We start from the raw sequence: 54,785 nt of genomic DNA on the forward strand, positions 1-54,785 counted from the left end.
CAGCCTGATCACCGCGCAGGTGGTCATGCGTCGGCGCAGCCATTGAGACCCTGGGAGTTTTCAAAAATGCAGCTGAAAGATCGTGTCGCGCTGGTGACGGCGGGGGGATCGGGCATCGGCCGGGCGGGGGCGCTCGCCATGGCGCGCGAGGGCGCCCATGTCGTCGTCACCGATCTTGTCGCCGACCGCGCGGCGGGGGTGGCCGCAGAGATTACCGCGGCCGGCGGGCGGGCGGAGGGTTTCGGACTCGACGTGCTGGACGACGCCGCGCTGGAGAGGGCGATTCTTGCCGCTGCCGAGCGCTACGGCCGCCTCGACGTCCTGCATTCCCATGCCGGCGTCCAGGTGCCGGGCCGGCTGGACCAGGTCGATGCCGGCCAGATGGACCTTTCCTGGCGGCTCAACGTCCGGGCGCATTTCGTCGCCGCCAAGGCGGCGATGCAGGTGATGGCGCCGCGCCGTCAGGGCTCGATCATCATCACCTCGTCGAATTCGGGGGTGCAGTATGATCGCGAGATGATCGCCTATTGCACCACCAAGCATGCGGTCATCGCCATGGTGCGCCAGATCGCGGTCGACTTCGCCCGTCACAATGTGCGCTGCAATGCGCTGTGCCCGGGTTTCGTCGACACGGTGTTCAATGCGGGCTTCGAAGTGCAGATGGGCGGGCGCGCGGCGCTCGAGGATTACGTCCGCGATGCCATTCCGATGGGTCGCTTCGGCTCGGCCGAGGAGATCGGCGAGGCGATCCTCTACCTTGCCTCGGAGAAGTCCGCCTTCATGACCGGCCATGCGCTGGTGATCGACGGGGCCGAAAGCCTGTAGGCGTCGCCGATTTTCGCCTTTCAATGACGACGAATCGAAATGACCGCAAATGCGCAGCACCGCTGGTGCGCGCATCGTGCCGGCCGCACCCAAATTTCTGCTTGGAAAGCCCACCAAGCGGATAAGAATTGAAATGTACGGAATGCAATCATAGCGTAATGGTAGCAGGCGGCTGGGACCGCGGTGAAAAAAACGAGTTGAGGTGGCTGCCAATGAAACGAATTCCGGGCTCGCGGTGTGCCGTCGCCATCACCCTCCTCTTGACGATGGCCGGAGAAAGTGCGGCGGCCGATCCAGCCCGGGGCCGCGACATCGCCGAGCGCTGGTGCAGCGCCTGTCACGTCGTTGCACCCGGACAACTTCGCGGCTCCGATACCGTCCCGACATTCGCCCAGATTGGGAAATCCGATAAATTTGACGAGGCTGGCCTGTCCGTGTTCCTGGCCGCACCGCACCACTCACGGATGCCAAATCTGTCACTCACGCGATCCGAGATTGCGGATCTCGTTGCCTACATCAGGGCAACAAAGCCCTAGCCGCGAAGGCTGAGGGGCTGAGGCGACCGGCGCCAGGCCGATACTGCCAATGTTTCTACCGGATGACCAGGACGGGAACGGTGGTATTCACCAGCACCTCAGCTGTCTGACTTCCGAGCAAGACCTTCTGCAGACCGCGCCGGCCGTGGGAAGACATCACGATCAGATCACAACCCTTGAGCTTGGCGAACCTGACGATGGCTTCGGCGGGGGAACTGTCAATTTCATGGGTCAGTTCCACTGCGACGCCGTGCTCGGACGCGCGCTGCTGGATGAAGGCAAAGCGCTCCTTCATGATTGCATCGATCTGCTGGTCATAGCGTGAAACGGGATCATCGATGCCGCCCATGCGGGCTGCGCTTGCCATCTCCGGACGCAGCGGTTCGGATACCGACAAAACCGTGCATTTCGCCCCGAGGGGCCTGGCCAGTGACAGACCGTGTTCCAGGCCCTTGCGGGCGAGGTCGGAGCCATCGGTAGCGATCAGAATGTGCCTGTACATTTGCCCTCTCCGGTTGAAATTCCATCGGTATTCTGCACGACACTGATCCGAAAACAAGCGTGTGCCCTGCCACTTCCGGGCCCCGCGATATGTCCGGGACGGCCTGTGCGCCCCGCTTGATATCCGTTTGGCATTGGGCAACATGGCATTCCAGACCGCTGGATGGCGGCGATAGGATCGGCCGAGGGGGGAAATGGTGAGTGCAATGACGCCTTCGGGCGCAAGAAAACGCGCCACCACCAGGCAGGCTGCCGGCCGCATGACGCGCGAGGCCTGGATCGAAGCGGGCATCGCGGCGCTCATCGAAGCGGGCATCGCCAACGTGAAGATCCAGGTCATGGCCAAGACGCTGGCGGTGTCGCGGTCGAGCTTTTACTGGTTCTTTGCCGACCTGCAGGAACTGCACCGGGAACTGGTCGAATACTGGCTTCGTAAGAACACCAGCCCGATCCTCGAGCGTGCCCTTCGCCCCGCACCGACCGTCACGAAGGCGGTGTGTCACATTTTCGAGTGTTGGGTTGATCCGAGTCTCTTTGACCCGCGCCTCGACGCCGCCGTGCGATCCTGGGGACAGGTGGACGCGGCCGTGCGTGGGGTTGTCGACCAGGCCGATGACCAGCGTGTCGACGCCCTCACGCGCATGTTCCTGCGCTATGACTATCAGCAACCCGAGGCCTTCATCCGGGCCCGGGTTCTTTATTTCACGCAGATCGGTCACTTCACACTCGGTATGCGTGACGACCGTGAAATCCGGCTGCGTCTCTTGCGCCCCTACCTCCTCAGTTTCACCGGCCGCCAGGCATCGGATGCCGAGGTCCAGGCGTTTGAAACATGGATGCGGCGCGTACAGCCGGACGGCTGATTATGGGCATATCTGTACGTCTGGATATTAGGAAGTTTGTGCATCAACACGTTTTTTAGGCCATTAAAGGCGCGCGTCTGGCAGCTATCTTGTAGACATTTGTGTCCAGAGATATTAGCGGTAGTCCGAAGTCGAGCGCAGCGGGCTTGACCGACCGGTTCCTTCACTCATGGGGCAGCGTATGAAGCAGCATTCGGCCTTGTCATCTTACCGCTGCGCACCCGTGCGCGCGGACTCGGGTGTTTTGCGATGACACGGCGCTACTCTGCTTTTTCGCTCTTCAAGGAGGGCCTCAGGGGCCAGAAGGGATGGCAGCAGGCCTGGCGTTCACCGGAGCCGAAGCCGCGCTACGATATTCTCATCATCGGCGGTGGCGGCCATGGGCTGGCGACGGCCTATTACCTCGCCAAGACGCACAACATTCGCAACGTCGCGGTTATCGAGAAGGGCTGGCTCGGCGGCGGCAACACGGGACGCAACACGACCGTCGTCCGCTCGAACTACTTCTTCCCGGAAAGCACGGCGCTCTATGATCTGGCGCTCCATCTCTACGAGACGCTCGGCCGGGAGCTGAACTACAATATCATGCTCTCCCAGCGCGGCATCGTCACGCTCGCCCACAGCGAAGCGGAGATGGAGATGGCGGCGCGGACCGTCAATGCCATGCAGATCAACGGCACGGATGCCGAGTTGTTCGGAGTCGAGGACGTGCGCCGCGTTCTGCCGCTTCTGAATTTTTCGCCGGAGGCGCGGTACCCGGTGTTCGGCGGCGTCTGGCAGGCCAGGGCAGGCACGGCGCGGCACGATGCGGTCGCGTGGGGCTATGCCCGCGCCGCCGACAGGCTAGGGGTCGACATCATCCAGTCCTGCGAGGTGGAGGAATTTCTGATCGAAGGCGGGCAGTGCCGCGGCGTGAAGACCAGCCGTGGCGAGATCCGTGCCGAGCGGACCGGCATGGTCGTCGCCGGCCATTCCTCACATCTCGCGGCCAAGGCCGGCTTCCGCCTGCCGATCACCTCCTATGCCCTGCAGGCCTGCGTATCCGAGCCGATCAAGCCCGTGCTAGACACCGTCGTGCTGTCTCCCGGAACCGGGACCTATGCCAGCCAGTCGGACAAGGGCGAACTCGTTCTCGGTGGTGCGCTCGACCGTGTGCCCTCCTATGGCCAGCGCGGTAACCTGCCGGTGCTGGAGGACGTCATCGCCGGTCTCCTCGAAATGTTCCCAACGTTTCGCCAGCTCCGACTGATGCGGCAATGGGCGGGCATTGTCGATGTGACGCCGGACTCCTCGCCCATTCTCGGCGAAAGCCCGCTGCCTGGCCTCTTTCTCAACTGCGGTTGGGGAACGGGTGGCTTCAAGGCCATTCCCGCCGGCGGTACGCTGCTCGCCCATCTGCTGGCGACGGGAAAACATCACGATGTCAGCCGCCCCTTCGATCTCGACCGTTTTTCCCGCGGGCGATTGATCGATGAGGCCGCCGGCTCCGGAATCGCGCACTAGGAGGCCACCATGCAGCTTTTCCCATGCCCCTTCTGCGGGCCGAGGAGCGAGAGCGAATTTCACTTTGGGGGCGACGCCGGCAACCATCGCCCCGAGGGGTTTCGCGAGGTGACGGACGGTGAATGGACCGCCTACCTCTACGAGCGCAACAACCCGCGCGGGGCTGCAAACGAAATCTGGATGCACATGGCCTGCGGCGAAGTGTTCCGCATGGAACGCGACACCGTGGATCACCGCGTGGCGCAGTCCTCTGCGCTTGGGGAAGGAGGCGGCAATGACGGCATGGCGCACTGATGGCGGCACGGCGATCGACCGGTCGCGGCCGCTCGCCTTCACCTTCGACGGCCGCGTGATCGAGGGTTTTGCCGGCGATACGGTCGCCTCGGCGCTTCTCGCCGGCGGCGTTCGCGTGGTTGGCCGCAGCTTCAAATATCACCGTCCGCGCGGCCTGTGGGGCGCCGGCGTCGAAGAGCCGAACGCGCTTGTCGACATCGCCGGCGGCATGCCGAACACGCGCGCGACACAGGCGCTCGCCCTCGAGGGTCTCGTGGTGCGGAGCGTGAATGCCGAGCCGAGCGCGGAGAACGATCGCCAAGCCTTCCTCGACGCCTTCTCGCGCTTCATCCCGGCCGCCTTCTACTACAAGACATTCATGTTCCCCGATTGGCACCTCTTCGAGCCGCGCATCCGGCAGATGGCAGGCCTCGGGAGGCTGGACGAGACAGCAGCACGACCTGCCTTCGCTGAGCAGATCAACCATCATTGCGACCTGCTGGTGGTTGGTGCCGGGCCCTCGGGTCTGCTTGCCGCCCGCAACGCGGTGCGCGCCGGACAGCGCGTCGTGCTGTGTGACGACGGCCGGCAGGCGGGGGGAAGCCTGCTTTTCCGCGCAGCGACCATCGAGGGCAGGCCCGGAGCCGAATGGGCATCGGATGTCGCCGCCGAACTGGAGCAGGCCGGAGCCCTGGTGCTGACCGGAACGACGGCTTTCGGCATCTATGACCACCGCCTCGTCGGCCTTAACCAGAAGGGTAGGGAGGGTGCGCCGGATCGACTGTGGCGGGTTCGCGCCCGGTCTATCGTGCTCGCCACCGGCGCGATCGAGCGACCACTGCCCTTCGGCAACAACGACCTTCCCGGCATCATGTCGGCCGAGGCCGCGTTGATCTACCTCCGCCGCTTCGGCGTCGTTGCCGGCCGCAAGGTCGTCCTTGCGACGAACAACGGGCTCGCCTGTGAGACGGCCGAAGCGCTGGCGGCGGCCGGCGCCGATGTTACGATCGTCGACTACCGCAGCGATGCCCGGTCACCCGCCGGTGTGCGGGTGCTGGAGGGCCTGACCGTCACAACCGCGATCGGCCGCGCTGCGGTCAATGCTGTGAAACTTTCCGATGGCACGATCCTGCAAGCGGACACCGTGCTCGCCTCGGGCGGCTTCATACCGACAGTGCATCTCTATTGCCAGGCGCAGGGTAAACTCGACTGGCGCGATGATATCCTCGCCTTCGTTCCCGGCCGGGCGGTCGAGGGCGTCGAGGTGGTTGGCGCTGCTGCCGGTCACTTTGGCCTGCCGGCTGCGCTTGCAGAGGGCTCGGGCCGGGACTTTGGCATCGTGGCGGCCTGGCCGAAGCCGGGCGCGAAGGAACGTGTCTGGATCGACCTGCAGAACGACGTCACGGCCAAGGATGTTGAACTGGCGGTGCGGGAGAATTTTGTCTCCGTCGAGCACGTGAAGCGCTACACCACGCTCGGCATGGCGACCGACCAGGGCAAGACCTCCAATGTCAACGGCCTGGCGTTGATGGCGGAACTGACCGGCCGGCGCATTCCCGAGGTGGGTACGACGACCTATCGTCCGCCCTTCACGCCCGTGCCGCTCGCCTCCTTCGCCGGCGCCCGCTCCGGTACGCGCATGGCCCCGCTGCGCCGCCTGCCGCTCGAAAACCTCCATCGGGCCGAAGGCGCCGTGTTCCGCGAATATGGCGGCTGGCTGCGGCCGGCCTTCTACGGCGCGGGGGCCCCGGAGGAGCGCATTCAGGCCGAAGCCAAGGCCGCGCGGGAGGGCGTGGCACTTTTTGACGGCTCGCCGCTCGGCAAGATCGAGGTGATCGGCCCGGATGCCGCGCCCTTCCTCGATTTCATCTATTACAACACCATGTCGACGCTGGCCCCCGGCCGCTGCCGCTACGGCTTCATCCTGACCGAGGCCGGCAACATCTACGACGATGGCGTCCTGATGCGGCTCGATGACAACCGCTTCGTCGTCTCCTGCTCCTCCTCGCATGTGGCGGGCGTGCACGCGTTGCTGGAGGAATGGCGGCAGGATCGTTTCGACCGCCGGCGCGTCTTCATTCACAACGCGACCGCCGCAATGGCGACGCTGACGGTCACCGGCCCTCGGGCACGGGCGCTGATGGAGACCATCGGCCTCGGGCTTGCGCTCGACGACACGGCGCTGCCGCACATGGCCGTCGTCTCCGGCGTATTCGAAGGGGTTGCGGTGCGGATCGCCCGCATCAGTTTCACCGGGGAGCGCTCCTACGAGATCTCGGTGCCTGCCGACCGCGCCGCCGCACTGTGGGCAAGGCTGAGGCGGGCGGGCGAGGCTTTCGGCGCAAGCTTGCTCGGCCTCGAGGCGCTGATGATCCTGCGCGCGGAAAAGGGCTATGTCGTTATCGGCAAGGATACCGACGGCACCAGCCGGCCGATGGATTTCGGCCTCACTCAGCCGCTGGAACGCAAGAAGGTGGAATTCATCGGCCGCCGCTCGCTGATCACCGAGGACGCCACCCGTTCGGATCGTCGACAGTTCGTCGGGCTGGAGCCGGTCGACGGCGAGGGCGTGCTGCCGACCGGCGCGCACGGGATCGAGCGCGAGGCGGGCAGTGTTCGCAGCACTGGCTATGTCACGTCGAGCTACTTCAGCCCAGCCCTGCAAAGGCCAATCGCGCTCGGGCTGATCGAGCGTGGCCTGTCCCGTATGGGCGACGTCATCGAACTGCAGCACCTGCGGGACATCAGGCGGGCGCGCATCGTCCCCCCGTGCGCTTTTGATGAGGAAGGGAGCCGCCTCCATGCTTGATCTCGCCGGAAAATGGCAGCCCGAGCCGGACTGGGCACAGGCCCGCCTCACCGCCCGCACCATCGAAGTGCGCGCCGTTACCGGCGTGCCGCAGCGACTCGTCAGCGGCGAGATCGACCGATTCCTCGTCCGCTACGGTCTCGACAGGGATGTCGGCGCGCTTGGGCTTGCCATCGGTGACCGTTATGCGGTGCGTGTCGCCCGCGATCGGTTGCTCGTTGTTGGACTGTCAGCTTCTGATTTGCGTGATGGTTGGTATGATGAGGGCTATGCGATCTCGAACGTCAGTTCCGCCTTGCGCCTCTTCGAAGCGAGGGGGGAGGGCGTTCGTGATCTTCTGGCGCGCGCGACGACGGTCGATCATGACAATCCCGGGCCTTGCGCCGCGATGCCGTTTGCCGGCGTGATGGGCACCCTATACCGGCACGGCGACGCCAGATGCCTGCGAATTCATGTGGATCGGGGGCTTGCCGCCTACCTCTGGGAGTGGTTCCAATGCCAACCACTCTTTTTGCAAGAGTAGGTTCATTTCTGGAAGGAGCGACCCGCACTGATGCGGGCACAAAAGGGAGTTGAGACAATGAGAAGAATTCTGATCCTCGGCACGGCGCTCGGCCTGCTCATGGGCACAGCGGCGCGGGCGGAAGACCTGACCTTCGCCGTGGCCGGTCCGCTGACGGGACCGCTCGCCACGATCGGCGACCAGTTCAGGCAGGGGGCGCAGGCCGCCGCCGACGCCATCAACGCCAAGGGTGGCGTGATGGGCCGGCAGATCAAGCTGCAGTTCGAGGACGACCAGTGTGATCCGAAGCAGGCCGTCTCGGTCGCCAACCGCATTACCGCAGCAGGGATCCAGTTCGTCGACGGTCACGCCTGCTCGGGCTCGAGCATCCCGGCCTCGGCCGTCTACGCCGAGAACGGCACGCTGATGATGAGCCCGGCCTCCTCCAACCCGGTCATGACGGATGATGCGGCCGCCAAGGGCTGGACCAACATCATGCGCCTCTATACCCGCGACGATGCCCAGGGCGCCTTCATCGGTCCGTGGATCGCCAAGGAATATGCCGGCAAGAACGTCGCGGTCCTGCACGACAAGACAGCCTACGGTCAGGGTGTTGCCGACGCGGTTCGCGCCACCATGAACGACAGCGGCCTCACGGAGGTCCTCTATGACGGCATCAATGCCGGCGAGAAGGACTACAACGCGCTGGTGACGAAGCTGAAGGACGCCAAGGTCGACGTCGTCTATTTCGGCGGCTACCATCCGGAAGCCGGCCTGATCCTGCGCCAGGCCGCCGAGCAGAACTACAAGTTCCAGTTGATCATGCCCGACTCGATCGCTTCGCCGGAATTCTGGCAGGTCGCGGGGCCAGCCGGCGAGGGCACGATGTTCGTCTTCCCGTCCGATCCCCAGGCCAAGCCCGAGGCGAAGGAAGCCGTCGAGAAGATCCAGGCCGGCGGCTTCAAACCGGAAGGTTTCACGCTCTTCTCCTACGCCGTGATCCAGGCGTTTGCCCAGGGCATCGAGCGTGCCGGCTCGGATGATCCGACCAAGGTCGCCGAGGCACTGAAGAACGGCCAGCCGATCGATACCGTCGTTGGATCCGTAACCTTCGACGAAAAGGGCGACCTGAAGAACGCCAGCTACGACATCAACCGCTGGAGCAACGGCAACTACGCCCCGATCGCACAGTAAAAAACGCTGCGAAGCGAACGAGAGGAAGAGGCCCGGCCAACAGCCGGGCCCGACCGCTACAACTGTCGGTTCGGGTTGGTCCGGCGAAAATGCCACGTCTCGTTGGGGCGGATGGAGAGGGGGACGCCCTCCACCGCATGAACCCGGCCGCTGCACACGCCCGAGTAGACCCGCCGCGCAAGCGCACCTGCAGATCGCTGACGGTCGAGCGAGGTCATCGGCTCCTGGACGATCATAGCCAGGCAATTGGCCGCGATGTCCTGCACAGCGTTGCCAGTGCGCTTGCGGCCTATTTCATGATGGCGGAGAAACGCGGATCAAAAGCGCGACCAATGCGCTCGGCAGCTGCTCCAAGCGCCACCGACCAAGGATCTGTCATGCCGAGCTGGAGGCGTGGGTGGCTTCTTCCGGGCCGGTCGGCGATGGATGGCAGCAATGGTTCCATCGCTGCGAGCAACTGGCGGGCCAGTGCTTCCGGTGCGCCGCCGCAGACGATCACAGTCTGCGGGTCGAAGATCGTCTCGATCAGGTGGACAGCCCAGCGCAGGTCGCGGGCGGCATGCGAGATCCATTCCAGCACACGAGGGTCGTCCTTGGCCGCAAGCCGGCCGATCTCGTCATGGATGCCAGGCGCGGCGGGATCGATGCCGAGGTGCAGGTAAAGCGAGGCCAGTGAGGCACGATGCTCGAGCGCCGTCCGTGTCGGATCGGCCGCCGAAAGCAGGGCCATGCCGATCTCGCCGGCATTGCCATTGGCGCCGCTATAGAGTTCCGAATTCAGGATCAACCCGGCGCCGATGCCGTAGCCGAGATAGAGGCACACGGCATTGTCCAATCCGTGGGCAGCGCCGACCATCCGCTCCGCAGTGGCGCAGGCGGCGGCATCGTTCTGCAGGCCGACATTCAGTCCGGTGCGCTTGGCCAGCGTCTCGCGCAGCGGAAACTTCTGCCAGGCCTCCATCATCCATTGATCGTTGTCGGCCCCTTCGACACCAAAGGGGCCGGGCATGGCGACGCCGAGCCCGACGAGGCGCTTTTCCGATTCGGCGGCAACCCGGACGAGTTCGCCCCGCACGCCGGCGATCAGGTCGAACAGGACCTCTGTGCCGCTCGCCGGTCCGCCGGCAGGCAGGTCGGCCTCCGCCCGTGCCAACTGCGTGCCCACGAGATCGACCGCGACCGCCCGCGTCACGTACCGGTCGATCTGCAGGCCGATCGCAAATGCACCCGATGGAACGAGAGCGTAGGGTGTGGACGGTTGTCCACGGCCCTTGCGAACCGTCTCCTGCGGCACGACCAGACCGTCGCGTTCCAACTCCTCGATGATGTTGGACGCCGTCTGCTTCGTCAGGCGTGTGGCCCGGGCAAGGTCGGCGCGGGAAAGCGCGCCGTTCACCCGCAGCGCTTCGATCATCACCCGGCGGTTATGGGCGCTCGTGCCTTCATGGTTCGTGCCGCTCTTGGCACGGATCTGCCGTGGGTCGGTCATCCCGCAATTCCTCTTGACAGGACTAAAAGACTGGGAAAGATTTAAGTCAAGTTATTTGACTTAATGAGGAGTCGAAAGAACTCCAGGGAACCGGTTCCGGCCGATACGGCAGGATTGACTGCTGTGTCGGCGCTCCGTTCGCGGGGTGTCGCCGCCGCTTTTCGCGGCACCGGTGTTTGTCGCGCTTGAAAACTAGGAGGTAGAGATGTCGAATTCGATCACCAAAGCCCTTATCGGGGCGGCGCTGTTGAGCGCGTCCTTCGCTCACCACGCTTTTGCCGAAACCACTCTGAACGCGCTGTTCATGGCCCAGGCCGCCTACAGCGAGGCGGACGTGCGGGCCATGACCGAGGCGTTCACCAAGGCCAATCCCGACATCAAGGTCAATCTCGAGTTCGTCCCCTATGAGGGCCTGCACGACAAGACCGTGCTGGCCCAAGGCTCCGGCGGCGGCTACGACGTGGTGCTGTTCGACGTGATCTGGCCGGCCGAATACGCGGCCAACAACGTGCTCGTCGACATCTCTTCGCGAATCACCGACGAGATGAAGAAGGGCGTGCTTCCGGGCGCCTGGACGACCGTGCAGTATGACGGCAAATCCTACGGCATGCCGTGGATCCTCGACACCAAGTACCTGTTCTACAACAAGGAAATCCTGGAGAAAGCCGGCATCACGGCACCGCCGAAGACCTGGGATGAACTGGCCGAACAGGCAAAGATCATCAAGGACAAGGGTCTCCTGCAAACCCCGATCGCCTGGAGCTGGTCGCAAGCGGAAGCTGCGATCTGCGACTATACCACGCTCGTCAGTGCCTATGGCGGTGAGTTCCTGAAGGACGGCAAGCCGGCGTTCCAGAGCGGCGGCGGGCTGGACGCGCTGAACTACATGGTCAGCAGCTACAATTCTGGACTCACCAACCCGAACTCCAAGGAGTTCCTCGAAGAAGACGTCCGCAAGGTGTTCGAGAACGGCGAAGCCGCCTTCGCGCTGAACTGGACCTACATGTACAACCTCGCCAACAGCGGCGCGGACAGCAAGGTCACCGGCAAGGTCGGCGTCGTTCCCGCGCCCGGCGTTGCCGGCAAGAGCGACGTGTCGGCCGTCAATGGCTCGATGGGGCTCGGCATCACGGCGGTGAGCAAGCATCCGGACGAGGCCTGGAAGTACATCGTCCACATGACCTCGCAGGAAACGCAGAACCAGTATGCCAAGCTCAGCCTGCCGATCTGGGCCTCCTCCTACGAGGATCCGGCGGTGACGCAGGGCCAGGAAGAGCTGATCGCCGCGGCCAAGCTCGGCCTTGCAGCCATGTATCCGCGCCCGACGACGCCGAAGTACCAGGAACTGTCGACCGCTCTGCAGCAGGCGATTCAGGAAGCGCTGCTCGGCCAGGCTTCCGCCGAGGATGCGCTGAAGTCGGCTGCGGAAAACAGCGGCCTGTAAGCCAGATACGAGGAATGCGGGCGGCGCTCGCCGCCGCCTGCAGGCGCCCCAGAGGGGTGCTTGTTTTGACAGGACTGCGCCGGACGCGATCCGCTTCGGGACCCAGATCGGCCCGATGGACCGCGACCGGTCGCATTGAGGGAAGGGCTGCCCGATGACCGGCACCTGGATGACGACCCGCGCATGGCTGCTGATGGCGCCTCTGCTCGCGGTCATGATCGCCGTGATCGGCTGGCCGCTGATAGACACCGTCGGGCTGTCCTTTACCGATGCCAAGCTCGTCGGAACGGGCGGCAATTTCGTCGGTGTGGAAAATTACACGAAGATGCTGTCGAGCACGAACTTCCAGCGCACGCTGGTGACGACGGCATGGTTCGCGGTCGTCTCCGTTGCGGCCGAAATGGTGCTCGGCGTTCTTGCAGCTCTGCTGCTGAACCAGGAATTCCGTGGCCGCACCGTCCTGCGCGCGCTGATGATCCTGCCGTGGGCTCTGCCGACTGTCGTCAACGCCACGCTGTGGCGGCTCATCTACAATCCGGAATACGGCGCTCTCAACGCCGCCTTGACGCAGATCGGCCTATTGGACAGCTATCGCTCATGGCTCGGCGAGCCCGGCTCGGCCTTGACGGCGCTGATCGTTGCCGACTGCTGGAAGAACTTCCCGCTGGTGGCGCTGATCGCGCTGGCCGCCCTGCAGGCGGTGCCGCGCGACATCACCGCCGCTTCGCTCGTCGACGGTGCCGGCCCGTTTTCCCGTTTCCGTTTCGTCATCCTGCCCTATCTCGCCGGCCCCCTGATGGTGGCGCTGGTGTTGCGCACGATCGAGGCCTTCAAGGTCTTCGATATCATCTGGGTGATGACGCGCGGCGGGCCGGCAAACAGCACGCGTACGCTGTCGATCCTCGTCTACCAGGAGGCGTTCTCGTTCCAGCGAGCCGGTTCTGGCGCCTCGTTGGCGCTGATCGTGACCCTGATCGTGACGGTTCTGGCGCTGGCCTATGCGGCGCTGGTGCGCAAAACCGCGGGAAGTGCCGCCTGATGGAACGACAGAGTTTTGCTTTCTCCGTTTTTATCCACCTTGCGGCGCTGCTGCTCGCCGCGGTCATCCTGGCGCCGCTCGTCTGGCTGTTCGTCATGAGCATTTCGCCGGCAGCCGATCTGTCCGCCAAGCCCTTGCGCTGGTGGCCGCAGGCGGCCGATTTCTCGCGTTACCAGTTGCTGTTGTCGACGGTGGCGAACAGCGCGGGCGCAGCCTTCACGGCGTCATTGCGCAACAGCCTTATGGTGTCCGGAATGGCGACGGTCGCAGCCATCGCTTTTGCCATCCCCGCCGGTTGGGCCGTGTCGCGCACACCCGCGCTCAACTGGTCGCTGTCGATGGTGATTGCCACCTACATGCTGCCTCCGGTGGCGCTTGCCGTCCCGCTTTACATGGGCCTGTCCTATCTCGGGCTGCTGAACAACGTGTTCGGGCTCGCGCTGGTCTACCTGACTATCCTTGCACCCTTCACCACCTGGCTGATGAAGTCCGGCTTCGACACGATTCCGCGCGAAATCGAAGCCGCGGCGATGATCGACGGCGCCAGCCTCTGGCAGACGCTGCGGATCCTCACGCTGCCACTCGCCGCGCCGGTCGTGGCGACGTCGGCCTTGTTCGCGTTCCTGCTTGCCTGGGACGAGTTCTTCTACGCGCTGTTGTTCACGTCCGACCAGCGTGCCAAGACCCTGACGGTCGCCATTGCCGATCTGGCCGGCGGCCGCGTTTCCGATTACGGCCTGATCGCGACCGCCGGTGTGCTTGCCGCCCTGCCACCGGTGCTGATCGGGTTTCTCATGCAACGCGCCCTGATTTCCGGGCTGACCAGCGGCGGCGTCAAGGGATGACCAGGTTATGACGGAACAAAAAACGCGCCCGGCCGGGCTTGTCGCGATCGATCGGGAAATGGCGCGGCAGCGCGCCGATGCCATCGCCTCCTTTGGCAATGCGCGCGACATGGCGATGACGATCGCCGCCTCGCTTCGGCGCACCGGCCGGCTGCTGCTGCTCGGCATGGGCGGTTCGCATGCGGTCGGCCGTACCGTCGAACCGCTCTACCGTGCGCTCGGCATCGACGCGGTTGCCCTGCCGCTTTCCGAGCAACTCGGCCAGCCGCTGCGGGTCGATGGCAGCACCATCCTGCTGACCTCCCAATCGGGCGAGAGCGCCGAGGTGCTGCGCTGGTTCGCCGAGACCGGAGGGACGCCGGAAACCTTCGGGCTGACGCTGGAGGCGAGCTCCTTTCTTGCAAGAAGCGCGCCCTGCCTCGTCGGCGCCGGCGGCACTGAGCTTGCGTTTGCCGCCACCCGGAGCCTGACGATCAGCTTTGCCCTGCACCTCGCCGTGCTCGCCGCCCTGGGAGACGACCCGGCGGCCGCGCTCGCCGCGCTGGAGACGGCGCAGGAGCCGGACATTTCCGACGCCGTGGCAGCACTGGCCGAGGTCGACGCCGTTGTCACGTCCGGCCGCCGGCTTCAGGGCGCCGCTGAGGCGCTGGCGCTGGGCCTGATAGAACTGTCCCGCCGTCCCTGCTTCTCGCTGGAGGGTGGCCAATTGCGTCACGGGCCGATGGAGATGCTGGGGCCCAAAGTCGGCGTCGTGCTCTTCCGCGGCAATGATCCGACCGGCGGTCTCGTCGCGGCGATGGCCGCATCCGCGGCCCAGACCGGCGCACCGGTCGTGGTCTTCGACGCATCCGGCGAGGCGGCGGTTCCGGGAACGGTGACGCTCGCCTTCAAGCCGGCAACCGGGCTGGCGGCGACGCTTGCGATGTTGCCCGTCGCGCAGCGCCTGATGATTGCCTTTGCCTGGCAACGGGTGGACGATGTCGGCACGCCGGTTCGCACCACCAAGATCACGCGGAGCGAATGATGCGGCCGCTTGCAGTCGTCGGCAACGTCAATGTCGACCTGATCCTCGGGCCGGCCGCGCCCTGGCCCAAGGCGGGCACGGAGATCATCGTCGATCATGACGAACTTCGCGTTGGCGGTGCTGCCGGCAATACCGCGCTCGCCTGGGACGGACTCGGCGTTGAGTTCGCGATCGCCGCCAATGTCGGCTCTGACCAGTTCGGCCGCTGGCTCAAGGAGGGCTTCGGCGCGCGCGCGGACAAGTGGCCGGTGCGGCCGGAAGGGACGACGTTGTCGGTCGGCATCACCCATCCTGACGGCGAGCGCACCTTCTTTACCACCCGCGGACATCTGGCGCGCCTCAATCTTGGCGACGTGCTGTCGGTGCTGGAAGGTCCCGCGCTCAGCGGCGGCTATACGCTGGTTTGTGGCTCGTTCCTCACCGACGACCTGACGGCCGACTATACCGCCTTCTTCGACTGGGCGGACCGGCACGGCATTGCCGTCGCACTCGACACCGGTTGGCCGCTCGAAGGCTGGACCGAGGCGAACAAGGCGGCCGCACGAGGCTGGCTGTCCCGCTGCCGCATCGCCATCCTGAACGAGGTGGAATCGACGACGCTCACGGATACGGTCGATCCGGCGGCGGCTGCGGAAAAAATCCGCGCCCTCATGCCGGACGGTGCGACCGTCGTCATCAAGCGCGGTCCGGACGGCGCGATTGCGCTCGGTTCCGACGGCGTACTCCTGTCGCAGGCGGCACCGGCTGTCACCGTGGTCGACACGATCGGCGCGGGCGATGTCTTCAACGCCGGGTTCCTGGCGGCGCTTGCGAGAGACGAGCCGCTCGCGGCCTGCCTGAAAGCCGGGACCGATCTCGCCTCGCACGCCATTTCCACCCTTCCGCGCAGCTATGGCGGGTCTATTCACTTCGGGGAGACGACGCCGTGAGCGCGCTGGAAATCGTAAACGTCCGCAAGGCTTATGGCGACGTCGAGACGCTGAAGGGCATCGACATCACGCTGCAGAACGGCGAGTTCCTGGTGCTGCTCGGCAGTTCCGGTTGCGGCAAGTCGACCCTTCTCAACATCATTGCGGGCCTTGCGGAGGCGACCGGCGGAGACGTGCGCATCGGCGGGCGATCGGTGCGCGGCGTGCATCCGAAGGATCGCGACATTGCCATGGTGTTCCAGTCCTACGCGCTCTACCCGAACCTGTCGGTTCACCGCAACATCGGCTTCGGGCTGGAGATGCGAAAGGTGCCGGCGACCGAGCGTGACCGGGCCGTGCGTGAGGTGGCGAAGCTCCTGCAAATCGAAAACCTGCTCGACCGCAAGCCCTCCCAGCTTTCGGGCGGCCAGCGCCAGCGCGTGGCGATCGGCCGGGCGCTGGTGCGCAAGCCGGAGGTGTTCCTGTTCGACGAGCCGCTCTCCAACCTCGATGCGAAGCTGCGCATGGAGATGCGCACCGAGTTGAAGCGCCTGCACCAGATGCTGCAGACGACGATGGTGTATGTCACGCACGACCAGATCGAGGCGATGACGCTGGCGACCCGGATCGCGGTGATGCGCGACGGGCGGATCGAGCAACTTGGCACGCCGGAAGAAATCTACAACCGGCCGGCGACGCTCTATGTTGCGACCTTCGTCGGTGCGCCGCCGATGAACCTCCTCAAGGTCACGCCGACAGGCGGTTTGCTGATGCTCGGCGACACCGCGTTGCCGTTGCCCTCCGAACGTTACGCGCTTCTCACGGAGGGCCAACCTCTCGTCCTCGGGATCCGGCCTGAGGCACTACAGCCAGGTCGCGGCCCCGGTATCGCCATCGATGCCCGCGCCGAGGTGGTGGAACTCACCGGACCGGAGCTCGTCGTCTCTGCAGATGCGGGAGGGCAGCGGATCGTCGCCTGCCTGCCGTCGCGGTCGCGGGTGGAACCGGGAGAGGTGCTGAGCCTTTCCTTCGACGCAGACATGATGCACCTGTTCGATGCGGACACCGGCCGAAGGATCGGAGGGTGAGATCAACCGCCGCGACAGCAGGCAAAGCGAGGTTTCGCGCACGCATCGATCGGGCGTAGGCCGCAATACGCCGCGTGACGCCATTCAGTCGGACGGCCTCAAGCCGGCGTCAGAACCGCGTCTGGTGCCCCGGCCATCATCCGCGCTGCCAAGGCTAGTCGTTCCATGAGGCGCGCGAAGCAACCGACGCGCGCCAGATCGGCCCGTATGATCGAATACTTTGGCCCAGCGAGGCGAGGCAAACCGCGCTTTCGAATCGGCGGTCCCGATTCGGCCACAATCTAAGTCCCGAATCTGGAAACCAAACAGCTCGAGCACCGTTTCTTGTTCCGTGGAGGTACCAAGTATGGCGCGGGCATTATGGAAGGGCTTTTTGACCTTCGGCGTGGTGACTTTACCGGTCATCCTGTACACCGCCGTCTCCTCGGCGGAGCGGGTGAGTTTCAGTATCATCAACCGTCGGACCGGCAACAAGGTTCGCCGAGAATACGTGGATAGCGGCAGCGGCGAGCCCGTCGAACGTGACGCCCAGGTGAAGGGCTATGAGTTCGAGAAGGACCAGCACATCATCATTGAACCGGATGAGATCGCCGCGGTCGCTCCCGAGAGCGACAAGACGATGCGCATCTCGGACTACATTCCCAATTCGGAAATCGACACCGTTTTTCTCGACAAGCCTTACTATCTGATACCTGACAAGGCCGGTGAGGAGGCGTTCGTCCTGTTGCGTGACGCCATGGTGCGATCCGGCGTGGCCGCAATCGCCCGGGCCGTGCTTTTCCGGCGATTGCGGACACTCCTGATCCGCCCGCACGGCAACGGTCTGATCGCGTCGACCATGAACTTTGACTACGAGGTCAGGTCCGCCGAGGAGGCGTTCGAGCAGGCGCCCAAGGTTCACATTGAAGGTGAGATGCTTGAGCTGGCAAAGCACATCATCGCGACCAAGAAGGGAAGTTTCGATCCCAAGACCTTTGAAGATCGTTACGACCGCGCTTTGATGGAACTCGTGCAGGCCAAGGCGGAAGGCAAAACGATCACGCCGCCGAAGGCGGCGAAGGTGGAGCAGGCCGGTAGCCTGCTCGAGGCGTTGCGCGAGAGCGCAGGCGTGACGGGAAAACGAAGACCGAAAACCGCCGCCAGGTCGCGGTCGACAGGCGCTGCAAAGGCAGGACGGAAGACAGGAACCGGCGAACGTAGAAAGGCTGGCTAGGCAGATGGCGGTGCGCCCATACTGGAAAGGATACCTGAAGCTGTCGCTCGTCACGTGCCCCGTCGCGATGTCGCCCGCCACGAGCGAATCCGAAAAGGTACGGTTTCATACGATCAACAGAGAGACCCACAACCGCGTCGTTTCCCACTACGTGGACAGCGTCACGGGCAAGGAGGTCGCCGATGAGGACGAGGTCAAAGGCTTTGACCGCGGCGGCGAGTATGTGCTCCTGGAGGACGAAGAACTCCAGTCTGTCAACCTCGAGAGCGTGAGGACGATCGAGATCAGCACGTTCGTCCCGAGAGAGAGCATAGACTGGATCTGGCTGGACAAGGCGCACTACCTGGTTCCGGACGACAAGGTCGGTGAAGAGGCGTTCGCCGTCATCCGCGATGCGATGGCGGCCGAAGACGTCGTCGGCATCTCGCGCCTTGTCATCGGCCGCAGGGAGCATGCGATCATGCTCGAGCCACGCGGCAATGGCATCATCGTGTGGACCTTGCACTACGGCGACGAGGTTCGCGGCGAAGACGAGTATTTCGATCGCATCAAGGCCGATGCGGCCCCTGAACTTCTCGGGGTTGCCCAGGAGGTGATCCAGAGGCAGACGAAGCACTGGTCCCCGTCTTTCGTGAAAGATCCGATGCAGGAGAACCTGCTGAAGATCATCGCGGCGAAGAAGAAGGGCCTGAAGAAGGTTGCCAAACCGATCGAACTTCCGGCGGCCGCCAAGAGCAACGTGGTCGACTTGATGGCCGCGCTGAAGAAGAGCCTCGAAGGCGGCGGAAGGAAATCGCCCGTCAAGGCGAAACGCTAGTCTGATAAGGCGCGCAAGCAAAAAGAAACCCGCCGAGGCGGGCAAGTTTACCCTGGGAGGAAACGCATACAATTTATTTTATTTAAATTAGGATGCGCTTATGCGGTAAATAAATCGTAAAGGGCAGAAGCTTCTCAGATAACAGCATCGTATGTTCAACTGCCATCAGATCCCTTGTGTCATTCGAAAAGAGCCTGGCGGCATGTGAGCGGCTGTAGTGCTGCTCGGCGCCGGAGGCGAGTGGGCGCCGACCTGTTCGCAAGCGCCCAGTCGGTCGTCTATTGTCCCGCGAGTTTCTCGAGTTCGTTCCGGGAGATCACCCGCTCCGGGTGGCGATCGTCGGTGATGTGGCGATAGCGGAGCTCCTCCATGTGCGGCATCGTCAGTGCCTGTCGAAGTGTCATGATGCCAAGTGGGATGCGTCCGCCGGCTCGCGCCGCGGCGACCTCAATGATCTGATGCATTGTGCTTTTCTCCCTTGTGCCCGAGGAAAATGCCGGAGTTTAGGGGCGATTTGATGGCGCAACGGCGACAAGGTGCGGTTTCTCGAATCGATCGGCGGCGACGAGGCATATGGAAAATGCGGCCGTCGCTTCGGCCAAAGGTTTCGAAGCGCGTGTTGCCGCGCCTGGCGCGATCAAAGAAACCGGATCGCCGCTCCTGAACCGGGATCAGTCCGATCCTTGCGCAACGCTTTCCCGCCGCCTTGACCGTAGGGAGAGGAACAAACGTCGTTCGGCCGGGTTATTTCTCTGATAGAATGGAGGATTGGAAATGGACCATAACAACCACGTTCGACTTGACGCCGCCGAGTTGACCCCGGCCGTCCTTGAAGGCGCGACGATCTATGATGCAGATGACAACGAGGTTGGCACGCTGGATCATGTTCACGGCATGGGAGCCGGCGGAACCGCGGTCGTGGACGTCGGAGGCTTTCTGGGCATCGGATCGAAGCCGGTCGCAGTTCCACTCAGCGATCTCGACTTCATGCGAGACGAAGACGGCGACGTCCATGCCGTCACGACGTGGACGAAAGATCAGCTGGAGGCGATGCCGGAACACCAAGATCCGGAATAGACCCCGGTCTGTTTCCGGGTCACGGCCGGCGCCCGATCGGGCGCCGGCCGCACGCACGCAGAAGGGCGGAGAGCACCATGAACGATGATCGCGAAGACAGAATCCGCAAACGCGCCCATGAACTCTGGGAAGCAGCCGGTCGGCCGGAGGGCAAGCAAGACGAACATTGGCTCCAGGCCGCACATGAAATCGACCAGGGCGAGGGCGAGATCGAAGGAGATGACGTCCCCAACCTGGAGGCTATGCGGGAAGCCGCAAGGCAACACACCGACACGTACATCGTGAAGACGGACCTCGAGGACGCGGACCAGCGCGAGGCGGCTCCCGGGACGCGCGAGCAGCCGTAGCGGGGTCTGCAGCCGACGGGACGGCCGAGAGGATCAGGCTGACGTCGGGAATGTCGGCGGCGAGTTGACCAGGCTCGTCGCCAACTGCCCACGCGTGCCTTCACAGGTATCCTGTTCGGCCCAGCCCATGGCGCATGGAGTCACCGCATCCATAGTCTGGTGCGGTGGCCGATCTTACTGCTGCTTTTGACCAGCGCTCCTGCCGTCAGAACGTTTGGAACGCTCTTCGAAGCGATCGGCACCCTTTTTCAATTCCGAACCCTTTTCAGCCTCTACCTTCCGCTCTTCCTCACGAGTGGCCTTGTGAAGTCCTCGCGCGCTTTCTTTGCCTCTTCCGGTGGGTGCATTCTCGACGCCCATGGTGCTTCCTCCGCTTTCGTAGAGTAACGGGGATCTTGCGGTCATTGTTCCGCATTGAGACGCATGGGCCAGCAAGTTCCGCCGACGACTTCTGATCCGGGCCTGCTATAAGGCTATCGGTCGACGAAAATCGCATGAAGAACAATAAAAACAATGGGAAATGGCGGAGCGGACGGGACTGTCATCGAACCTTCTCTCGCAGATTTACGAACGACCTCGCGCCAGTTCGCTTCCCAATCGATATTTTATCGAGGAGCTTTGTCTGACGTCTTGCTGTCTGAGGTCGTTCCTGCGAGCGCCTTGAAAACATCGGGCTCCACGGGCGCGCCGAAAAGGTAACCCTGACCAAAAGGGCAATTCATGGCCCTGATGGCATCCTTTTGGGCTTCTGTCTCGATTCCTTCTGCAACGATGTCGAGACCCAATTCCCGGCCAATCTCGATAGTAGCACCGACGATAATGCGCTTGGCGGGGCTCTGCGACATCTCACCGACCAGGCACCTATCAATCTTGATCTCGGTCAGCGGATATTGGCCGATATAGCGAAAGGATGAATATCCGACGCCGAAATCGTCAACCGACAGCCCGACCCTGAGTTCACGCAACTGATGAAATATCGCCATAAGTTTTGGCGTCTCCTCGGCCAGCATGCGCTCGGTGAGCTCAAGCGTCAGCCATGCGGGATCTGCACGGCTTTCGTTCACAGCGTCCTGAACGGAGGCGACAATGTCCCGGTGAGTGAGTTCGATGGCCGCGACGTTGACCGAAAAATGTAGCGGGGTCTCCCGGTGTCGGTTCACTTCGGCTGCAAAGCGAGCAACCTCGCATCGGCCCCAATGCCCGATATCAAGAATCAGCCCAGTGTCCTCGGCGAGTTCAATAAATCTGTCAGGACGCTGTAGTCCGAAGACCCCGTGGTTCCAGCGCAGCAGAGCCTCGGCCCCTATGAGCGCACCGGTGCGCAGGTCCACGCGCGGCTGGTAGTGGAACAGGAATTCCTTATTAGCAACTGCTTGCTGAAGTTCGTTTGTCAGGCGCTGCCGCTGAACGGAGCGGCGCTGGTCGACAGTATCGAACTCCTTGACTTCGCGAAGCCGCGTGCGCCGCGAGTGATGAAGTGCAGTTCCCGCTTGGCGGAGCAGGGATATGGCATTGTCGCCAGCCTGCCCGATCACGAAGCCAGTCGCGAACCTGACTTCGATGGAAGCGCCCGGAAGCGTAAACCTCTGGCCCAGTGCGATCCCTATCCTGTCTAGCCAGGCCACAGCCTGCTCGCGTCGGTCCACGATGCATGCGATGGCAAACTCGTCGCCTCCGGTCCGCGCGATCAAGTCCGGGCCAAGAGCCTGCAGCCGTTGTGCCGTCTGTTGCAGAAGAGCGTCGCCGACGTCGAATCCATAGCTTGTATTTATGTCCTCGAACTGCGCAACGTTGATCTTGATTATCACGGGCAACTGCACGGAGCGCATCGGCAACGCCTCCAACCGTTCCACAAAAGCATAGCGGTTCAAGCTACCTGTGAGCTGATCGTGGTGCTCGGCTTGATCGATGCGCTCGGCCGATAGATGCAGGTCGGTCACATCTCTGATGAGTCCCACGAGGTAGGTCATTTTGCCTTGAGCGGGCAGTGGAAAAAGTCGGATCGAATTCCAGAATAGGCGGCCGTCCTTGCGATAGTTTCGCAAGGTGACAGCGACAGGATTGAGTTCGCTGATCGCCTCCCGCATCCTTGCGATCTCTGGCTGAAGCCGGTCGCTCCCTTGCAGGTAACGGCAGTTCTTGCCGATCGCTTCGTTGCGGGAATAGCCAGTTATAGTCTCGAAGGCGCGGTTCGCATGGATGAGCGGCAGATTCGGATCGCTGGCGTCCGCAATGAGCACTCCCTCGTCGATCTCCTCAATCACCGCGCCAATGGCTTCGGCTGACATTCTGGCGAGTTCGTTCAGGTGCTCTGGCCGGGCACGTTCAGACTTTGCAAAATTCGGAAGAAAGCGATCGATAGCTGTGAATTTTTTGCCCGTCATGCGAACACCTTTTCGTCAGGTTGCGGCAATGTCCGAAGTCGCGCTGAAGGGCGCCGGAGCCCTCGGCTTGCCGCGCGGGCCGGAGCGGGATCGGGTCGTCGATCCTCCGCTTTTCCGAGGCGCACGCCCCTCGTATGCGGCCCCCCAATAGCGCAGCGCGACCGGCGGCGTAACTCGTGCGATTACGGGGTCGCTACCTCGTGGGGCTACGAGGATTGAGACCACAAGCAGCCGTGACGTCCTGCCGCAACTGGTGCTAAATTGTCGCTGAAATGGTTTGCAGAAGTGGTGCTATGCCCGGCAAAGGTGGTGCCTGAATGTCACGTCATGAGCGAACTGTCTTAGGGGCCGATCAGTTGCGCAACACGGGTCTTGCCCCTGTCGGCGACCGGCCTTGGGGCACGCATATCTGTCTGTTCTACGAGACACCCCAAGACCTATACGACGTGCACGCCGACTATTTTGGCGCCGGCCTCGCGAGCGGGGAATTCTGTATCTGGGCGTTATCAGAGCCGATCAACCGCGAGACCGCCATCGAAGCGTTGCGCAAGTCGGTTCCTGATTTCGATAAATATCTGCGGGATGGTCAGATCGAATTCATCCCGGGCTACCAATGGTATCTCCGCGGCGATGAATTCGACCCGCAACGGATCACCGGCGGCTGGCATGCCAAACTTGACGACGCGCTCGCCCGCGGCTTCGAAGGCATGCGGGTCAGTGGCAATGCCTTCTGGTTCGAGACCAGCCTCTGGAAAGAGTTCTGCGAATACGAGGCCGAACTCGACCGTTCGCTGGCCGGGCGCAGGATGATCGTACTTTGCACCTATCCGCTCGCAGCAAGCCGCGCCGTCGACGTCCTCGATGTGGCTCGCACGCACAATTTTTCGATCGCGAAACGAGACGGCCGATGGGAGTTCCTTGAAACGCCGGAGCTTGCCGCAGCGAAGCGCGAGATCGGGAGGTTGAATGGTGCGATCGATATTCTCTCGAAACCGTTCCCCGGCAGCCGGCACCTGACGCATCGAGAGCAAATTGTTCTGGCGCAGGTCGTCAAAGGCGCCTCAAGCAAGGAAGCGGCGCGCGACCTCAACATAAGTCATCGCACGGTGGAATTTCATCGAAAGAATATCATGCGCAAGCTCGGCGCACGTAATGTAATCGAGCTTCTGGGAATCGTACTTGGGAGTGGTCAACCCGAATAGCTTGGTGTGTCCACCTCCCCGATATCCGGCGAGGGAAGTCGTTCGGCGTGATCGTCTCGCATTCGAGCACGAGCTTCGTGCCGGCCTCGAGATCGGCGCGCCGCGCTGTCAGAAATTTTCGCGGGAAACAGCATTTTGCTGTCTTTTCCAAGTAATGGCCTGCACCTTGTTGGTACGTCCAAGTCAGTTGGACAACATGCCCAGCATGTTGCGCGGAAACGACAGGATCGTGTTGCCACCCGGATGCGCGCCGAGTTTGGCGCGAATCCGGTCACTTTTCGGGTTATTCGGCGCCCGGCTCGCTCTCTCCGGCCGCGCTGGGTTCCTCCGCCTCGCCTTGGTTTCTTTCGCTCCGCTCACATTCTGTGTCTTCGACGCGGCCTTTCCCACCGGTTCTATTCGCAGCTGCTCGGCAGTGGCGTCCCAGCCGACACGAATGGCGTCGCCCTGCGTGACTTCGCCGCCCAGCATGGCGCGGGCCAGGCGCGTTTCGACGATGCTGCGGATCTGGCGCTTGAGCTCGCGCGCGCCGTATTCCGGCCGGTAGCCTTCGGCGAATGGCCCAGCGTGTTCGGCGATGCCAAGATGACCACCGCGCTGCTCGACCGCCTGACCCACCAGGCGGGGGCTGGCGGAGGCCGCGGTCATCGCGTCTCGCGGCCTCCGAGTTCGCGCCGGTCCTGATCGCGCACCAGCCAGTGGACAGCGCCGAGCGCAAGCGCCGCGCCCGCGAGTGCGGCAATCTTGGATGATTCCGTCTCGCCGAGGTCCAGGATGATGAATTTGCGCGCGATGGCGAGGAGCGCGATCAGCACGATCGTGCGGACCTGGAGGATCCCGAAGCTGCGTTCGGTCGCAACAAGAAGGGAGCGCTTGAACTCGAGCGCGATCACCACGGTGAAGATCATGCCGAACACCACCTGGAAGGTGGCGTAATCGAGAGTGTCGAATGCCCCCAGAACCAAGCGGTTCACGACTTCGCGCATCAGCGCCCAGACCGACGCCACGACGATCGCCGCAATGATGACGCTGAGGACGAAGATGACACCTTGCTCGAACTTCTCGTAGAGCGTCATCGCCGACCATTGTTCACGGGTCAGCCCGGATCGTTGTAAGTCTTTCATGATTGCCCCTCGAAAGCCGCCCCGGAGAGACAAGCTCCCCGGGGCTTCGCCAGACGGTGCGATATCGCACGGAGCGGAGGGGTCGCCGCAAACCGGCGACACCCAATGTGGCAAATCAGCCGTTCTTGACCTCGATGCGCTTGACCTTGGCCTGCGCCTCGGGAGTCTGGGGCAGCTTGATCGTCAGAACCCCGTTCTTGAAGGATGCCTGCGCCTTTTCGCCATCCACACCGGGAGGGAGCGGAATTGTCCGGTAGATCGCGCCGTAGCTGCGCTCGGACAGGTAATACCCCTTTTTCTCCTCCTGGCGCTCGATCTTCTTCTCCCCCTTCACAGTCAACATGTCATCGTTGACCGTCACCTCGATGTCCTTCATCTCCATGCCCGGCAGCTCGATCGATACTTCGATCGCCTTGTCGGTCTCGACCACGTCGGATTTCGCTTCGCCGCTGCCAAAGGGCCATTCGAAATGACCGACACGGTTCCAGAAGTTCTCGAACACATGGTTCATTTCGCGCTGGAGTGTCGCGATCGGGTTGTCTTCGCTGCTCTTGGCATCTGGCGCGCCGTCCTTGCGCGCCCAGGGGATGAGGTCTTTGATCTGCATGATATGGTCTCCTTCGGTTTTCAGGCGCCCTTGACGGCGATCTTTTTCGGCTGCGCTTCAGGGGCTCGGGGGAGCGTCAGGGTGAGGACACCTCCACGCATCTCGGCTTCGATCCTGTTGGGGTCGAAGTCCTCGGAAAGCGTGAAGGCACGCTCGAAATCGCCCTCGCCATATTCGGCATAGGCAAGTTCGAGGTTTTCCGGCCGCACCGGGTCAACTTTGCCGCGGATCGTCAACACACGATTTTCGAGCGTGATCTCGACCGCATCGGCGGCGACCCCAGGCATTTCAAGCATCATGGAGACACCCTGATCGGTCTCGACGATATCGGTCAACGGGCGGTAGATGCGTCCGCCGCCGGTGGTCTCGGGCGAGTCGGTCGGCGTCTTTTCGGCGGCTTGCGTGATGTCGGTGCTCATCGTTCCAGCTCCTCTCAGGCTGCCTTGATCTCGATTTTCTTCGGCTTTTCTTCCTCGGGCCGGGAGATGACGATCCGCAATACGCCGTTCGTCATCCTCGCCTCGACCTTGTCATCCGAGGCCGCGAACGGCAGGCGGATAGTGCGGGAAAACCTGCCGAAACCGCGTTCGTTGCGGTGCCAGCGCGCACCGTCGGGAACCTCGGGCGCCTTGCGTTCGCCCGAAAGCGTCAGGACGTTGTCCTTAACCGAAATCTCAATGTCGCCCGGTTCGATGCCGGGAAGTTCAGCGGCGATGGCAACGGCCTCAGGGCCTTGCCAGACATTCACCGCCGGGAACGCCGCGCGGGCCGGCGGCCAGAAACCGCGGTCGAGATCGCGCATCATGGAGCGCATCAGCGCAAAGGGATCGCTGCGGCGCAGATATGTCGGGTAGAGCATTACTGGCCTCCTGTTGCTGATCGATGCCCCCGAACCGTCGGCATGGAGGGACCGGGCAACGGTGCCGGCCGGATGTGGGTTCGGAGACCGCCCATCAAGATAGGCGGTTCCATTTATTATGCAAGCATATATGATGCGTGCATTGCGCTTTGGATAGAGTGCGGTCTATCCTGTGTCTCATGCAACCGGAGGAAGGATACCTATGATCTCTTCGGACATCGCGCTGATCGGGACGACGATCCACCGGGTCGCGCAGCTCATCCAGCAGCGGATCGACCAAGACATCCGCGACAGCGGCCTGACCCGCCTGTCCTGGATGGCGGCGGCGCATGTCGAGGATGCGCCCGGGCTGACCATCGGCGATCTGGCCGACCGACTTGAGGTCGGCCCGGCCACTGCGGGCCAGCTCGTCGATCGCATGGTCCGGGGCGGCTGGGTCGAGCGGTCGCCCTCGCTCGACGACAGGCGGTCGCAGATCGTCACCGCAACGTCGAAGGCCCGGGCGAGGCTGGAGGAACTCGCGCCGCGGCAATCGGCGCTCGAACATGAAATCCTGCAGGATCTGTCGGCAGACGAAAGGCGCATCCTGCTGGCGCTGCTCGAGCGGATCAGGGCGCGGCTCGGGCGCCAGTGAAAGGGACAAGCGGCATGGAAAGGAAGACCGAATATAACATCTGGTACTGGGTGGTGGCTTTCATAGCCGTGCTTTTCATCCAGAACCTGATCGCCGGCTGGCAATCCGTCGCACCGATCAGCTACAGCCAGTTCGAGAGCTATCTCGAGGATGGCAGGGTCGCGTCCGTCGCGGTCGGCGCGGACACCATCACCGGCACCTTCACCGACCCCGTCGACGGCAAGAGCCAGTTCGTCACCACGGTCGTGGATCCCGCGATCCTGCAGCGGATCGACCGCTCCGGCGTCGAGATCACGGGCGTTCCGCAAAACACTTTTCTCGGCACGCTGATTTCCTGGGTGGCGCCAGCGCTTGTCTTCTTCGGAATCTGGATGCTGCTGTTCCGCAAGTTCGCCGACAAGCAGGGCTTCGGCGGGTTCATGCAGGTCGGCCGCAGCAAGGCCAAAGTTTACATGGAAAAAGAAACCGGCGTCAGCTTCGCCGACGTGGCCGGTGTGGACGAGGCCAAGGCCGAGCTCGAGGAGGTCGTGGAGTTCCTCAGGAACCCCGCCGAATACGGAAAGCTGGGCGCACATATCCCCAAAGGCATATTGCTCGTTGGGCCGCCGGGCACCGGCAAGACGCTGCTGGCCCGCGCGGTGGCGGGTGAGGCGGGCGTGACCTTCTTTTCGATCTCGGGATCGGAGTTCGTCGAGATGTTCGTGGGCGTCGGTGCCGCACGGGTGCGCGACCTGTTCGAGCAGGCCCGGAAATCCGCGCCGGCGATCATCTTCATCGACGAACTCGACGCTCTCGGGCGGGCGCGCTCCTCCGGCCAGATCGCTGGCGGCCACGATGAGCGTGAGCAGACGCTGAACCAGCTTCTGACCGAGCTCGACGGCTTCGACCCTTCGGTGGGCATCGTGCTCCTGGCCGCCACCAACCGACCAGAGATCCTCGACCCCGCGCTGCTGCGTGCGGGACGCTTCGACCGGCAGGTGCTGGTGGATCGGCCGGATAAGAAGGGACGTGTGCAGATTCTCGGCGTTCACATGAAAAAGGTGAAGCTCGCCCCGGACGTCGATGCCGAGAAGGTCGCAGCGCTTACTCCCGGCTTTTCCGGGGCGGACCTCGCCAATCTCGTCAACGAGGCAGCATTGCTCGCCACGCGCCGCAAGGCGGATGCGGTGACGATGGACGACTTCAACAATGCCGTCGAGCGCATCATCGCAGGGTTGGAAAAGAAGAACCGCGTGCTCAATCCGCGCGAACGCGAGATCGTGGCGCACCACGAGATGGGGCACGCGCTGGTGGCGATGGCTCTGCCGGGGGTGGACCCGGTGCACAAGGTCTCGATCATCCCGCGCGGAATTGGCGCGCTCGGCTACACTATCCAGCGCCCGACCGAGGACCGCTTTCTGATGACGCGGGAGGAACTCGAGAACAAGATCGCCGTGCTGCTCGGCGGGCGCGCGGCCGAGAAGATCATCTACGATCACCTCTCGACGGGGGCGGCCGACGATGTGGTCAAGGCCACCGATATCGCCCGCGCCATGGTCGCTCGGTACGGGATGGACGAAGACCTCGGGCATGTCAGCTACGATACCGATCGACCCGGTTTTCTCGGCACCGGCGACCCGTCGTCGTGGCTGAACCGCCGCTTCAGCGACGCCACGGCCGAGCGGATGGACGCGAAGGTGCGCGACATCGTGGATGGCGTGTTCAAGCGCACCCTCGCCCTTCTCGAAACCAATCGGGATCTTCTTGAGCAATCGGCGCAGGATCTCCTGCAACGGGAGACCCTGGACGAGCCCGATCTGGTGGCAATTGGGGCCAAGGTGAAAAGAACGGAAGCGGTCGCTGCGTGACACCGTCACTGACGCAGATGATCGGCGGACAACCCTGACTGGATAAAGAAACGGAGAGGAAAAATGGCAAACGGAGCCTGCGATATTTGCGGTCGCCCGGCGACGGCGCGCGTGCGCGCCTCGGTGAACGGCAAAGTTCAGAACATGGAGCTGTGCGATCAGCACTACCGCGAAATGGTGCGCCGGTCGGGCCGCAGCGCATCGCCGCTGGAGTCCCTGTTCGGACGACATTCCCTTTTTGACGAATTCTTCGGCGATAGCGGGTTCGGCAGCCTGTTCAGCGACAGCCCGCTGCGGGGTGGCGCACTGGGCGCCACGGGCGCGGGTGAGGACGACGTCGTGGATGCCACCTTCGGGGAGGAAGCGCCGCGCCGCGGATCGCGGCGCGGCGGCGGACGCACCATCGCCGATCGGCTGAGCGAACAGGGCAACAAACTATTGCAGGATGCCGCACAGAAGGCTGGAGAATTCGGGCGCAGCGAGGTCGATACCGAACATCTGCTTCTGGCATTGACCTCGTCTGACGTCGTCAAGACGATCCTGGAACAGTTCAAGGTCGATGTGGACGATCTGCGGCGCCAGGTTGAGAAGGAAGCGAAGCGTGGAGAGGCCAGGACTGAGGGCGAAATCGGCGTCAGTCCTCGCCTGAAGGACGCGCTGAACCGGGCCTTCATCGCCTCGAACGAACTCGGCCATTCCTATGTCGGTCCCGAGCACCTGCTGATCGGCCTTGCCGAGGAAGGTGAAGGCCTGGCCGCGTCGATCCTGCGCAAATACGGATTGACGCCGCAGGCGCTGCGCCAGCAGGTGACCAAGGTCGTGGGCAAGGGTGCCGAGGAGGGCCGCGTGGAGGCGCCTTCCAGCACGCCCGATCTCGACCAGTTCAGCCGTGACCTGACGAAGCTCGCCCGCGAGGGCAAGCTCGACCCCGTCATCGGCCGCGCCCGCGAGATCGAGACGACGATCGAAGTGCTCGCCCGCCGGAAAAAGAACAATCCGGTGCTGATCGGCGAGCCCGGCGTGGGCAAGACCGCCATCGTCGAGGGGCTCGCACAACGGATCGTCGCGGGCGAGGTGCCCGAGGCCCTGCGCGACAAGCGGCTCGTGGAGCTCAACATCAACTCAATGGTGGCCGGGTCGAAGTATCGGGGCGAGTTCGAGGAGCGGGTGCAGAAGATCCTCAAGGAGATCACCGAGGAGAAGGACAGTCTGATCCTGTTCATTGACGAGATCCATACCATCGTCGGCGCCGGCCAGGGCGGCGGCGAAGGCGGTCTCGACATCGCCAACACCTTCAAGCCGGCGCTGGCGCGGGGCGAGCTGAACCTGATCGGTGCAACGACGCTCAACGAGTACCAGAAATATATCGAGAAGGACGCAGCACTCGAACGCCGCTTCCAGCCGGTCTATGTCGAGGAACCCACGGTCGCTCAGGTCATCATGATCCTGCGGGGTCTGCGCGACACGCTGGAGGCGCACCACAAGGTGACGATCACCGACGAGGCCATCGTCGCGGCGGCCGAGCTTTCGGACCGCTACATCACTGGCCGCTTCATGCCTGACAAAGCGATCGACCTGATCGATCAGGCCGCCGCACGTGTGAAGATCAGCGCCACAGCGCGCCCCGTGGACGTCCAGGAGCTAGAGGCCGAGGTCGCGCAGATCAAGCGCGAGCAGGACTATGCCGCAGCCCGCAAGCAATTCGACCGGGCAGCGGAATTGAAGAAGGAACTCGAACAGAAGCAGAAGGAACTGGACGAGCTTCTGGAGATTTGGAAGCGCGACCAGGCCTCCGCCACCGCCGAGGTGCGCGCCGATCATGTCGCGCAGATCGTCTCGAAGATCACCGGCGTTCCGGTCACTGAGCTGACCACCGAGGAGAAAGACAAGCTCCTCAAGCTCGAGGAGAAGCTGCACGAGCGCGTCATCGGTCAGGAAGAGGCCATCCGCGCCGTGGCGGATGCGGTGCGCCTGGCGCGCGCAGGACTGCGCGAGGGACGCGGCCCGACCGCGACATTCCTCTTCCTCGGGCCGACCGGGGTTGGCAAGACGGAACTGGCCAAGACGCTCGCCGAAGTAATCTTTGGCGATCAGGACGCAATCATCCGCATCGACATGTCCGAGTATGGCGAGCGCCACTCGGTCGCCCGGCTGGTGGGCGCGCCTCCCGGCTACGTCGGATACGACGAAGGCGGGCAACTGACCGAGAAGGTGCGCCGTCGGCCCTACTCGGTCGTGCTGCTCGACGAGATCGAGAAGGCGCACCCGGATGTCTACAACATTCTGTTGCAGGTGTTCGACGACGGTCGGCTGACCGACGGCAAGGGGCGCGTGGTGGACTTCACCAACACCATCATCATCGCCACGTCGAACCTCGGTTCGGACATCATCCAGCGCAACCTCAAGAAGCGCGGCACCAAGGAGTTCGACGAGGCAAAGCAGAAGTCCGAGCTGATGGAGGTGTTGCGCGGTCATTTCCGGCCAGAGTTCATCAACCGGATCGACGAGATCATCGTCTTCCACTCGCTGAACCAGTCGGAAATCCGCCAGATCGTGGGGTTGCAGCTGAACCGGGTGAAACGGACCGCCCTCGGCCAGGGCGTCGAGCTCGAGTTCGACGTGAGCGTCGTGGATCACTTCGGCGCGGTCGGCTTCCGCCCCGAATTCGGCGCCCGCGAGCTGCGCCGGCTGATCCGGTCGGAGCTGGAGACCGAGTTGGCTCGCGAGATGCTCTCCGGGCGGATCGAGGATGGTGACAAGGTCCGCGTCGCCTGGTCGGCGGACGAGCAGAAGGTCGTGTTCGAAAAGATCGCAAAGGACACCGGTGACGACAGCCCGGACGATCAGGCCAAGGCCGGGATCGACGAGTCCGGCAAAGTTGCCCAAGAAAAGGCGCACGCTCCGACGCCCGACGTCCCGGCCGAGGCCAAGGATGAGGTGCAGTCCAAGGACGACAAATCCGCCGGGTGACTTTGCGAAGGACTGGCCCGGCGCGATGACGGTCGCGCCGGCCCATTTCGTCGGAGGGTTGCAGGAAGGATCCGCGGCATGGAAGTCATCAGAGCATTTCGCAATCTTGACCGGCACGGCCAACAGCGCGCGCCTGAGGTCATCGAGGAAGAGGTGCGGCAACTTGAACCGCATCTTATACGCTTCCGCGAGAATCTCGTCCGGCTCGAAGTCGTCGCCTCGCAGACGAGGGGCAAGACGCGCATCAAAGGCGGCCTGCGCCTGCAACTGCCATCGGGCGTGATCGCGGCGCAGGAAGAGGGGTTCGAGATCGAGCCGGTCCTGCGCAAGGCCTTTGCCGACCTGCGCCACCAGGTCGATCGGCATGTGGCGCGCCTCAAGCACGAGCCGGAGTACAAGCGTCCCGCCCGCCGGCGCCGGATCGGCGCCCCGCTGCCGCCCGCGCGGGATGCGGCGGAGGCGGAGCGGCGCCAACTCTTCTTCGACCTGATCGAGGATCATCTCGATACGGTCTACGACACCGTCAGGCGCGAGTTGACCTATCTCGAATGCAGCGGATCTGTGCCGGAGGGTTACCTCAGCGTTCGCGATCTTGTCGATGCGACGATCCTCAAGGGACTGGAAAGGTTCGAGCAGCGGCCCACCGAGTTTTCCATAGGCGACTGGCTGCTGAAACTGGCTTTCGAGACCATCGAGGCCGAGGCGCGCGCCGCGCGCCGCGCGGTGCCGGAGGACGCCGCCTCGATCGACGCGAAACCCGAGACTCCGGCCGAGGAACCCACCGAGTCGGACGAGGAGATGTTCGAGTTCTACCAGCCCGACGACGTGCTGCTGCTCGAGGAGCTCATCGCCGACGACGGCGGGGACGACCCCGAAACGGCGGTCGCGAAACGGCAGGACGGGCTGGCCCTTCACCGGGCGATCGCCGGTCTGCCGGCGCTATGGCGCAGGGTTCTGTTTCTTGTCGACCTGAACGACACCCCGCTTGAAACGGCCTCCTCGGTTCTCGGCATTCCCGAAGACGACGTGACCCGGATCGCCCAAGCGGCGCGCGATTATCTTCGCGATAAACTGCGCGACTCAGGTCAGTCTTCCGATACCGTTCATGCGCTGTTTGACAGTGCTCATCAGAGAGGGTCGCGAATTCCCCAGCCCCTGCGGGATCGCGCCCGGCTGGAACACGCTTTTCTGGGAGACAACCGAGGGGTAGCACCATGATGCGCGGTCACAATCGTCCACCCTTTCCGCCGAAGATACCCGGGACCGATATGAGGTCGTGGGACGTTCCGACGGCGATCATCTACCGGCCGGCTCGTTCCGCGATGACATCGGCGCCGCGGCCCAACGACTGGATACTGGAATTCGAACCGTCGCGCCCGCCCCAAATCGAGCCGCTGATGGGATATACCTCCAGCGACGATCCCTATCGTCCGCTCCGGCTGAAATTCCCTGACCGCGAAAGCGCGGTCGAATTCGCGGAGCGGCAGGACTGGCGCTATTTCGTGCGTGAGGACACAGCTCACCGGCATGCGCCTGACCGCTGGCGGGGAGAGGAGCGGCATCGCCTCTACAAGGGAGCCGACGCCTCGGACGCCTTTCGCATACCGTCCCGCCTGGATCGGGGTCGCACGGATCACCGCCTCCGGCGCGCGGTCGAGGAGAAAGGCACGGTGGACCTGTCGTCGCAAGAACAGCCCGAATTCGATCCGGTGCTCGAAGCCAGTCTTGAATCCTTCCCGGCCTCCGATCCCCCAGCCTGGACGGGCGTGACGATCGCCGGGAAAAAGCAATGAACGCAATGGCCAGCGCGAGCGAGGATCTGCCGCTTGTTTCCCTACCTTGACAGCGTCGCGCGCCGCTACCCGCCCGTCATCGTATGGGCGGTCATCGGCATGAACGTCCTCGCGTTCCTCTATCAGATCAGCCTGCCTCCGCGCGTGCTGGACTGGTTCCTGTTCGAGTTCGCGCTGGTGCCCTCGCGCTTCTTCGGGCAACTGAGCCTCGTCGCCCCGTCCGACTGGACCCCGTTCCTGACCAACATCTTCCTGCACGGGGGCTGGCTGCACCTCATCTTGAACATGTGGACGCTCTGGATCTTCGGCCCCGCCGTCGAAGATCGGCTCGGACCGCGTAGATTCACGCTGTTCTATCTGTTCTGTGGTGTGGCGGCCGGACTGGCTCACGCGCTGGCGAACCCCGACTCAGTCGTTCCCGCGCTTGGCGCATCGGGGGCGATCGCGGGCGTGATCGGTTGCTACGCACGCATGTTTCCGGCGGCTCGGCTGGTGGTGATCGTGCCGATTCTGTTCATTCCCCTCTTCTTCGAAGTGCGCGCGGTCATTTTCGCGATGATCTGGTTCTTCATGCAGGTCGTTCCCGGTTTCCTGTCGCTCGGCAGCGATCCGGCCACGGGCGGGGTTGCCTGGTGGGCGCATATCGGCGGGTTTCTCGCCGGTTGGCTTGTAACGCCACTCCTGCGAAGGCGCGCCGACGTCTATCGCCACTATTATCGCGACGAGGGCATCTATGGCTTTCTGCCGGATGGCCGACGGGAAGGAGGACAAGGTCCATGGACATAATGCAGCTGTTTTGGCTGTTCTTCATCATTTCGGCGCTGCAGCCGGTTCTGCAGCGCAGATATCTTGAGGCGATGCGCGCACGCAAGATCGCCAGTATCGAGAAGAAGCGTGCCAGTCGCGTCATCCTGCTGATCCATCGGCAGGAGACGATGAACCTGCTGGGATTCCCCCTGATGCGCTACATCGACGTCAATGACTCGGAGGAAGTCCTGCGCGCGATCCAGATGACCGACGATGAAGTGCCACTCGACATCGTGCTGCATACACCGGGCGGCCTTGTGCTGGCGGCAACCCAGATTGCTCGGGCCATTCAGGGCCACAAGGGCAAGGTCACCGTGTTCGTGCCGCATTACGCGATGTCGGGCGGCACGTTGATCGCGCTTGCCGCCGACGAGATCGTGATGTGCGAACACTCCGTGCTGGGACCCGTCGATCCGCAACTTGGCCAGTTGCCTGCTGCCTCGCTCATCAAGGTCGTCGAGGAGAAACCCATCGCCGAGATCGACGACCAGACCCTGATCATGGCCGATGTCGGTCGCAAGGCCATTGCGCAGATCGAGGCATTCGCGAAACGTCTGCTGTCCGACAAGATGGACGAGAACCGCGCAGCGTCCGTGGCGGCGAAGCTGGCGACGGGCACCTGGACCCACGACTATCCCATCTCTGCCGACGAGGCCCGCGACATGGGCCTGCCCGTTGGAACGGACATGCCCAAGGAAATACTGGAGCTGATGACGCTCTATCCGCAGCCGGTTCGGCGCCAGGGCGGTGGCGTGGAATACCTGCCCGAGCCGCGGCAACGAGAGGCGCGCCGCGCCATGTCCACGCGCTGAATGCTTGCATCAGCCGGCCGCCAGGACCGGCTCGTCAACGAAAGGATACAGGATGCCCACCGGCGCCTGCCCGCACTGCAATTCCACCAACAGAGTGCCGCAAGAGCGCCTGACCGATAATCCCAATTGCGGACGCTGCGGCGCGCCCCTCTTTCAAGGCAAACCCGTCACGCTTACAGCGACTAATTTTGACCGTCATGCGAATGCCGAACTGCCATTGCTGATCGATTTCTGGGCTGAGTGGTGCGGGCCATGCAAGATGATGGCGCCCCAATTCGAGGCGGCGGCGCAGTCGCTCGAGCCAAATTTCCGCCTTGGTAAGCTCGATACGGAAGCCGAACAGAAAATCGCCAGCCGCCACGGGATCCGCAGCATCCCCACTATGATCCTGTTCAAAAGCGGCAACGAGATCGCGCGGACGAGCGGCGCAATGTCCGCCGTCCAGATTGCGCAGTGGGGACGCTCGCACGTCTAGAGTTTAAAGGTATTGGCCTTCCCTGCGCCATGCCATCAGGAGAAGAACATGCATGGCGTGACCGGATTTGTCGAAAGTGCGGCCTTGTTGGTCTTTGCCGCGTTCGTGCTCGTGACGATATGTTCACGGATCAGCGTGCCCAGCATTGTCGGTTACATTCTTTCCGGCATAGTCATCGGACCTGCCGGCCTCGGCCTGATTGCCGAGAACGCTGCCCTGAGCAGCATTGGCGAGATCGGAGTTGTACTCCTGCTGTTCGCTCTTGGCCTGGAATTCTCGTTCGAGAAGCTTGTAACGCTCAGGAAGCATGTCTTCGGTCTTGGAGCTGTGCAGGTTGCAGTCACGACGATAACGGTGTCGTTGGTAGCGAGTCTGATCTTCGATCTCGCGCCCGTCCCCGCAATCCTCATCGGCGGGGCCGTTGCCATGTCATCCACGGCCATGTGCCTCAAGGTGCTCGCAAACGCGAACGCTCTGGGATCGGCCCAAGGACGTATGGCCATTGCAGTGCTTCTGTTTCAGGATTTGACAGCTGTCGCATTCCTGCTTCTGCACGATTCGATGAGTGGAGCCGCCGAAGGGTATGGCGTGATAACGGTCGTTGCCAGTGTAATGGCATTGATTGCAGCTCTGTTCATTGCCCGTGGCCCGTTGCAGGTGCTTGCCCGTTGGGTAGCGTCGCGTGGCGATCCGGAACTTGCCCAGCTCCTCGCGCTCACGATTGCACTGGGGTCTGCGATTGTCGCGGCCTCCGCCGGTCTTTCTCCGGCCCTCGCCGCATTCGCGGCCGGCATGATTATCGGCGAGGGTGACGCCCGCCATGCTGTCGAGAACGAGATTCGGCCCTTCCGCGATCTGTTTGTCGGGATTTTCTTTGTCGGCATCGGAACGCAATTGCCACTTTGGATCATTCCATCTGCATGGCCTGTGGTACTGATCTGGCTTGTCATTCTTCTCGTGGGCAAGACGCTGATTGTTATGGTCGTCGCCCGACTATTCGGCGAGTCGCTTCAGATTTCATGGCGAACTGGAATCATTCTTGCTCATGGGGGCGAGTTTAGTCTCATGCTGCTGTCGGTTTCCTCGACATCGGGCATTGTTGCAGAGGAATTCGCTGGTCCTTTACTCCTCGCGATTGGCGTGAGCATGCTGGCCGGGACGCTTATGGTCAGGTGGGCGGGGCTAAAGGTTTAGTAGGGCAAACATAAAGATAACTATATTGCTCAGTTTACTAAGAGCACGCCCGAGCCTGATCCCGCATGACGCTGTAGTCGGCGAGCATTTCAACGATTGCCGATCCCTCCGGCAGCAGATTGAGCTCGTCGGCTGCCCGCGCCTGGAACTCCCGGCCATACTCGACCACGGGCGGGCAAGTCGCGAGCCTGCCATGCTCAGAACGAACCGTCCCGCATCCGTTCAGCAAGCTCGTGGTGATCGCGAGGACGGCGAGCCGCCGCTTCCAGCATCCGACGTTGGACGTCATTGGCCTTCTCCATGGTTTCAAGGCGTTCGGCGAGGCGTCCCGCTCGCCCCCCGGAGCGCCGAAGCGAAAGCAGGAACAGGAGCACGGCGAACGCGATGGCGCCGTAGCGCAGAGCTACCCGCATGCACGGGCGGGCGGCGAACCCGGTCAGGAGCGGGGCCATCACCGCTGCCCTCGGCGCCAGTCATCGAGCCGAGCGTAGATCGTGACCGCGATGCCGGCGAGCGCCACCGCGATGAACACCCAGCGCAGTGTGTCGAGATACGGCACGAGCGGCAGGATCGCGGACTGGGTCTCCGCCAGGACGCTCTGAGCCACCTCGACCCCGGCGGCACCCAGCGTCGCCACACCGGCTGCGCCGCCGCCCTTCATGGTGCGGCTGTCAGCCAGCACCTCGCGCGCGGGCGGCGTCTCGGCTGCAAATGCCGTCGCCCGGACCGGGAACCGCTCGCCCCACTGGCGCGCGGGCCCGACGTCGACATGGATGAACCCCGAGCGCGGATAGAAGCCGAAGCCGAGGAATCCGACCTCCCGCGCCGCCGCCTCGAAGGCCGCTGGGTCGTGGTTCGCCATGGCGATATCGAAGGCGGCGCCGTCGAGATGCTTCGACCGCGTGGCGCCGCCGACGGCGCGGTTGTGCTCGGGGCTGCGATAGGCGGAACGCACGATCAGCGGCTTGCCCAGCCGGTCGCGCAGCGCCTGCAGCTTGTCGAGCGCGGGCTCGTTGATCAGCAGCTTGCCAGTGCCCCGGCAGGCGATCTCGGCTGGCGAGAAGTTGGGCCAGCGCCAGCTGCTCACGGGGACGTCGCGCCAGTGGTCGTAGAAGGTCGTGGTCATGGGGTTCTCCGAAACGAAAAAAAACCCGCCTCGAGGGCGGGTGATTGCGAACTGATGAATGGGGATGGGGCGCGGCTACGGGCTGCCGCCGAAGATCTTGAGCTTGATGGCGATGCCCGCGAGCAGCGCCAGCATGACGCCGGTTGTGATCATGCGGACGGCCGTCTGCATGGCGGTGCGGCGCACCAGGCGGATGCAGTCGACGAGCGAGCGGAGATCGCGGATGTCGAGCGCGGCCTCGTCGCCGTCGAGACCGACATCGGCGAGCGCGCGCTTCGCGCCTTCCTCTGCGGCCCGGGTCAGGATCGCCTCGAATTCGGCGTCGGGCATGCGGACGAAGCCGTCGGATCGGGGTGGTGTCATCGGGATCCTCCTTCCACCGCTCAGCCGATCTTGCAGCCCCAGAAGGACGTGTGATCGGCGGCGAAGTAGCCGTCCGCGACCCGGAAATACCCCTGCAGTTCGACGGTATCGCCTGCCGTCAGCGGGACCATGGTCTGCAGCCAGATCGTGGTGGCGAGCGAGACGTGGGTGGCGGAGATCTCCCCGAAGGAGCCGCGGATTTCGGTTGTGCCGTTCAGAACGAGCCGCCCCCGCATACGCGCGGTCGTGCTGGAATTGACCTTGTAGAGCAGCGTGGCGCCGAAGAGGTAAGTGCCATCCACGGGCGCCACGAAGTGGTTGTTCGCGGCGTCGAACGCGCCTTGGTCGTTGTAGTCGGTGTTGTTCAGGCCAATCCTCGTCCAGGCCCCCACTCCAACATAGTTGTCGTAGTTGGTGTATGCCTTGAAGCGCGGCAGCCGGGGCTGATCGACGACGCCGGTGGCGTTGTCGACGCTCAGCCCGTCGAAGAAGGTGCTGCCGTCAGCAGAGACCGCGAGCCGAAAGCGGTCGGAGCCGAACAGCCCAACCAGCGCCTTGGTCACGAAGCCGGTCTGCAGGGTCAGCCCGAGATCGTCTGCGGCGGCCTCCTTGTTCATGGTGTAGAACAGATCGCCGGTGCCGCCCTCGGCCACGGTTTTCGCGGTCCAGAGCGCAGCGTTCAGCTTGGCCGAGAACGGGTTCGAGGCATCCGCTGTCGTGCCGACACCCAGCAGCGCCATGTTTTGCAGCGCCGCGGGCGTGGTGCCGATCCAGCTCGTGCCGTCATAAACGAGCAGCAGACCTTCGTCCTCGACCCATGCCCGCCAGCCGTTGCGGGGCGGCAGGCGCAGCCAGGCGCCGTCGGTCCAGAGCGCGACGTTGAGGTCCCACCCCGCCCAGTCGCCGGTTGCGCCCGAGGCGACGATGTAGCGGTCGCCATCAGTGGGAGAACCGGGCGGCGCCGTCAGATCCCGGTCCAGGACGGAGAGCTGGACGAGCCCGTCGAGGATCCGCAGCGCCTCGTTGTGGGTGACGTGCTTCTGGGCCTGCGCCGCCAGGATGTACGGCAGCATGAGATGGGTCGTGACGTCGGACATGGGATGGCCTCAGAAGGTGAGCGTGACGATCTTGGGCGCGCCCCGCCCGGCGAGGGCGGAGAGCTGGAAGATGCGTATGTCGAGCGTGTCGCTGGGGCCGAGCGGCGCGCCCCAGTCGGCGCTCTGCTGAGCGGCCGTGTAGACCGCGCTGGTCGTGGTCGTGCTCAGCACCCGCTTCACGGCAGCGCCGTCGAGGAGCTCGACCTCGTAGGCCTCCAGCTCCTCGGCCAGCGGCACCTCGAGCCCGCCCCAGCTGTCGGCCGCGAGTGCGCGCGACCGGCGCGTCCAGCGGATCGTCAGATCGCCGGGACTGCGCGGCTTGCGCCACGGCTGCTCCACATGGGCCACGGAGAACGGACGGAGCCCGATGCCCGCAGGCGTGAAGGCCTGTGCGACATAGGTCTCGTCGCTAACCGGGCGGCTCGCCGGGCCGATACGCCAGTTCCACGGGATGCCGAGGTCGGCCTCGGCAATCGGCAGCGATGCGAGGCTGTCGTCGAGCACCACGACGCGGGCACCAGCAGGCGCCGGGTTGCCCATCGCACCTTCGGTACCCCGCTGGCCACGCAACAGGCGCGTCAGCCGATACCGGCCGGGCGCGAGCAGCTCTGCCGCGCCCGCCTGCACGATCTCCCAGATACCCGGCGCGCTCTCGATCGCCAGCGCGTTCGCCCCACCGAACAGCGTCAGGTCCGTGGCGCTCTCCAGCGTGCCGGTCAGCAGATCGACTACCAGCGCGTTTCCGAGGTCGAAGCGCGACGTCGGTCCCGCAAAGAAGTCCGTGACCAGCGCCCCGATCCGGGCGCGACTACCGAACGTCGTCAGCAGATCGAACCCATCGGTCGAGGGGCTGCGGAACACCGCCATCTCGCCCGGCCAAGGTACCGCATGCGCGGCGACCATCGGCCGGTGCGCGGGTTGGTCCTCGGTCAGCTGCGGCAGGTCCATCAGCACCGCATCCGGAGCGCCGAACACGACCGCCCGCGTCAGCGACGCCGCGCGGGGATCGCCCGGCGGCAGGTCGTAGGTCGCGCGGTCCTGGCGGACTGCCTCGATGCCGCGCGCCTCGGCGTCGGCGATGGAGACGAGCCGCAGATCGACCATCCGCCCGTCATGCTCCAGTCGGATCGCGTCGCCAGGATCGAGCGCGAGCCGCGAGGGCGGCAGGCGGAACGCCGCCGTCTCGCGCCCCACCCACGCCTCCATCAGGGCACGGCGGCAGCGGCGCTCGGCCTCCTCGGGCGGCACGGCCATCGGGAAGGACTCGGACGCGACGCGCGTCGTGTCCACGGTGATCCGCCGCGCCTCGACGAGGGCCGCGTCGTAATCCTCGTCGGCACGCGCGACCTGCCACTTCAGCGCTTGAGGCAGGGCGCAGTCGGACGCGGGGCCGTCGCCCTGCGCCGCCCTGACGAGCGCGGAGAGGATCAGGTTCTTCCGGGCCGGATCGCCGGTCGTGCGATGCAACCCGTCCAGCAGGGTCGCCGGATCCCGGAACGGTGTGAGGGCAGCCTGCTCACGCCGGACGGCGTCGAAACTGCGCTGGAAGTGAAGGTTGGAGGATGAATACATGAGGTGATCACGGATCTCGTGCCACGCGAAGGACATCGGACGCCTGCCTTGCGGCCAGGCGTCCGGCGCCTTCTCGTGGCCAGGTCAGGACGTCGCGCGTCTCTGCGATTTCAGGGGGTTGGGTGAATGCGCGCTTCAGCGCGCGGGAGCGGTCGCGTTGTTCAGTGAGCCGCAGCCGCGGCAGGTGGCCTGCACCGGGAAGCCCACGAGATACTCGTGCCCCCGCGCGAAGCGCAGGTGCATGCGGCCGTCCCGGCAGACGCCGAGCAGCTTGTCACAGCGCGTGCAGCGCCATTCCGCGTTGGAGGTGGTGGGCTTGGTCTTCGCTGCGCCGGACCAGCTCGTCGAGGCTGCCTGGCGCGAGGGGAAGGGAGTCGGCATCGGGGTGCTCCTCTGACTGAGTGAGCACCCCTAGTGACGGCCCGAATCGGAGATGGTCAGACCCCCCAAAGGGAGATCAAACGGAGATGGGTTCCTCGCAAAGGGCCCAAAACGCACGGCGAGGCGAGTACAGATAACGGCCGTTCACGTCGGCCCATTCGTCGCCAAACAGCTGAGGCAGTTGCGAAAAGCCGGCGTATTCCTTCAGGGCCGCTAGCTTCACGCCGTCTTCGCGATCGCGATGATCCCCGATGAATGGTCGAGGCAGCGCGAGTCCTTGCTGCCAGGGACGGAATAAGGCTTGCGGCATCAGTCGGCCACGCTGTAGCTTCTCCGAGCCGTTGTCAGGCGAAAGAGCTGCCAAACCAAAGAATTGCGCGTTGATCTGAGCCGAGTTCTTTGACAAGCCGTTTGCTGCGCGATGGCATGTCGAAACCGGGCCAAGTAGATTGCGCATGAACGAAGCCGATACCTGCAGGAAGTTCGTCGTCCCGAAGCTGCAGGAAGCAGGCTGGGATGATCGCCCGCACGCGATAAACGAGCAGAGAACCTTTACTGACGGCCGAGTTGTATTTGTTGGCGGCAAAGCTCGCCGTGGCAAGCAGAAGCGCTCAGACTATCTGCTGCGGTATAATCCGGACTTCCCGATCGCCGTCGTTGAGGCCAAATCCCGCTACCGGCACGCCGCGGAGGGACTACAACAAGCCAAGGAATATGCAGAAATCCTTGGTCTTCGTTTCGCGTATTCGACCAACGGGATCGAGATTGTCGAGTTCGACTACACGACCGGCATCGAGCGAACGATTTCGGATTTTCCGGCACCTGATGACCTTTGGGCCCGGCTCCGCCGCGCCGAGGGCATTGTCGACGACCAAGTGGCCGAACGGCTGCTGACGCCCACCTTTCCAGACCGAGCCAAACCCCTTCGCTACTATCAGGAAATCGCGGTGAACCGCGCGGTGCAAGCGGCCCTTCAGGGCAGGAAGCGGGCACTGCTCACCCTGTGCACCGGAGCGGGCAAGACTGCCGTCGCCTTCCAGATCTGCTGGAAGCTATGGTCAGCACGCTGGAATTCCAAAGGGGTGAACCGGAACCCGAAGATCCTGTTTCTCGCCGATCGCAACGTCCTCGTCGACGATCCGATGGCAAAGGATTTCAGCCCGTTTGGCGACGCTCGTCACAAGATAGCTGGCGGCGTCGCGGTCAAGAGCCGCGACATGTACTTCGCGATCTACCAGTCCATCGCGCGTGACGAGAACCGCCCCGGCCTCTACCGAGAGTATGCGCGGGATTTCTTCGATCTCATCATCATCGACGAATGCCATCGGGGCAGCGCCCGGGACGACAGCAATTGGCGGGAGATCCTCGAGTGGTTCGAGCCTGCGACCCAGATCGGGATGACAGCGACGCCGCGGCGAGAGGATAACGTCGATACCTACAACTATTTCGGCGATCCGCTCTATGAGTACAGCCTGGCGCAGGGCATCGCTGACGGCTTCCTGGCCCCGTATCGCGTCCATCGCGTCATCTCGGACTACGATGCTGCCGGCTGGCGGCCGACGCGGGGTGAACTTGATCGCTACGGACGCGAGATCCCCGACGCCGAATACTCCACGCGGGACTTCGAGCGGGTCGTGGCGCTGCGGGCACGAACGCAGGCCATTGCGAGACATCTCGCAGGGTTCATGGCCGAGACCGACCGCTTCGCCAAGACCATCGTCTTCTGCGTCGACCAGGAACACGCCCTCGAGATGCGGCAGGCGCTCACCGCCCTGAACACCGATCTCGTGAAGGACTATCCCGACTACGTTTGCCGCGTGACGTCCGACGAAGGCGATGTGGGAAGCGCGCACAGGGCGAAGTTTCAGGATGTCGAGACCCAGACGCCGGTCATCCTCACCACGTCGCAGCTTCTCACGACCGGCGTGGACGCCCCGACCTGCAAGAACGTCGTGCTTGCGCGGGTCGTGGGCTCCATGCCCGAGTTCAAACAGATCATCGGGCGAGGCACGCGTCTCAGGCCCGACTACGGCAAGCTCGCCTTCAACATCATTGACTACACCGGAACCGCGACGCGCATGTTCGCCGATCCCGCCTTTGACGGCGATCCCGTCCGCGAGGACGAAGCGGTCATCAATGCAGACGGCGACATCGTGGAAGAGCGCGAGATCGAAGAAGTGGCGCTGGATCCCGACGATCTTCCAGAAGGGCCCGATATGCCGGATGGACCCGTCGATCTGGGGGACGAGGGCGAGAACGGGCCCCGCAAGTTCTATGTCGACGGCGGCGAGGTCTCGATCGTCCGGCACCTCGTCTACGAACTCGATTCTGACGGGCGGCAGCTCGCCTGCCGCCAGCTTACCGATTACACCGGCGACAAGGTTCGCACGCTCTATCCCAATGCGTCGGAACTGCGCACGGACTGGCTTGACCCCGAACGCCGGGCGGAGATCGTCGAGCGGCTCGAGGAGAAGGGCATCGACCTCGATTCCCTGGCTGATGCAGTCGGAAAGCCGGAGGCCGATCCGTTCGATCTCCTTTGCCATCTCGCATATAACGCGCCGCTGCGAACCCGGCGCGAGCGCGCTGACCGTCTGCTGAGAGAGCAGGACGAGTTTCTGGACCGCTTCGGGCCGGATGCCCGCGAGGTCTTGGATGCCGTGCTTGAAAAGTATGCCGAACATGGCAGTGCCCAGTTCAAGCTGCCGGACATCCTGGAAGTGCCTCCGTTCAACGAGTGGGGCAACGTCATCGAAATCGCCGCCCGCTTCGGCGGGGGCAAGGAGCTGCGCAGCGCCGTCACCGAGCTGCAGCGTCTGCTCTACACCGCTTGAATTGAAGGAGATCGACCTTGGCCAGAACCGCCCGTAAGAAGGCTGAGCCGAAGCAACTGACCACTGCCCAGCGTCTCGACAGCATCATCAAGTCCGCCCGCAAGATCATGCGGAAGGACAAGGGGCTGAACGGCGACCTCGATCGGTTGCCGATGCTCACCTGGATCATGTTCCTGAAGTTCCTCGACGACATGGAGCGGATCGAAGAGGGACGCGCAGAACTTGCGGGCAAAGACTATCGCCCGATCATCGAGGCTCCTTATCGCTGGCGCGACTGGGCGGCGGATGCGGATGGCATCACCGGCCCGGACCTCCTGTCGTTTCTAGTTTCCGAAATGACCGAGCGTCCGGACGGCACCCGCGGCCCAGGGCTGTTCGCCTATCTTCGCGGTCTGCGCGGCGACAACGGGCGGCGAGAGCGGCGCGACGTGATCGCGACCGTCTTTCAGGGCTTCGCCAACCGGATGGAAAGCGGCTACCTGCTGCGCGACGTGGTCAACCTGATCGACGGCATCCATTTCGACTCGTCGGAGGAAGTCCATACCCTCGGCCGCCTCTACGAGACGCTGCTGCGAGAGATGCGCGACGCGGCGGGGGACTCAGGCGAGTTCTACACACCCCGTCCGGTTGTGCGGTTCATGGTCGAGGTGACCGATCCCAAGCTGGGCGAGACCATCCTCGACCCGGCGTGCGGCACCGGGGGATTTCTGACCGAGGCCTTTCAGCATCTCGAGCGCCAGGCCGATACGGTCGAGAAGCGGCGCATCCTGCAGGAGGACAGCTTCTTCGGCGGCGAGGCCAAGTCGCTGCCGTTCCTGCTGTCCCAGCTCAACCTTCTGCTGCACGGCTTGCATGCCCCGCGCATCGACCCCGGCAACGCCCTTCGCTTCCGCCTGGCGGAGATCGGCGAGGACCAGCGGGTCAATGTCATCCTGACCAATCCGCCATTCGGCGGCGAGGAGGAGGCAGGCATCCTCAACAACTTCCCCGAGGACCGGCGCACGGCCGAAACGGCGTTGCTGTTCCTGCAGGTGATCATGCGGCGGCTGAAGCGGGCCGGGCGCGGTCGGGCCGCGGTCGTCGTTCCGCACGGCACGCTGTTCGGCGATGGCATCTCGGCGCGGATCAAGGCGGACCTGCTCGAGAAGTTCAACCTGCACACGGTGGTCCGGCTGCGTGAAGGGGTGTTCGCGCCCTACACGGACATCCCGGCCAACCTGATCTTCTTCGACACGACCGGACCGACGAAAGACATCTGGTACTACGAGATGCCGCTGCCTGAGGGCCGCAAGAAGTACTCGAAGACCGCACCGATGGCCTATGAGGAGTTTGCGGACTGCCTCGCCTGGTGGAAGAAGCGCGAGCCGAACGAGCGCGCTTGGAAGGTCTCGGCCGCTGACCTGATCCAGCGCGACGATCAGGATCGTGTCGTCGCCTGCAACCTGGACATCAAGAACCCCCATTCCGGTGAGGTCGTCGATCACCGTGCGCCGGCCGAGATCGTGGACGCGATCATCGCACAGGAGCAGCGGATCATTGGCATCATGGACGAGATCAAGGCCGTGCTTGCGGAGCGCGTGTGATGTGGGGATCGATTGCCATTTCGGACTTCCTGACCAAATCCGAAAGCTGGGTACCAGTCGAACCTGACGGTAAGTACAAGCAGATCACGGCGCGACTCTGGGGAAAGGGCTTGACACTTCGTGGTGAAGTTCCGGGCAGCGCAATCGCCGCTGCGCGACAGTACTGTGCCAAGGCCGGCCAATTTCTGCTTTCGCGGATCGATGCTCGCCACGGCGCCTATGGGATCGTTCCCGAGGAATTGGACGGCGCCTTGGTCAGCAACGATTTCCCTTGCTTCGACATCGACGCCTCAAGAGTAATGCCGCACTACTTCGAGTGGTACTCGCGCACCCCCGAGTTCATCGACCTGTGCCGTCGGGCAAGCGAAGGATCGACGAATCGAGTGCGCATGAAGGAAGACAAGTTCCTGAGAATGATGGTCCCGCGTCCGTCCCTCGACGAGCAGCGCCGCATCGTCGAAAAGCTCGACAGGGTCGCGGCACTGGTGGACGAACGCCGCAACGCCATCGAGGCGGCCGAGCGCGAAACGCAGGCGCTGCTGCTGAAAGCCTTCCAGCGCGCCATCGATGGCGCCCCCCTGCGCCCCATGGCCGAGGTCGCGCCGCTGGTGCGCCGAGAGGTCGAGATCGAAGCTACCCGGGAATACACGGAGATAGGCGTCCGCAGTTTCTACGATGCCTGGTTCTGAGTTCAGCTGGCAGAGCCTGTTCTGGGTGAAAGAGGGCGATCTAGTATTCAGCAACCTCATGGCTTGGGAAAGAGCTATCGCCGTTGCGGAAGCGCATGACGAGGGCACAGTCGGAAACCACCGCATGTTGACTTGCGAGGTCAATCCGAAGTTGGCGACGCCGGGCTTCCTGATGGCCTATTTCAGAACGTACGAGGGCTTCTCGAGCATCGTTGGGCACTCGCCCGGCACGATTGCCCGCAACAAGACCCTGTCATCCAAGAAGCTTCCGACGATCCTCGTGCCGACGCCGCCGGTGGAGACCCAGAAGTGGTTCGACCGCCTTCAGACGAAGGCGCACGAAGCCCGCACCATCCGCGCCAACACCGCGCAGGATGTGGAGGCCCTGATCCCGGCCATGCTGCACGAGACATTTGGGAGGCAGCATCAGGCGGCGTGAAAATCAGCCGGCCTATTTGTCCGACGCCGTTCCGGTCCAGAGTCTTGTATCTGGGCTCGGCGTCCGTTTGCCATTTGGGAGGTCGAAACGCAGCAAGCCGGCCTTTCGGTTAGTCGTCGCGATCTTGTTGAGATGTGTGGTCCGCACCGGCACTAGCTCCATCACCTCACTGGCAAGTGGCCCGAACGCGATCCCCGGTCTCTGTGACACCGTCTGCAACAGGAGTTCGGTCGCCCAACCGACATGAGCAGAGCATCCGACCCCGTCGCGATCGGTCTCGAACGCGATGATCTGGTCCTCTGGAAACAGCTGCGACTGCCTGCTTTCCTCGGTCTGGATGGCGTGGCGCGTGCGGACCGCTTCCTTCTCCACCTTTTCCTGAACTGTCCGGAAAACCTCTACGCCGATCCCGCTATGAGTGCCGAGTATCAACCGCATCTTGATCCGATCCTCACGCGGCTTTCGGATAGCCATATCGGTCAGGTAGGTGGCGACCCGGGCCTCCTTCATCTTGGCCTTCAGGAGCTGCAGGATCTTGGTCTCGTTCGAGCCCTCCGGCATCGCCTCGAAGGCATCCTTCCAAGCAGGATCTGCCAGGAAACGACCGACGGATGCCGCAACTCCATCCCAGCCAGCGTGCCTGTTCACCTCTTCAGCCATGAAGTTGAACAGGAATTCGCCGTTCAGGCTCCGCAGGAACTCAAAAACCTTGGCGGATTCAACGTTCCAGCCGGTGGGATCGATGAATGTGAAGGTGAAGCCGTCCCGGCAGGCAGCGCGTATGCCGTCGAGGTTGTCTTCGAACTGGCCTGAGAACACCTGAATGTCGAACTCCGGCTTTTCGGCTGCGAACTCCCGCAATTTCGCGACGGATACAGGGTTCCGTTCGCAGAACCGAAAACGGACCTTGAGGCCGGGACGTCCCATATCGAGCAAAGATCTGCGAACCGTTTCCAGTGTTTCGATGGCCTGAGAAAACGAAGCGTCGGAATACCTGTTGGTGTCAGATACCCGCCAAGGGCCTGCGAAGGCGTCCACGAAGTTGAAGACCGGCGATCTGCCTTGGAAAAGCTTGTAGGCTGCGGACTCGAGATACTTGTTGAGAAACAGATGCTTGATGAAGGACTGCTCGCGCCCGTGATAGTTTTCTATCCTGGGCGGCATCAGGCATCCTCGGGCTGCAGGGCGCGAATGATGGGTTCGGGAACGATCTGCCAGGGAAAGCCATTCCACTCTTCGCCGTCGAGAAGGCGCCCGCCGGATTTCGGTCTTGCGCCGCCCCACTGCTTGAAGAAGAACGCGACGTCGTCACGTCCGCACATGTCCCGGATCTGGCGGACCCAGCTTTCGTCCATGGGCCGAGCCCGAGGCCCGCTTTCCCCCCCGACGATGGCCCAAGCGACGCCATGCAGATCGACATTCCCGACCGGTCCGAGCAGCGGCTCGAACGAGATGAAGCGTGCGTCGGAATTGATCTGCTTCAGGTGCTCGATCCGGCTCGCGTGCGCGGCGTCCTCGACAGAAACGCCGAGCCAGATGTGACGAGGGACCGGCCCTCCATGATACCGCTTCCGAACGTAGTTGCGCATGAGCGAGCTGCGCTTGGTCAGCACCTGGTAGACGTGCCAGTCCGCCTGCTCCATTGCGTCGAACACCGCGTCGATGAATGTACGGTCGATGTCCTTGTGAAAGAGGTCGCTCATCGAGTTCACGAAGATCATCCGCGGCTTTTTCCAGAGCACGGGCTGCTTCAGCCTCGACGGCCAGAGTGTCAGGTCAAAGCCCTGCTCGTAGGGGTGTCCAGAGATTCCACGCCAGCGCTCTGCGAACCGCTCGGCGTAGCAGTTGTCACAACCGGGACCGACCTTGGTGCAGCCCGTCACCGGGTTCCACGTCGCGTCCGTCCATTCGATGTCTGACTTCTGGGCCAACTGCTCGCCTCACACTTTTTCACAACGGTAACACGCGGCTGACTCAGCACAAAGCACGAACAGCGGCCGGGGTGAGATTGGTCCCAGCTGCAGCCGAACCGCGGCGCAACAGGCGGCGTTCGATCTCTGTTCCATTCGCCATCCAGATGGATTCTCCAAATCGCGTGCATCACGGACTTCGAAAGATCACTTTAAAGCAATGACTTAAAGCTGTTCACCGGAAGCGCGGCGGTTAACAGGTGCGGAGAATATCGGCCCGGAGAGAACGCTTGTGCGCCCTTCGGGACGTGGGCCGGTTAACAGCCCCACCCGCATAACCCTCGAAAACAACGGAAAAATCCGGCCACAGCCGGATCGGGAGAACGCTTTCGCAAGGGCAAGTGGCGGAAGAGGTGGGATTCGATAAGTTGTTGATATTGCTAGACATTGCTGGAATATCAGCGTTTCCGAAGAGCCTGTCAAGACCCCTGATGTAGCAGTTTATGTAGCTGCCCCGGGGCATGGAAATGGTGTCTAGTCCTGTTGCTAAATCCCGCGAACACTGCGAAGGTCGGTAGGTTCAATGAACCTGATGTGTGTGTGTTTTAACCCCTTAAAGAGGTAGAACATGCTCGATCAAATTCGGGATTGGACCAGCTTTCTCGCCGCCATCCTTACAATTGTGCAAATGGTGGTCGGTGCCCACAAACGACGAAAGCCCCGGAACTAACCGGAGCTTCGTTCAATTTCCTTTCGGATCACCACGCGCAACGGGTGATTAAGCCAATCCCGGATGTGGCGCTGTGCTGCTTCCGGGGCATTCTTGACCTTGTCCGTCATGTGCATGACAGCGATGGTGTAGCCTTGCCCGGTCGTCGGGTCTTTCATCCTGAAGGCGTTGCCAGATAGCTTTTCGATTTCAGCAAGCGAAAACTGTCGTGCCCAAGAGGCATAGGTTGCCTTGGTCAGGTCAAGCGAGACGTTCACACGAACGAATTCGAGAACGGTCGCTTCCGGTTGATCTAGCTTCAGGATGACGAATTCAATCATCGCCGATCAGGCAACGGCTTCGAACGGCTCGACTTCGGAGAAGTTCACGCCTTCGCGGCACGGCTTCCATACCGTATTGCCGTCTTCGTGCTTGGTTGCGTACTGAACCTGAATCCGTCCGTGGCGGTTGCCGTTCTCGTCAACTTGATATTGGTCGCGAAAGACGTAGGTCATGCCGTCCTGTTCATAGCGACGTTCATCACTGGTGAACGGGGTGAGTGTGTGAGCCAATGAAATCACATCGACCGTGGCGAACTCCGACACATACACGTCAACGATAGCATGACCTTCATTCTTTACCGGCTTGCCGAACGAACCGAGATGGCTGCTATTCGCGACCGTGACCTTCTTCGGCTTGCCACCAGCTAGCCGGATGGCTTCAAGGACAGAAACAAAAATGGCATCCGATACAGCCGTTTCCGGTTCCCTCATATCAATCCACGCTTCGGAACCGTCTTCGGTTCGCCAAGCGGAATATTCCGGGGCGGTGATGAAGGGGATTGCATTCTTCGGCACGATTGCCGCAACACTGATATTGGTCATTTCGGTTTTATTCTCCTAAAGGTTTGATCGTGCTTATATTTAGGAGATGTCGCGGCTTCGAAGCCGAAACCGATGTCGGAATATCTCTTGCCGATAATGCTCTTATCGTAGTTCTGCCGCACATATTTTGAAGCGGCGTAAGACATCGTTGTAATCTCACGATCCGGGTTCTTGCACACGTTCCGGATTGTCTCGTGTGACATCAAACCATTGCTCGCTTTGTCTGCTTCAAGCGTTGATGCAAACCGCCCCCATGGTGTGAGATAGTAGCCCGAAAACATCCAACCGTTTTCACCAGATGCCTGCGCCTGCATCTTTTTGCGCGCTTCCGGGGTGTGCTTTTTTCCATGCCAGTGATTGTTTTCCCCACTCGTTTTCCGGCGAATTTCTTCTCCGTACGGATGTTCATCCAGTGTGTATGAACCGCCATTCGCTTTCTTCGAGATGTTGTAAAGGTTGTCGCATTCATCGAGATAGCGATTTTCCAAATCGTGCAATTCGTCAATTGAAGCCAGTTCCAAAATCTCAAACACAAGCGCGCTTTCGCCGAACTCATTGTAGGCATCCTGAAGAAGAATATTCGGATGTCGGTTGTTCGAAAGGTTGTTGAAATGCTGCCACTCACGCCCCTGGGCTGATGTTGAGGGCTTCGGCGATGGTGATAAGCGTCGGGCTGAGACGTGCAAACGTCGTTCCATATTCCCATTCAATTGCGGCTTCATCTTTGACCGGACCTTCCGGCAATGCGGCAATAGCTGCATCGACACTCGCCAGCGAATGACCGTTCCTTACCAGCGTCAAACGAAGTTGACGGGCTGTAATCGGCGGCATGCGTTCCCGGATTTGTTCCGGGGTAGGTGGGATGTAGGGTGCCACCGGACCAGCTTTCGCGGCGGCATAAATTTCCCTACCAAGACTTTCAAAATCGTCGGGTGTTGCGGTGAAAGGAATCCATCCATATTTCGGATGTTCATACTCTACGTCAATCATTGTATTCGAGGCATTGCTATATCGTGCATTTCTAAAAATATGCATTAGGATATCCTCATCCAAACTGTAGTGCTGTTTTCGTCTGCGGTCGTGTCGGCACTCGGGCTATATCCCATACAGCGCCACGTCCCGCCGGGAGAACTAGAGCTGACTGTATATCCCCCGGCTGTGGCGTATTTCAAAGATGATCCGGCAAGTGTAGAACCAGCAGCCCTATTCGAAGCGGCTGAACTGTATAGCAACGCATATGTGCCAATACCGCCTACCGCCAAAGCCGCATTGCCGAAACGGTCCTGACCAACAGCCGAACCGATAGGCTGTGACGCCATCGACGTATTCGAATAGAGGGAAGCCGACTTCAGCGGGAACAAAGTGATGCCGCCTTGCATCGATCCGCGTCCAGCCGTGGCGTTATGAGCGCGGACAAGCCCGGGATTGTTCAGTGCTGGTAGATCAGGCGTGAAGCTGGTGAACGGGGTGTCGATTATTGCCATGTGGACGCACCGAAATAGATCGTCCCGGTTTGGCGTCCGCGTCGGTCATCTTCCGCCACGATGGCGAGCGCTTCCTTCAAGGCAGCGTCTTCAATGGACACGCCTTCCGGGTTCGTCTGCCAACGGTGGAATTCTTTCAGGATCGCCGACACGTACACATTCGGGAAGCGTTCGAACAACCAATTGCTTTGGTCTTCGGTCAGGTCCGGGAAAGCGGCGTGATAGAGAAAGCCCACCTGTGAATCGACTTCGCCGACGAACACAAGCGTATTGCCTTCGCGGTAATATCCGACTTCATCGGACTCGATCTGTGCATGTGAAGGGGCAATCGGCTTATAAGTTCGGGTGCCGGTGATCGTGCGGATTTCCCGGAAATCGGACGGCAGTTCAGCCTTGCCATTGGTGACGTTTAGGAGCACCGTTTTTTCGGCAAGATAGTGTTTGGTGATGGTTCGAAGGTACGTTTCGGCACGGCGAATGAAGCTGGTAATCGGGGCATCATCGCGGATCGTGTAGCTTTCGATAGTTTCAAGAAGCTCGTCGTAGGTCAATTCGAATTCTTCCGTTAAATAGCTTTAGTTCAGCTATTTAGCGGCTGCGATGATTGGACGCTTTCAAAGTGGAAGTTGACCGAACGCCATGTCTTGCCGACGACACTTTCATCATGAAACTGTCGAAGATAGTGGTTCTGCGCGAAAGCGCTTTTAGTGATTACTTTGTCCGCATTGCTGCAATATCGATGCACCGCAGGTTGTTTCATAAGCCCATTAGAAGCGATGGCTGCTTGATGCGAAGACTCAAACTTCCCCCAAGGCGTGTAATAATATCCAGAGAAAAGCGGATGCTTTGCGCCGATTTTCGAAATGGAGAAACCGCGACGGGCTTCGATGGTGTGTCGTCTGCCGAACATAGGATTGTTCTCACCGGAAGTAGCTTGCGCCATTTTCTGCCTTGCGATCAAATCGAAACGAAGTACTCCCGATCTTTTGTGCTTTGAGCTACCGTGTGTCATGCGACTTAGTGCGCATGCCATTTTGTGCTTGTGATTTCCGGATACAACCATTTCACGCAGCAGCGAATGTGCGTGGAAATGCTCTTTCAGCGTCAACAGCACAAGATTAGATTTTCGATTATCGCCACCCAAAGATTTCGGAATAATGTGATGTTGTTCATAATATATGCCGTCGCCCTTTCGACGGGCGATACGCTTCGCTTTCCGGATCATATGGAAGTAGATAATTGTATGTTTCGACTCATTGAATAGCCCCAATATTCTAAACCCTGTTAGAGCCTCCAATTGTTCGTGCGGAATTTCGCAAGATCGCCGTTGTTCAGGCGCTTCTTCATTGCGTTCGGGTCTTCGGTGATACCTTCCCGCTGCCATGCGAAATAAAGGCTGGTCGGGATGCTGGCGACCTTCACCAAGTTTCCATGACTACCGGTTTGATTAAATTCGGCTGCTTCTTGTGCGTTGGCGTCAATGATCGCCTGAACCTTCTGCACCGTGGTAATGTGCAGTTTGTCGCCGTCGCGGGTCAGCCAAACGGTATGTGTGGGAGTGTCTTCCCAAAGCAGCGAACCGGACGGAACCAAGTCGCCAATCGTAAATTTATCCACTATCGTTTCCGCAAATTGCTTCAATTCGAAGTATTTAGCGGCGGGGACAACTTGGCGGATTGGGCGGGGGATTGAGGGCTATGGACAATAAAAGAGCGCCCCGAAGAGCGCCCTTAGTTGAACCCTGAATTTATGGATTATTAGCCGTTCAGGTCAGCAATCTTGGCGTTGCCAGCTTCGTTCAGGCACTCAAGGGTGACTTCCGTGATAAGCTGGAACTTGTCGCTGTCACCGGTCTTGGCAAGCTTTTCCTTGCTGATCGAGCGGACAACAGCTTGGTTCCACAAGTCCGGATCGAAGCAAATGACCGTGGTCGTGGACATGAACCTATGCGGGAGCACGGAAACCGTACCAAAGTCCGATACAAATGTGTCAACAGCCTGATAGACAGTCTTGTCTTTAGCCATCTGCTGCTTGGTGCCAGCACCGACGAAGCTCGAAATCTTCGACTTCAGCGTGCCGGGTGCAATCACGATCTTCGGATCGCCGCCTTCATTCCAAATGCCCTGAAGGGCGGAAATGAACATGGTTTCGGTCAGGGCGCGACCAGTGCCAGCCGTAACAGCGCCAACAGCACCGGCAGAGTAGCCAGCGGTTGCACCGTTTGCGCCATGCTGTGCGTTGGTCTTGATCCAAGCTTCAGCGCCACCAAGCTTCCGGGTGCCAACAGCAACCGAAGGGTTGGCAGAAACCATAGCGGCTTCGATGTCGCGCTTGATTTCCTTGCCAGCCTTGGCGATCTGGCGAGCGAGTTCGTCGGACGTGCCAGCCGTCGAGACAGCCTGAAGGGTGCCCGAGACTACACCAACCTTACTGAAAATCTGTGCCTGATTGGACAGACGAACGGTAGTGGCAAGGGCAGCGTCACCGGCATCAGCGCCTTCGGCAACAGCGTTGTCCTTGTTGGCAGCGGCAAGCGAGTCCTGAAGCCATTCATGCTTCGTGGCGGTTGCCTTGGTCTTGCCGATGGACGAAACGAACGGGGTTTCCTCCGGGGAAATCATAGAAATGATGTTGGACAGGTCTTCCTTTACGTTGGTAGCCGTCGCAGTAGTAAGTACGGGCATTTGTGCCTTCTCCTTTTAGAACTTT

61 protein-coding genes and 1 pseudogene (2 of these 62 cut by a window edge) are annotated in these 54,785 nt (G+C 62.4%); 34 read left to right on the forward strand and 28 right to left on the reverse strand.

Features of this window, described 5'->3' with window-relative positions:
* The 3 genes from JNC62_RS09915 to JNC62_RS09925 all read left to right on the forward strand — a co-directional run.
* Positions 1–46: the final stretch of an ABC transporter permease gene (locus tag JNC62_RS09915; protein ID WP_374838282.1), read on the forward strand. Its footprint begins 761 nt before the window's first position; 46 of the gene's 807 nt are visible here — the last part of the coding sequence; the start codon falls outside the window, past its left edge; its stop codon occupies positions 44–46.
* Positions 47–66: 20 nt separating this feature from the next.
* The gene (locus tag JNC62_RS09920; protein ID WP_374838284.1) at positions 67–825 is read left to right on the forward strand and encodes an SDR family NAD(P)-dependent oxidoreductase; all 759 of its coding nucleotides are present in this window, start codon (positions 67–69) and stop codon (positions 823–825) included.
* 212 nt (positions 826–1,037) lie between these two features.
* The gene (locus JNC62_RS09925) at positions 1,038–1,361 is read left to right on the forward strand and encodes a c-type cytochrome (RefSeq protein ID WP_374838286.1); all 324 of its coding nucleotides are present in this window, start codon (positions 1,038–1,040) and stop codon (positions 1,359–1,361) included.
* A gap of 55 nt (positions 1,362–1,416) precedes the next feature.
* On the opposite strand, the gene JNC62_RS09930 is transcribed toward JNC62_RS09925, so the two are convergent.
* Entirely contained in the window at positions 1,417–1,863 is a 447-nt protein-coding gene (locus JNC62_RS09930; protein ID WP_374838288.1) for a universal stress protein, read from the reverse strand.
* A gap of 205 nt (positions 1,864–2,068) precedes the next feature.
* Between JNC62_RS09930 and JNC62_RS09935 the strand changes: the two genes are divergently transcribed.
* From JNC62_RS09935 to JNC62_RS09960, 6 genes are all read left to right on the forward strand, one after another.
* Positions 2,069–2,725 carry a TetR/AcrR family transcriptional regulator gene (locus tag JNC62_RS09935; RefSeq protein WP_374838290.1) on the forward strand — a complete coding sequence of 219 codons (657 nt, stop codon included), beginning with the start codon at positions 2,069–2,071 and terminating at the stop codon, positions 2,723–2,725.
* A 249-nt stretch (positions 2,726–2,974) separates the two neighbouring features.
* Positions 2,975–4,228, forward strand: a complete 1,254-nt coding sequence (locus JNC62_RS09940) for a sarcosine oxidase subunit beta family protein (protein ID WP_374838292.1) — start codon at positions 2,975–2,977, stop codon at positions 4,226–4,228.
* A gap of 9 nt (positions 4,229–4,237) precedes the next feature.
* Positions 4,238–4,522, forward strand: coding sequence for a sarcosine oxidase subunit delta (locus tag JNC62_RS09945; RefSeq protein WP_374838293.1), 285 nt, complete (start codon positions 4,238–4,240; stop codon positions 4,520–4,522).
* Positions 4,503–7,310, forward strand: coding sequence for a 2Fe-2S iron-sulfur cluster-binding protein (locus JNC62_RS09950; protein ID WP_374838295.1), 2,808 nt, complete (start codon positions 4,503–4,505; stop codon positions 7,308–7,310). Before JNC62_RS09945 ends, JNC62_RS09950 begins: the two co-directional genes overlap by 20 nt.
* Positions 7,303–7,833 (forward strand): sarcosine oxidase subunit gamma family protein, encoded by a 531-nt coding sequence (locus JNC62_RS09955; RefSeq protein WP_374838296.1) that lies wholly within the window; start codon positions 7,303–7,305, stop codon positions 7,831–7,833. Before JNC62_RS09950 ends, JNC62_RS09955 begins: the two co-directional genes overlap by 8 nt.
* Before the next feature lie 57 nt (positions 7,834–7,890).
* A complete protein-coding gene (locus JNC62_RS09960) occupies positions 7,891–9,006 on the forward strand; it encodes an ABC transporter substrate-binding protein (protein ID WP_374838297.1) in 1,116 nt (371 codons plus the stop codon).
* A 289-nt stretch (positions 9,007–9,295) separates the two neighbouring features.
* Here the strand turns inward: JNC62_RS09960 and JNC62_RS09965 are convergent, their stop codons facing one another.
* Entirely contained in the window at positions 9,296–10,495 is a 1,200-nt protein-coding gene (locus tag JNC62_RS09965) for an ROK family transcriptional regulator (RefSeq protein WP_374838298.1), read from the reverse strand.
* A 205-nt stretch (positions 10,496–10,700) separates the two neighbouring features.
* Between JNC62_RS09965 and JNC62_RS09970 the strand changes: the two genes are divergently transcribed.
* From JNC62_RS09970 to ku (JNC62_RS10005), 8 genes are all read left to right on the forward strand, one after another.
* Positions 10,701–11,939 (forward strand): extracellular solute-binding protein, encoded by a 1,239-nt coding sequence (locus JNC62_RS09970; protein WP_374838300.1) that lies wholly within the window; start codon positions 10,701–10,703, stop codon positions 11,937–11,939.
* A 154-nt stretch (positions 11,940–12,093) separates the two neighbouring features.
* The gene (locus JNC62_RS09975; protein WP_374838302.1) at positions 12,094–12,978 is read left to right on the forward strand and encodes a carbohydrate ABC transporter permease; all 885 of its coding nucleotides are present in this window, start codon (positions 12,094–12,096) and stop codon (positions 12,976–12,978) included.
* Positions 12,978–13,823: a carbohydrate ABC transporter permease gene (locus tag JNC62_RS09980; protein WP_374838303.1), complete on the forward strand. Its 846-nt coding sequence runs from the start codon at positions 12,978–12,980 to the stop codon at positions 13,821–13,823. The genes JNC62_RS09975 and JNC62_RS09980 overlap by 1 nt, the downstream gene beginning before the upstream one ends.
* Before the next feature lie 7 nt (positions 13,824–13,830).
* Complete coding sequence (locus JNC62_RS09985) at positions 13,831–14,847, forward strand: SIS domain-containing protein (RefSeq protein ID WP_374838305.1); 1,017 nt, start codon at positions 13,831–13,833, stop codon at positions 14,845–14,847.
* A complete protein-coding gene (locus JNC62_RS09990) occupies positions 14,847–15,776 on the forward strand; it encodes a PfkB family carbohydrate kinase (RefSeq protein WP_374838306.1) in 930 nt (309 codons plus the stop codon). The genes JNC62_RS09985 and JNC62_RS09990 overlap by 1 nt, the downstream gene beginning before the upstream one ends.
* Positions 15,773–16,843: an ABC transporter ATP-binding protein gene (locus JNC62_RS09995; protein WP_374838308.1), complete on the forward strand. Its 1,071-nt coding sequence runs from the start codon at positions 15,773–15,775 to the stop codon at positions 16,841–16,843. The genes JNC62_RS09990 and JNC62_RS09995 overlap by 4 nt, the downstream gene beginning before the upstream one ends.
* Positions 16,844–17,189: 346 nt before the next feature.
* Positions 17,190–18,056 (forward strand): non-homologous end joining protein Ku, encoded by an 867-nt coding sequence (gene ku, locus JNC62_RS10000; RefSeq protein WP_374838395.1) that lies wholly within the window; start codon positions 17,190–17,192, stop codon positions 18,054–18,056.
* 4 nt (positions 18,057–18,060) lie between these two features.
* Complete coding sequence (ku, locus tag JNC62_RS10005) at positions 18,061–18,873, forward strand: non-homologous end joining protein Ku (RefSeq protein ID WP_374838309.1); 813 nt, start codon at positions 18,061–18,063, stop codon at positions 18,871–18,873.
* Positions 18,874–19,151: 278 nt separating this feature from the next.
* Here the strand turns inward: ku (JNC62_RS10005) and JNC62_RS10010 are convergent, their stop codons facing one another.
* Positions 19,152–19,337: a hypothetical protein gene (locus JNC62_RS10010; protein WP_374838311.1), complete on the reverse strand. Its 186-nt coding sequence runs from the start codon at positions 19,335–19,337 to the stop codon at positions 19,152–19,154.
* A gap of 310 nt (positions 19,338–19,647) precedes the next feature.
* Between JNC62_RS10010 and JNC62_RS10015 the strand changes: the two genes are divergently transcribed.
* A complete protein-coding gene (locus JNC62_RS10015) occupies positions 19,648–19,950 on the forward strand; it encodes a PRC-barrel domain-containing protein (protein ID WP_374838313.1) in 303 nt (100 codons plus the stop codon).
* Positions 19,951–20,027: 77 nt separating this feature from the next.
* The gene (locus JNC62_RS10020) at positions 20,028–20,297 is read left to right on the forward strand and encodes a DUF2934 domain-containing protein (protein ID WP_374838315.1); all 270 of its coding nucleotides are present in this window, start codon (positions 20,028–20,030) and stop codon (positions 20,295–20,297) included.
* Positions 20,298–20,471: 174 nt separating this feature from the next.
* Here JNC62_RS10020 and JNC62_RS10025 read toward each other — a convergent pair whose 3' ends face one another.
* Both JNC62_RS10025 and JNC62_RS10030 read right to left on the reverse strand, forming a co-directional pair.
* Positions 20,472–20,657: a hypothetical protein gene (locus tag JNC62_RS10025; RefSeq protein ID WP_374838317.1), complete on the reverse strand. Its 186-nt coding sequence runs from the start codon at positions 20,655–20,657 to the stop codon at positions 20,472–20,474.
* A 245-nt stretch (positions 20,658–20,902) separates the two neighbouring features.
* Positions 20,903–22,681 (reverse strand): putative bifunctional diguanylate cyclase/phosphodiesterase, encoded by a 1,779-nt coding sequence (locus JNC62_RS10030; protein WP_374838318.1) that lies wholly within the window; start codon positions 22,679–22,681, stop codon positions 20,903–20,905.
* A 317-nt stretch (positions 22,682–22,998) separates the two neighbouring features.
* Here JNC62_RS10030 and JNC62_RS10035 point away from each other — a divergent pair, with 317 nt between their 5' ends.
* Positions 22,999–23,883: an MEDS domain-containing protein gene (locus JNC62_RS10035; protein WP_374838320.1), complete on the forward strand. Its 885-nt coding sequence runs from the start codon at positions 22,999–23,001 to the stop codon at positions 23,881–23,883.
* Positions 23,884–24,066: 183 nt separating this feature from the next.
* Here JNC62_RS10035 and JNC62_RS21120 read toward each other — a convergent pair whose 3' ends face one another.
* On the reverse strand, positions 24,067–24,462 hold the full coding sequence (locus tag JNC62_RS21120; protein WP_445482863.1) for a ClpB D2-like domain containing protein: 396 nt from the start codon (positions 24,460–24,462) through the stop codon (positions 24,067–24,069).
* On the opposite strand from JNC62_RS21120, the pseudogene JNC62_RS10045 reads away from it, so the two are divergent.
* A pseudogene (locus tag JNC62_RS10045) lies at positions 24,427–24,567 on the forward strand (ATP-binding protein); the annotation flags it as partial. The gene JNC62_RS21120 and the pseudogene JNC62_RS10045 sit on opposite strands and share 36 nt — an antisense overlap.
* On the opposite strand, the gene JNC62_RS10050 reads toward JNC62_RS10045, so the two are convergent.
* From JNC62_RS10050 to JNC62_RS10065, 4 genes are all read right to left on the reverse strand, one after another.
* Positions 24,528–25,007, reverse strand: a complete 480-nt coding sequence (locus JNC62_RS10050; RefSeq protein ID WP_374838322.1) for a phosphate-starvation-inducible PsiE family protein — start codon at positions 25,005–25,007, stop codon at positions 24,528–24,530. The pseudogene JNC62_RS10045 and the gene JNC62_RS10050 overlap by 40 nt on opposite strands.
* Before the next feature lie 115 nt (positions 25,008–25,122).
* The gene (locus JNC62_RS10055; RefSeq protein ID WP_086466662.1) at positions 25,123–25,614 is read right to left on the reverse strand and encodes an Hsp20/alpha crystallin family protein; all 492 of its coding nucleotides are present in this window, start codon (positions 25,612–25,614) and stop codon (positions 25,123–25,125) included.
* Positions 25,615–25,634: 20 nt separating this feature from the next.
* Positions 25,635–26,033, reverse strand: a complete 399-nt coding sequence (locus JNC62_RS10060; protein WP_028713488.1) for an Hsp20/alpha crystallin family protein — start codon at positions 26,031–26,033, stop codon at positions 25,635–25,637.
* Between the two features lie 14 nt (positions 26,034–26,047).
* On the reverse strand, positions 26,048–26,419 hold the full coding sequence (locus JNC62_RS10065; protein WP_245165646.1) for an Hsp20/alpha crystallin family protein: 372 nt from the start codon (positions 26,417–26,419) through the stop codon (positions 26,048–26,050).
* Positions 26,420–26,675: 256 nt separating this feature from the next.
* On the opposite strand from JNC62_RS10065, the gene JNC62_RS10070 reads away from it, so the two are divergent.
* From JNC62_RS10070 to JNC62_RS10110, 9 genes are all read left to right on the forward strand, one after another.
* On the forward strand, positions 26,676–27,107 hold the full coding sequence (locus JNC62_RS10070) for a MarR family winged helix-turn-helix transcriptional regulator (protein WP_374838324.1): 432 nt from the start codon (positions 26,676–26,678) through the stop codon (positions 27,105–27,107).
* Between the two features lie 14 nt (positions 27,108–27,121).
* A complete protein-coding gene (ftsH, locus tag JNC62_RS10075; RefSeq protein ID WP_374838326.1) occupies positions 27,122–28,954 on the forward strand; it encodes an ATP-dependent zinc metalloprotease FtsH in 1,833 nt (610 codons plus the stop codon).
* A 63-nt stretch (positions 28,955–29,017) separates the two neighbouring features.
* A complete protein-coding gene (locus tag JNC62_RS10080) occupies positions 29,018–31,924 on the forward strand; it encodes an ATP-dependent Clp protease ATP-binding subunit (protein ID WP_374838328.1) in 2,907 nt (968 codons plus the stop codon).
* Positions 31,925–32,002: 78 nt separating this feature from the next.
* Positions 32,003–33,142: an RNA polymerase sigma factor gene (locus JNC62_RS10085; protein WP_137390487.1), complete on the forward strand. Its 1,140-nt coding sequence runs from the start codon at positions 32,003–32,005 to the stop codon at positions 33,140–33,142.
* Positions 33,143–33,192: 50 nt separating this feature from the next.
* Positions 33,193–33,717, forward strand: coding sequence for an NADH dehydrogenase ubiquinone Fe-S protein 4 (locus JNC62_RS10090; protein WP_374838330.1), 525 nt, complete (start codon positions 33,193–33,195; stop codon positions 33,715–33,717).
* 33 nt (positions 33,718–33,750) lie between these two features.
* Positions 33,751–34,503: a rhomboid family intramembrane serine protease gene (locus tag JNC62_RS10095; protein WP_374838332.1), complete on the forward strand. Its 753-nt coding sequence runs from the start codon at positions 33,751–33,753 to the stop codon at positions 34,501–34,503.
* A complete protein-coding gene (locus JNC62_RS10100) occupies positions 34,494–35,336 on the forward strand; it encodes an SDH family Clp fold serine proteinase (RefSeq protein WP_374838334.1) in 843 nt (280 codons plus the stop codon). Before JNC62_RS10095 ends, JNC62_RS10100 begins: the two co-directional genes overlap by 10 nt.
* Before the next feature lie 52 nt (positions 35,337–35,388).
* On the forward strand, positions 35,389–35,811 hold the full coding sequence (gene trxC, locus JNC62_RS10105) for a thioredoxin TrxC (protein ID WP_374838336.1): 423 nt from the start codon (positions 35,389–35,391) through the stop codon (positions 35,809–35,811).
* 48 nt (positions 35,812–35,859) lie between these two features.
* A complete protein-coding gene (locus JNC62_RS10110) occupies positions 35,860–37,005 on the forward strand; it encodes a cation:proton antiporter domain-containing protein (RefSeq protein WP_374838338.1) in 1,146 nt (381 codons plus the stop codon).
* Between the two features lie 197 nt (positions 37,006–37,202).
* On the opposite strand, the gene JNC62_RS10115 is transcribed toward JNC62_RS10110, so the two are convergent.
* The 7 genes from JNC62_RS10115 to JNC62_RS10145 all read right to left on the reverse strand — a co-directional run bounded on the left by JNC62_RS10115 (position 37,203) and on the right by JNC62_RS10145 (position 42,001).
* On the reverse strand, positions 37,203–37,457 hold the full coding sequence (locus tag JNC62_RS10115) for a hypothetical protein (protein ID WP_374838340.1): 255 nt from the start codon (positions 37,455–37,457) through the stop codon (positions 37,203–37,205).
* On the reverse strand, positions 37,457–38,131 hold the full coding sequence (locus JNC62_RS10120; RefSeq protein WP_374838342.1) for a YcbK family protein: 675 nt from the start codon (positions 38,129–38,131) through the stop codon (positions 37,457–37,459). Before JNC62_RS10120 ends, JNC62_RS10115 begins: the two co-directional genes overlap by 1 nt.
* A 75-nt stretch (positions 38,132–38,206) precedes the next feature.
* Positions 38,207–38,494, reverse strand: a complete 288-nt coding sequence (locus JNC62_RS10125) for a DUF6127 family protein (RefSeq protein WP_068282935.1) — start codon at positions 38,492–38,494, stop codon at positions 38,207–38,209.
* A 20-nt stretch (positions 38,495–38,514) separates the two neighbouring features.
* The gene (locus tag JNC62_RS10130; protein WP_374838344.1) at positions 38,515–39,591 is read right to left on the reverse strand and encodes a DUF2793 domain-containing protein; all 1,077 of its coding nucleotides are present in this window, start codon (positions 39,589–39,591) and stop codon (positions 38,515–38,517) included.
* 9 nt (positions 39,592–39,600) lie between these two features.
* A complete protein-coding gene (locus tag JNC62_RS10135) occupies positions 39,601–41,199 on the reverse strand; it encodes a phage tail protein (protein WP_374838346.1) in 1,599 nt (532 codons plus the stop codon).
* Between the two features lie 99 nt (positions 41,200–41,298).
* Positions 41,299–41,544, reverse strand: a complete 246-nt coding sequence (locus JNC62_RS10140) for a hypothetical protein (RefSeq protein WP_097176374.1) — start codon at positions 41,542–41,544, stop codon at positions 41,299–41,301.
* 76 nt (positions 41,545–41,620) lie between these two features.
* Positions 41,621–42,001: a hypothetical protein gene (locus tag JNC62_RS10145; RefSeq protein WP_374838348.1), complete on the reverse strand. Its 381-nt coding sequence runs from the start codon at positions 41,999–42,001 to the stop codon at positions 41,621–41,623.
* Between JNC62_RS10145 and hsdR the strand changes: the two genes are divergently transcribed.
* From hsdR to JNC62_RS10165, 4 genes are all read left to right on the forward strand, one after another.
* Positions 42,000–44,378 (forward strand): EcoAI/FtnUII family type I restriction enzme subunit R, encoded by a 2,379-nt coding sequence (hsdR, locus tag JNC62_RS10150; protein ID WP_374838350.1) that lies wholly within the window; start codon positions 42,000–42,002, stop codon positions 44,376–44,378. The two genes, JNC62_RS10145 and hsdR, sit on opposite strands and share 2 nt — an antisense overlap.
* Before the next feature lie 17 nt (positions 44,379–44,395).
* The gene (locus tag JNC62_RS10155) at positions 44,396–45,961 is read left to right on the forward strand and encodes a class I SAM-dependent DNA methyltransferase (protein ID WP_374838352.1); all 1,566 of its coding nucleotides are present in this window, start codon (positions 44,396–44,398) and stop codon (positions 45,959–45,961) included.
* Positions 45,961–46,650: a restriction endonuclease subunit S domain-containing protein gene (locus JNC62_RS10160; protein ID WP_374838353.1), complete on the forward strand. Its 690-nt coding sequence runs from the start codon at positions 45,961–45,963 to the stop codon at positions 46,648–46,650. The genes JNC62_RS10155 and JNC62_RS10160 overlap by 1 nt, the downstream gene beginning before the upstream one ends.
* A 124-nt stretch (positions 46,651–46,774) precedes the next feature.
* The gene (locus JNC62_RS10165) at positions 46,775–47,089 is read left to right on the forward strand and encodes a restriction endonuclease subunit S domain-containing protein (protein ID WP_374838354.1); all 315 of its coding nucleotides are present in this window, start codon (positions 46,775–46,777) and stop codon (positions 47,087–47,089) included.
* Between the two features lie 12 nt (positions 47,090–47,101).
* Here the strand turns inward: JNC62_RS10165 and tcmP are convergent, their stop codons facing one another.
* The 11 genes from tcmP to JNC62_RS10220 form a co-directional block, all read right to left on the reverse strand.
* A complete protein-coding gene (gene tcmP, locus JNC62_RS10170) occupies positions 47,102–48,253 on the reverse strand; it encodes a three-Cys-motif partner protein TcmP (RefSeq protein ID WP_374838356.1) in 1,152 nt (383 codons plus the stop codon).
* Complete coding sequence (locus JNC62_RS10175) at positions 48,253–49,020, reverse strand: DUF5131 family protein (RefSeq protein WP_101498948.1); 768 nt, start codon at positions 49,018–49,020, stop codon at positions 48,253–48,255. Before JNC62_RS10175 ends, tcmP begins: the two co-directional genes overlap by 1 nt.
* A 705-nt stretch (positions 49,021–49,725) precedes the next feature.
* Positions 49,726–50,049, reverse strand: coding sequence for a hypothetical protein (locus tag JNC62_RS10180; protein WP_374838358.1), 324 nt, complete (start codon positions 50,047–50,049; stop codon positions 49,726–49,728).
* Between the two features lie 6 nt (positions 50,050–50,055).
* A complete protein-coding gene (locus tag JNC62_RS10185) occupies positions 50,056–50,592 on the reverse strand; it encodes a hypothetical protein (RefSeq protein ID WP_374838360.1) in 537 nt (178 codons plus the stop codon).
* Positions 50,589–51,290 (reverse strand): NUMOD3 domain-containing DNA-binding protein, encoded by a 702-nt coding sequence (locus JNC62_RS10190; RefSeq protein ID WP_374838362.1) that lies wholly within the window; start codon positions 51,288–51,290, stop codon positions 50,589–50,591. Before JNC62_RS10190 ends, JNC62_RS10185 begins: the two co-directional genes overlap by 4 nt.
* A complete protein-coding gene (locus JNC62_RS10195) occupies positions 51,214–51,627 on the reverse strand; it encodes a hypothetical protein (RefSeq protein ID WP_374838363.1) in 414 nt (137 codons plus the stop codon). Before JNC62_RS10195 ends, JNC62_RS10190 begins: the two co-directional genes overlap by 77 nt.
* A gap of 439 nt (positions 51,628–52,066) precedes the next feature.
* Positions 52,067–52,627 (reverse strand): phage adaptor protein, encoded by a 561-nt coding sequence (locus JNC62_RS10200; RefSeq protein ID WP_374838365.1) that lies wholly within the window; start codon positions 52,625–52,627, stop codon positions 52,067–52,069.
* 29 nt (positions 52,628–52,656) lie between these two features.
* Positions 52,657–53,346: an NUMOD3 domain-containing DNA-binding protein gene (locus tag JNC62_RS10205; RefSeq protein ID WP_374838367.1), complete on the reverse strand. Its 690-nt coding sequence runs from the start codon at positions 53,344–53,346 to the stop codon at positions 52,657–52,659.
* A 14-nt stretch (positions 53,347–53,360) separates the two neighbouring features.
* Complete coding sequence (locus JNC62_RS10210) at positions 53,361–53,693, reverse strand: hypothetical protein (protein WP_374838368.1); 333 nt, start codon at positions 53,691–53,693, stop codon at positions 53,361–53,363.
* A 140-nt stretch (positions 53,694–53,833) separates the two neighbouring features.
* Positions 53,834–54,760 carry a DUF5309 domain-containing protein gene (locus tag JNC62_RS10215; RefSeq protein ID WP_374838369.1) on the reverse strand — a complete coding sequence of 309 codons (927 nt, stop codon included), beginning with the start codon at positions 54,758–54,760 and terminating at the stop codon, positions 53,834–53,836.
* Positions 54,761–54,775: 15 nt separating this feature from the next.
* Positions 54,776–54,785, reverse strand: the end of a protein-coding gene (locus tag JNC62_RS10220) for a hypothetical protein (protein ID WP_374838371.1). Its footprint extends 911 nt past the window's final position; the window shows 10 of its 921 coding nt (coding positions 912–921); its start codon lies off the right edge, out of view — the gene reads right to left on this strand; the stop codon is at positions 54,776–54,778.

It is taken from the genome of Mycoplana ramosa (assembly GCF_041930185.1).
Lineage (GTDB): Bacteria > Pseudomonadota > Alphaproteobacteria > Rhizobiales > Rhizobiaceae > Mycoplana > Mycoplana ramosa.

Bases quoted from the DNA above. Each gene is read 5' to 3' on its own strand.
- JNC62_RS10050 (WP_374838322.1), bottom strand. From the start codon at position 25,007: ATGAAAGACTTACAACGATCCGGGCTGACCCGTGAACAATGGTCGGCG.
- JNC62_RS10185 (WP_374838360.1), bottom strand. From the start codon at position 50,592: ATGACCAATATCAGTGTTGCGGCAATCGTGCCGAAGAATGCAATCCCC.
- JNC62_RS10035 (WP_374838320.1), top strand. From the start codon at position 22,999: ATGTCACGTCATGAGCGAACTGTCTTAGGGGCCGATCAGTTGCGCAAC.
- JNC62_RS09965 (WP_374838298.1), bottom strand. From the start codon at position 10,495: ATGACCGACCCACGGCAGATCCGTGCCAAGAGCGGCACGAACCATGAA.
- JNC62_RS10130 (WP_374838344.1), bottom strand. From the start codon at position 39,591: ATGTCCGACGTCACGACCCATCTCATGCTGCCGTACATCCTGGCGGCG.
- JNC62_RS09925 (WP_374838286.1), top strand. From the start codon at position 1,038: ATGAAACGAATTCCGGGCTCGCGGTGTGCCGTCGCCATCACCCTCCTC.
- JNC62_RS10120 (WP_374838342.1), bottom strand. From the start codon at position 38,131: ATGACCACGACCTTCTACGACCACTGGCGCGACGTCCCCGTGAGCAGC.
- JNC62_RS10010 (WP_374838311.1), bottom strand. From the start codon at position 19,337: ATGCATCAGATCATTGAGGTCGCCGCGGCGCGAGCCGGCGGACGCATC.
- JNC62_RS10085 (WP_137390487.1), top strand. From the start codon at position 32,003: ATGGAAGTCATCAGAGCATTTCGCAATCTTGACCGGCACGGCCAACAG.
- JNC62_RS10065 (WP_245165646.1), bottom strand. From the start codon at position 26,419: ATGATGCGCGATCTCGACCGCGGTTTCTGGCCGCCGGCCCGCGCGGCG.
- JNC62_RS10215 (WP_374838369.1), bottom strand. From the start codon at position 54,760: ATGCCCGTACTTACTACTGCGACGGCTACCAACGTAAAGGAAGACCTG.
- JNC62_RS10190 (WP_374838362.1), bottom strand. From the start codon at position 51,290: ATGGAACGACGTTTGCACGTCTCAGCCCGACGCTTATCACCATCGCCG.
- JNC62_RS09990 (WP_374838306.1), top strand. From the start codon at position 14,847: ATGCGGCCGCTTGCAGTCGTCGGCAACGTCAATGTCGACCTGATCCTC.
- JNC62_RS10135 (WP_374838346.1), bottom strand. From the start codon at position 41,199: ATGTCCTTCGCGTGGCACGAGATCCGTGATCACCTCATGTATTCATCC.
- JNC62_RS09945 (WP_374838293.1), top strand. From the start codon at position 4,238: ATGCAGCTTTTCCCATGCCCCTTCTGCGGGCCGAGGAGCGAGAGCGAA.
- JNC62_RS10070 (WP_374838324.1), top strand. From the start codon at position 26,676: ATGATCTCTTCGGACATCGCGCTGATCGGGACGACGATCCACCGGGTC.
- JNC62_RS10180 (WP_374838358.1), bottom strand. From the start codon at position 50,049: ATGATTGAATTCGTCATCCTGAAGCTAGATCAACCGGAAGCGACCGTT.
- JNC62_RS09955 (WP_374838296.1), top strand. From the start codon at position 7,303: ATGCTTGATCTCGCCGGAAAATGGCAGCCCGAGCCGGACTGGGCACAG.
- ku (WP_374838309.1), top strand. From the start codon at position 18,061: ATGGCGGTGCGCCCATACTGGAAAGGATACCTGAAGCTGTCGCTCGTC.
- JNC62_RS10140 (WP_097176374.1), bottom strand. From the start codon at position 41,544: ATGCCGACTCCCTTCCCCTCGCGCCAGGCAGCCTCGACGAGCTGGTCC.
- JNC62_RS09985 (WP_374838305.1), top strand. From the start codon at position 13,831: ATGACGGAACAAAAAACGCGCCCGGCCGGGCTTGTCGCGATCGATCGG.
- JNC62_RS09935 (WP_374838290.1), top strand. From the start codon at position 2,069: ATGACGCCTTCGGGCGCAAGAAAACGCGCCACCACCAGGCAGGCTGCC.
- JNC62_RS09920 (WP_374838284.1), top strand. From the start codon at position 67: ATGCAGCTGAAAGATCGTGTCGCGCTGGTGACGGCGGGGGGATCGGGC.
- JNC62_RS10015 (WP_374838313.1), top strand. From the start codon at position 19,648: ATGGACCATAACAACCACGTTCGACTTGACGCCGCCGAGTTGACCCCG.
- ku (WP_374838395.1), top strand. From the start codon at position 17,190: ATGGCGCGGGCATTATGGAAGGGCTTTTTGACCTTCGGCGTGGTGACT.
- JNC62_RS10160 (WP_374838353.1), top strand. From the start codon at position 45,961: ATGTGGGGATCGATTGCCATTTCGGACTTCCTGACCAAATCCGAAAGC.
- JNC62_RS10110 (WP_374838338.1), top strand. From the start codon at position 35,860: ATGCATGGCGTGACCGGATTTGTCGAAAGTGCGGCCTTGTTGGTCTTT.
- JNC62_RS09980 (WP_374838303.1), top strand. From the start codon at position 12,978: ATGGAACGACAGAGTTTTGCTTTCTCCGTTTTTATCCACCTTGCGGCG.
- JNC62_RS10020 (WP_374838315.1), top strand. From the start codon at position 20,028: ATGAACGATGATCGCGAAGACAGAATCCGCAAACGCGCCCATGAACTC.
- JNC62_RS09960 (WP_374838297.1), top strand. From the start codon at position 7,891: ATGAGAAGAATTCTGATCCTCGGCACGGCGCTCGGCCTGCTCATGGGC.
- JNC62_RS10030 (WP_374838318.1), bottom strand. From the start codon at position 22,681: ATGACGGGCAAAAAATTCACAGCTATCGATCGCTTTCTTCCGAATTTT.
- JNC62_RS10145 (WP_374838348.1), bottom strand. From the start codon at position 42,001: ATGCGCAATCTACTTGGCCCGGTTTCGACATGCCATCGCGCAGCAAAC.
- tcmP (WP_374838356.1), bottom strand. From the start codon at position 48,253: ATGCCGCCCAGGATAGAAAACTATCACGGGCGCGAGCAGTCCTTCATC.
- JNC62_RS09930 (WP_374838288.1), bottom strand. From the start codon at position 1,863: ATGTACAGGCACATTCTGATCGCTACCGATGGCTCCGACCTCGCCCGC.
- JNC62_RS10125 (WP_068282935.1), bottom strand. From the start codon at position 38,494: ATGACACCACCCCGATCCGACGGCTTCGTCCGCATGCCCGACGCCGAA.
- JNC62_RS09940 (WP_374838292.1), top strand. From the start codon at position 2,975: ATGACACGGCGCTACTCTGCTTTTTCGCTCTTCAAGGAGGGCCTCAGG.
- JNC62_RS10100 (WP_374838334.1), top strand. From the start codon at position 34,494: ATGGACATAATGCAGCTGTTTTGGCTGTTCTTCATCATTTCGGCGCTG.
- JNC62_RS10195 (WP_374838363.1), bottom strand. From the start codon at position 51,627: ATGCATATTTTTAGAAATGCACGATATAGCAATGCCTCGAATACAATG.
- JNC62_RS10080 (WP_374838328.1), top strand. From the start codon at position 29,018: ATGGCAAACGGAGCCTGCGATATTTGCGGTCGCCCGGCGACGGCGCGC.
- JNC62_RS10115 (WP_374838340.1), bottom strand. From the start codon at position 37,457: ATGGCCCCGCTCCTGACCGGGTTCGCCGCCCGCCCGTGCATGCGGGTA.
- JNC62_RS10165 (WP_374838354.1), top strand. From the start codon at position 46,775: ATGTTGACTTGCGAGGTCAATCCGAAGTTGGCGACGCCGGGCTTCCTG.
- JNC62_RS10090 (WP_374838330.1), top strand. From the start codon at position 33,193: ATGAGGTCGTGGGACGTTCCGACGGCGATCATCTACCGGCCGGCTCGT.
- JNC62_RS09975 (WP_374838302.1), top strand. From the start codon at position 12,094: ATGACCGGCACCTGGATGACGACCCGCGCATGGCTGCTGATGGCGCCT.
- trxC (WP_374838336.1), top strand. From the start codon at position 35,389: ATGCCCACCGGCGCCTGCCCGCACTGCAATTCCACCAACAGAGTGCCG.
- hsdR (WP_374838350.1), top strand. From the start codon at position 42,000: ATGAACGAAGCCGATACCTGCAGGAAGTTCGTCGTCCCGAAGCTGCAG.
- JNC62_RS09950 (WP_374838295.1), top strand. From the start codon at position 4,503: ATGACGGCATGGCGCACTGATGGCGGCACGGCGATCGACCGGTCGCGG.
- JNC62_RS10025 (WP_374838317.1), bottom strand. From the start codon at position 20,657: ATGGGCGTCGAGAATGCACCCACCGGAAGAGGCAAAGAAAGCGCGCGA.
- JNC62_RS10060 (WP_028713488.1), bottom strand. From the start codon at position 26,033: ATGAGCACCGACATCACGCAAGCCGCCGAAAAGACGCCGACCGACTCG.
- JNC62_RS09970 (WP_374838300.1), top strand. From the start codon at position 10,701: ATGTCGAATTCGATCACCAAAGCCCTTATCGGGGCGGCGCTGTTGAGC.
- JNC62_RS10055 (WP_086466662.1), bottom strand. From the start codon at position 25,614: ATGCAGATCAAAGACCTCATCCCCTGGGCGCGCAAGGACGGCGCGCCA.
- ftsH (WP_374838326.1), top strand. From the start codon at position 27,122: ATGGAAAGGAAGACCGAATATAACATCTGGTACTGGGTGGTGGCTTTC.